Below are 52234 nucleotides of genomic sequence, written 5' to 3'. Positions count from 1 at the left end.
GACCGCGGGCATCATCGACAGTCAGTCTGTGAAAACCACCGAGGCGGGCGGGCCGCGCGGCTATGACGCCGGCAAGAAGATCAAAGGCCGCAAGCGCCACATCGCGGTCGACACGGCCGGCAATTTGCTCGACGCCCTCGTCCATTCCGCTGATATTTAGGACCGTGACGGTGCGCCGGACCTCATCGCGCGCTGCCGGGATGCACATCCCTCACTGGCCCGCCTCTTTGCCGATGGCGGCTATGCAGGGCCGAAACTGGAAACCGCGATCGCGCATATCGACCGGCTTGCCATCGAGATCGTCAAACGCTCGGATACCCAATCCTTCGTCATCCTGCCCCGCCGATGGGTCGTCGAGCGCACCTTCGCATGGCTCAACCGATGCCGACGCCTCGCCAAGGACTGGAAGGCTTCCATCTCATCGTCAGAAGCATGGCTCGTCATCGCTTCCATAAGGCGAATGACGCGCCGTATTGCTAAACTGGAATTTTGAGTTGGGCTCTTAAAGATCAACGGAGCGGGAATATGTATCGACTTCGCTAATCGAAACGCGGCAAAGAGGCTTGCCCGCATTGCGGGTGCGGGGCGAGCGACTGGCCGGTCGCTGGCGACGGCGACGTGCCAACTATCCGTCGGTAGCCGTGTTCGAGTCACGGGACCCCCGCTAGGCCATCGCCGTTTTAGGTGTAGGGACCTGCAATCTTCACGTCGAACGCATGATACGCGGTAGGCCTGCGCTCGATGGACTGAACAGGAAAGCTGGTTAGCCCTAAGCACACTGGTGCTGATTGCTGATCTGGTCTTTCAGCGTTCGCGATTCGGCCAAAGAGTCCGATTGTCTCAGCAGGAAAAGCGTTCGTTTTTTGGCAGTTGGCCTTCGTCTGAGCGTCTCACTTCTGCAGGTCAAATGGGCAATTTCAGGAAAGGTAGCCAAGAACATATTTCGGAGAAGTCGCACGATGGGAGGGCGACAGTCGGATTATCTAATGCCCTCGATTTTAAACAGGATCGATTGAAGGCTTCTTGGTTGAAGCTGGTATCACCAGGAGAACGACCATGCCGACGCTTCCACTCAATTCCTATGCGCCGGATCCGACTCGAGAACCGGATGGGACGTCGGCGCCTGGTGATCAACCAGCGTCACTTCGTGACTCGGGCAATCCAGAGCCTCCTATCGAGTCTGGTGATCCCGGCGACGTGTCGAGCTACAGCCCCATCCCAAATATGAGCACAATCAATGCTGGGCGAAGGCAATGTTGAAGCGACCGGTGTTGGTGGTTGAAGACGACCCGCTGATGCGGATGCATATAGTTGAGTATCTGCGGGAACAGGGCTTCGAAGTCCATGAGGCGGATCACGCTGAAGCCGCACTTGCTATCCTCGAAGCGAATCCCCTCGTCCGGATCGTCGTCACCGACGTCCAAATGCCGGGTGCAATGGATGGAAAAGCGCTTGCCCACTATGTGAGGGATCGTTGGCCACCTACCATTTTGGTAGTTGCTTCCGGTGCCGAGAAGCTTGCGGACACTGATCTTCCGACACGCAGTGTTTTCCTGTCCAAGCCCTTTGTGCCAGGGGCGCTGCTTAAGGCGATCGAGCGGTTGGTGGCGGAGACTGGGTAGGTCAGTTGAGTGGAACGGCGACAATGGCATCGTCGACTTATACTAACCCAAGGTGCATTTGCTCTTGGTGAGACATGCCGACAAGGATCAAAGAATGGCTTCGACCGACGAACTGACAAACGCACTTGATGCGGCGCTCATTACGGCACGTGCCGAGTACCAGCAGGCGGTGATCGAACTTGCCGAGCGCGAAGCGGCCAAAACGTCCTCCTCCAACCGCGAGGCGGCTGACGTAGATCACATCCATCACGCCCGCACCCGTGTTATCGCACTGGAGGCTGCCCGCGAGGAACTGTCCCGCCGTCCCGACTAGGAGAGGCTGTTCCCGACACCGGGCGGAGTCAGCCCTCGCCGGTCACCTCGTACACACGCTCGATTTCCCGCCGCACCTGATCGAGGCGCAGCGCATCATCAATATCACCGTGGGCAAGTCGCTGATCGAGCTTGCCTTCGACCATCTTCTTGGCACTACCGTCATGTGCCTCGACCAGGGTTAGGGCTTCCCGCCGAGCGTCAGGATGTCTCATCCGAGCTTTGTATGCGGCTCAGTATTAACCGAGGATTACGCCTGAGCCGTACTGCCACGGCTCACGCGAGTAGCAACTAGCCGGCGTTAACCGCCTTTTCGATGTCGGCGACCGAGTGGCCGGTAAGGTCCTTGCCGATCTCGCAAGCAAGCTTGGCTCTCAACGCCTTGTGGTAGTGCTTGCGCTACTCGCCAAGCGTACGTGGCGCCGCGAGAACCACCAGTTCGTCGACCGAGCCGCCCATCAACTTGCGGTTGAGCATCTCAGCGACGCCGGCCGCGAACGCATCCTCTTCCTGTTGGCTGTCCGCAGGATTAGCCGAGTTGCTGGAATGGCGGCCACCTGCCCCCTTGTTCCCCATCGACACATCGCCTGCGGCCTGCTCCGTTAACTTGACCGACCCAGCATCTCCTGTATTTTTTGAACAAATTTAGTTTTGCTCCAGCAACTACGGCTACCAAAGCGCCTTTCTTTATGTCCACAGCTTATACCTTTCTGTACCAGTTGTGATTGGTGAAGAAAAACAAGCTTTCGCAAGTTGCGTGTGTCGCATTAGCAGGCGTCCAATCCGCTATACAGCGCGATTGCCCCCTTGCTAACATATTAATGTCGGCGAATATGCTGCAATACGATTCTAGAGGGCGAGCGCCTCTACATTGGCGCATTAATCTATTAGGTTGTTAATTTCGCAGTCATGCGTTGAGCATGGTACGCTACGCGAGATGATTGCGGTTGCGGACATGTGCCCAGCGTTCGTCTGCGCAGTGCCAGGATCGTCGCTGCGATTGATGTCAAGTAACGGGCGAAGCGATATCCAGCGCATCCATTGTAAGGTGCTGAACGAAGGCTGATCGCCTGCGTGAGGCATGTTTCAGTGCGGAACGCTATGCCTCACAATAGTTAAGGTGGTGAGATGCATCCTTACGGCTTGTCCGAAGGTTGATCCGCAAAAGGATCGACGCTGATGTGCCACGTGCTGATTATTGAAGACGAGCCGTTCATCGCGATGAGCATCCAGATGGCGCTAGAGGAGGAAGGTGCCACATCGTTTGATTTCGCTGTGACTGAGGCGGAAGCCGTTGCGGCCGCCCTTGCCCGTCCGCCCGAACTCATCACCTCTGACGTAAAGCTGATCGAAGGCACCGGTCCGTTGGCTGTTGCGCGAATTTATGAGGAGCTTGGCAAGCTGCCGGTGATCTTCATCAGTGCCACGCCGTGAGAGTGCCAACCCTGCGATCCACCGGGTGTCGTCCTTTCCAAGCCGCTTCGGGAAAGCGAATTGCGCAAGACATTCCAGCGGATGGATGTAGTCTGATCAATTGTTTCCGATAATACACGTTATCATGGAATAGTATAATACGGCATGGCCGGAGCTTGAGGGGGGACATAATGCGTACTGTAAGGGCGAGACTTGGCATTGTTGTAGCTGGCGTAATGCTAATTGCTATGGTTACAATCATTTTGAGGCACTACGCACCAGAACTTGTTTAGACTATTGCATAGATCGAAAATATAAATAGGATAGACATCCAGTGTAAGGTAGCCCTTCCAATGGACTGACAGGATCTCGCTCATAAGAAAAAGTGAAGGTTATGACTAACCATAACCATGCGTTCGCAGGACGGAGGGACCCTCTCCGGAAGCCAGCGCCGGAGGCGGTGGATTCGGCAGGAAAAAGACCTGATCGTTGAGGAGGTGTACCTGCCGGGCATGAGCCTGTCGCTGGTCGCCCGCCGGCACGGCATCGGTGCCGGCCAGCTTTTCACATGGCGGCGGTTGATGCGCAGGGCGCGTTGACTACGGCGGGCGTCGGCGAGGAGGTAGTGCCCGCATCCGAGTACCGGGCGTTGCAGGCGGAGCGCTTAATCCGAAGCGAGTCTACCGCTTGAGTCAGCTGCCCCGTTCTGAGTGGCTGACCGACAACGGTAGCCCTTATGTCACCAGCGACACCAAGAGCTTCGCGCGCGACATCGACCCCGTCCCGCGCACCACACAGGTCAGCAGCCCGCCGTCCACCGTGATGGCAGAGGCCTTCGTGCGCACCCTCAAACGCGACTACGTCCGTGTGAACCCAACGCCCAATGCACGAACCGTCATCGAGCAACTCCCCGCCTAGCTGGCCCACTACAATGAGATACATCCGCACAAGGCGCTGGGCTACCGCTCGCCCCGCGAGTACATCAATTAACCCGCGAGGCCACGTCAGGCATTTAGGGGGTAACAACATCTTCCGATACGCTACACAACCTCTGCTCCAGTGCCCGTCAGCGGCGCGTCGATCGTGAACACCAGACCGGAAGGCTCGTAATTCATTGAGATTAAGCCACGAAAATAAGAGCGAAGTGACCGTTCAATCAGGAGAGAGCCAAAGCCTTGCCGTTTCGGAGGCTCCACAAGAGGGCCGTCAACCTCGCGCCAGGTCAAGGTGAACCGCGGATCGTCCGCCGCGGTGCTATCCGGCCGGATCGCCCACTGCAGGTCGACGTGACCGGTCCCATTGGAAAGCGCCCCGTACTTGGTCGCGTTGGTCGCCAGTTCGTGTAAAACTAGGGCCAGCGCGAGCGAAACCTGTGCATTGAACCGGATTGGCGGCCCATCAAGCCGGACCCCGCCGGCGTGACCGTCAATTACCGATCGAGCGAGAGTATGCATGTCTGCCGCTTCCCAGGAGGAAGCCGTCAAGACGTCGGTCGCTCGCCCCAGAGCGGCGAGCCGGACGGACAGCGCATCCGTCGCGGTCGGGAGATCGGTCGCCTGACGCAGGGTTTGGCTGGCGACCGCTTGCGTGATCGCGAGGAGGTTTTTCAAGCGATGGCCCAGCTCGCCCGCCAGCAGCTTGGCTTGCTCTTCTTTTTCAAGAAGCGACGCGTTGGCAACCGCAAGTTGGCGGGCATCCTGCTCGCGCTGTTCTGCCAGATGACGATAGTCAGCAGAAGCCTGTCTTGCGCGCATGAAGCCGGCGCGCACCTCGGCCGCGACGGTGACGATCATTGCGTTGACGACGATGAACAGCGCGCTCGCGACCCATTGCGCGTTGGTCAGCCAGAAGGTGGCATCAAAATGCGGAATGCTCAGCGCTGCGGTGAGCGCCGAAGCGACCACCGCGTAAAGGCCTGTTCGCCGGCCCATCGTCAACGCCACTCCGAGGATGATCGGAATGAAGAGCAACCACGGCAGCAGAGATGTAATGAACGCCGCGCGCACCATACCGGTAACGACAACCAGAAGCGTCGCAGTCAGGTATCGCGCCGGAGCAGAGAGCGGGTTGTCGATCGACCACGATATGATCCGGTCCACGACCGGCGACAAAATAGTCCGCTCCATGTTTTCCGTGCGCTATGTGTTCTGACGAGCCCCCGGCCCGTCCGTAATCACGTTAGCATGGTCAGGAAGCGGCGGCCTAGCCGTCTTTATATCACGTCCGTTGGCACGGCATGGTGACCGGTCACGCTCTTTCCCGATCGGGCGGCGCGTCGCTGCTCCATCGCTTTGATCGTCTCGGCGGCTAGCCCTTCCATCGTGGCAATTTGCCCATCTGTCAGGCCGCTTCGCGAATGCGTGTCGATGGCGCACAGCGTGCTGATCCGCGAACCGTTCGGCGCCTTGAGGGGCGCGCCGGCATAGAAGCGGATATGCGGTGGGCCGATCACCAGTGGATTGCCGGCGAGCCTTTCGTCCTGTCTGGCGTCCGGGATGATGAGCATGTCCGACCGGAACAGGGCGAGCGTGCACAAGGAGATGCAGCGGGGGTCGGACGGCATGAAGAACTCTACATCGCGCCCGGCTCGCGATCCAGCGCAGAAAGCAACGTATTACTTGAACACGGCAAGGTCCGCCAAAGGCGCAGGCCTTAACACGATCCGACAGTGGCCGTCCTACCGCCTGAACCTCCTTCTTCTGATGGCAACCGTTCGTCGCAGAAAGGATTCGAACCGACTCAACAGGTTTGGCACATGGTACGCCATGCCGCATGTTCACAATCATGGAACAGCAGATCGTTCATGCCTGCGGCCACGAGCAGGTTCACGTCATTTACGGCTTCGACACCCAAGTCGCCCGCAAGGCTCGCTGGCTGCGGACAACCAAATGCCGAGCGTGTTTCGTCGCAGATAAAAAAGTCGAGCAGACCGAGGCGGCAGCGCGTGACAGCACGACGATAGCCCATCTCGACCTGCCGCCGCTGACCGGGAGCGAGCGGCAGGTGACCTGGGCAGAAACTATCCGCATCAATCGCCTGGCCAAGCTGATGACGAGCCCTCACACAAGCGCCGAGGCAGACTGCGACCTGTGCCTGCGCATCTACGATGCCAAGTGGTGGATCGATCATCGTGATTTGTCGCCCGCAGATTTTCTGATCCAGGCACTCAGACACCTGCAAATTGCTGGCATGCCAGCGAATGGGCAGCGGTCTGTAGCGGCATGATCAGAACCCCGGCGCGTACCTACTCAGTAGCACGAACTTGCCGGCATACCACCTGAAGTCTTGTGCAGCGCGCCGCTTGGCTCAGACCTGGAAGTAAAGTAGCCGTGGATCATCGAGCATGCTGGCCGGTGTCGGGGTGATCCAGTCGGCCCCATGTTTGGGATAGGGGCCGTAGAACAGGTCGCCCAGTGCCCGACGGAAATGGGCATTCATCCACCTGCGTCGCCGATGCTCGGGGGCATCGTGGATCATGTGGCATCGTTGGCAAAGCGCAGCCAGCTTTTCAAAGCGACTGTCGCTTGGATCGTGATGGAGATAGGCGCACGCTAAAACCACCGAGGTCCACTTGCCCACGTGGAGGATATCGCTGGTCGGTCGACGAACCCGCCTGCCCTACCCGTTCCGCCAATAGCCGCGTTCCGCGTCCCACCACCGTCCGTCGCCCATATGGAAGACGCGCTTCAGATGTCCCCGACCGCAATGCTCGCAGCAGCCCTTAGCACGAACAAACCGAACGAAGTTGGAGATATGCCGCCAATCGATCGGGTATAGAAAAACATGCTCAGGACGGATCGGCATCGGTAGCAGCGCTATGCAGTAAAGCGGATTCCGATGGCAAGGCATCGTTTGGTCCGAGAGAAGCCGCAGGCAGGAAGCGATAAACCGTCCCTCGCGAGATCCCAAGTTCGCGGGCGATGTGCGCCGGGCGCATCCCCTGCGCCGCGCGTGTGCGCACCGCCTCCGGGTCGATACGTGGTTTACCGCCTTTATATACGCCGCGCGCCTTCGCAGCCGCGATCCCCTCCGCCTGCCGTTCCTTACGCAGGTTCGTCTCGAACTCCGCAAAGACTCCCAACATATCGAGGAACGCTTTACCGGCGGCAGTGCGGGTATCGATCGGCTGTTCTGTCGCCTTCAAGGCTACCCCCCTGCCCTTCAACTCATGGACGATGTCCTGCAAGTCCTTCATCGACCGTGCGAGACGGTCGATCCGCGTCACGACCAAGGTGTCGCCTTCGCGCAGGAAATCGAGCAGGACTTGTAACTCGGTTCGGGCTTCGCGCCCGGACCCGGACTTCTTCTCCGACCGGATCGTCTGGCATCCCGCTGCGCGTAACGCGGCCACCTGGATCCCGAGATTCTGATCCGTCGTAGAAACACGGGCATATCCAAAAAGCGCCATCGAACCCTCATTCTGTTCGAACAGCTTCTAGACCCAACGGCCCACCTGTTCAATATCCCTGCGGGCGACCCTGATAAGACGCCGCCGGCGTTTCATACCACCTGTACGATACGGGTATACTCACATTGACATATGCACGATGACACCCCGGAAGCCGCTTCCCACAGCCTAGTTGTGTCACATTCTCTCTTCTGGCATGTTCTAGATCGATACCGACTGGAAGGAGTGCAAAGGTGGCATCACAATCCATAGATATCAGCGTTGCCGGTAATGGCCGCATGGTTCTTCCGGCATCGGTACGAAAAGCGATGGGTTTGCATGGCGCTACGAAGATCATTCTGACGCTCGAGGATGATCAGGTGCGCCTGTCCCCCATTGGTCATGGCGTATCACGCGCGCAGGCACTCTATCGAGCACATGCCAAACATGCCCGCACGACCGACGACTTCCTGGAAGATCGGAAGGCGGAAGCTGCCGCTGATCACGGTGAGGACACGTCCGCTGCATCGGATCGAGACGCATAATGGCATCCGTCGTTCTCGACGCATCCGCAGTGTTGGCGCTGGTCCGAGATGAGCCCGGCGCCGACAAGGTTGCTCCCTACATCGGGCGTGCTGCAATCTCGGCAGTCAACCTCCAGGAGGTGGCCAAGGAGCTGCTGCTCAGTGGCCTCGACGAGCCGACCACCCGCGAATTGCTCGACGAGCTTCGACTAGACGTTCGCGCCCACGATACCGAAGCGGCCTATGCCGCCGCGGCTCTCCATGCCCAGACGCGCCAATATGGTCGTGGACTGGGTGACCGATCATGTCTCGCGCTCGCTGTGCAGCTTGGGGTCCCTGCCCTCACTGCCGATCGTGAGTGGAAAAAGGTGAAGGTGAAAAACCTGAAGCTTGAGCATATCCGGTAAGCCAAGCTGCGACGATCTCACTGCCTAACGCGGACTTCGTGCTTTCGACGACAGGAGGTTCGCTTGGCTATGGGAGAAGAGCACTGATCGGGCTGTAACCGGGTTCGCTAAGGTCCCTCCCCTCGCTCCATACATGTTCGGCAGATCGGTAGTCCGATTAGGTATACCTCTGAAAGACCGAAGCGCGCCCGGTCTTTTTTCCGTCAAACGCGCTCTCAAAAAAGACTGGACATAACAAGACCGTTCATAAAGGACTGAAGCATGTTCGTCCGGGCTTATCTCCGCGCATCGACCGCTGAACAGGATGCGACCCGCGCTCGCGCAGCGCTGGATGCGTTCGCCGCCTCACATGGGTTCCGTATCGCATCGCGCTATGTTGAACACGAGAGCGGCACTCGCCTCGCCCGGCCGGAGCTTTTTCGACTATTGGACGATTGCGGCCCCGGTGACGTGTTGCTGGTCGAGCAGGTCGACCGTCTATCGCGCCTCAGCTCGGCCGATTGGAGCAAGTTGCGATCGGAGATCGAGGCACGCCAGGTTCGGATCGTGTCTCTCGATCTGCCAACCTCCTGGAACCTGATCGCTACCCCCGACGACTTCACAGCTCGGATGTTCGCCGCGGTAAATGCAATGATGCTCGACGTCCTCGCCGCGGTCGCTCGCAAGGATTATGATGATCGTCGGCGCCGGCAAGCCGAAGGCGTCAGCCGAGCTCGAACCGCAGGCCTCTACAAAGGCCGCGTTGAGAACACTGCCCGCAACGCCGCGATCGCCCGGTCACTGAAGGATGGGCAGAGCTGGCGCGAGATCATGATCGGCACGGGCTGCAGTCGGACGTTGCTCGCTAAGATTGCTCGCCGCCTGAAGAACGAACGGTCGGGCGACGCCAGCGGCACTGATCCGTGCGCTGTCGAGGACATCGCCTGAGCGCCAGCAATTCGGGCTTCCCCTGCCCTTCCAACTCGCCAAGCCGCTCTGCCGTAGCGTCGACGCCGTCGTCAGGCGCGTTTTCCCAAGGCTTTAACAAAATTCCTTCTGGCTAACGATCCAACAGTCGTTACGGACGTTATCAATATCGCTGAGCTGATTTCCCAGATACGGTAGACGGCGCAGCAGATTCTGCCTTTTGGCAGTATTTGGGAGGCGTCGGTTAACCATGACGGACAAGGAACTGCTTCGCGGTCTTGAGGAGCATCACCGAGTCATCCGGGTTGGCCTCGCGTTAATTCAGAGTCACTGCGCAACCGACTGCGCGAACATTGCCGGTCTGGAAAAGGCTCGCTTAGATCTAACCCGCGCAAGCCGCGAAAGGTCGGCGTTTGTTAGCGACTGCATTATTCCGCGTTTACTGGAAACGGCAGACAGCGACGATCGTGCTGCGCTGTCGGATTTCCTTGTCGCCTTCACCTCTAAGAGGCTCATCTCAGACAAACACATCGAAAGGTGGACCGACGACAAGATCGCAGCCGACGTACCTGGCTACTGCGCGGCCGCTCGTACCATCTGGTCAATGATGGAGGAGCAAATGGAACGCGAAACTCGCGTGCTCGGAGCGCGCTTGCTGCGCAACTCCGAGCTATGCAGCGCGCGACGCTGAGCCCTTACCGTCGCCGCGACTGACGGCGGGGTTGTCTCAAGCGGAGGCGATAGGCGAGCGCCCATACTTTTCGAACAGCAGGTTCAGGGCTTCCGCCATGAGTTTGACTTGGTCGGTGTCGTGCTCGACAGCCAGCATCGCAAGCTGCTTACGAACCGCGGGATCGAAGTAACCGGCAATGTTCACCTTGCCGTTCCGGCGAGGGCCCGGCGCCGCCCGAACAGGCCCGTCCCCCTCCCCCGCCTCGATCGCCTCGGCCGGTCGAGCGATAGGCGACGGCGCTGGCGCAACCTTGCCGCCAATCTCTCCCAGCTTACCCAGACCTGCTGCGAAGCCAACCTTTCTAGTCATGCTGCCTCACCCTTCTTCTTGCGCTGCGCAGGTGCACGTGTGCGAGTGTGCAGCTGTGCGACCACCCAGTCAAACAAGGCGGTCACCTCTGCGGCAGCTTTTCCGTTCGGCTCGACCTCCTGCGCTGCTTGGCCCGAAATCATACAGCGGCTGAAGGCGACGCGATCCCCAAACGACGGGTCCGCGACCTGAAGCCCGAACGACGAAGCGATCGTCTCGGCCGCCTCCTGGCCACCAGTGCCTTGGTGAGGCACGCTGTTGAGGACCGCGAACGCCGTTTTGCCAACCAGCTTCAACAGCTCGACTGTCTTCGCCATAGCCCTGAGATCCATGATCGTGGGCTGACACGGTACGAGGATCAGATCTGCCGCCTTTGCCGCCTCGAGAGCTGTGCTCTCGCTGTGCGGAGCCGTGTCGAGGATTACCACGTCGGCCCCCATCGACTTCGCTTCCTCGAGAACCTTTGTCAGCCTGGATGGCTGGATCGACAGCACTGCGGGCGTCTCATCCGCGCGATGATCCTTCCATTCGGCTGCGCTGGCCTGTGGATCGAGGTCGAGGAGCAAGGTGTTCTTGCCGGTAGCGGCGAAAGCTGTCGCAAGGTGGATCGCGAGCGTCGTTTTTCCGACCCCGCCCTTCTGCGCAATGAGAGCCACTGTCTTCATCTTGATATCCTCGCTTTGCCCTATGCACAGTCGCGACTGTGCACACGTGCGCGATAGCGTTGGTACGTATGCCCACACTCGCGCTAACGCACAAGCGCGAAAACGCACGTGCGCGGCTGTGCACAGGTCCACAGTCGCACAAGTTTCTGAACCGTTGTTGCGTTGAATGACCTTGTTCAATGGTGCCAACACAGCTGCTCAAGCCAGCTCGGCTCAAAGCAATGACGCTGCGCCGGTGAGCCGACTGGTTTCTGGGGCGGGTCTCGCACGTGCGGGCTCTCCCCTGCGTCGCTTAGCTGGCGGCGTCAGGCCGCCCCTCAGCACCTCCTCTTACCATCCTCGGTGAGCCCTTCCCGTTCAACATCCATCAGGTACCCACGCGACAAGCAGCCCGACTACAGATCCTTCGCACTATCGCGTAATCACGACCGTGCGACGACGCACCCTCGCACCTGTGCACACCTGCGACGGTGCATCATCGCAATAGTGCGCCGGGCCAATGCTGCCCTTAGCGCCGTGTCGCAGAGATCGCGTCGGCGACCTGTCGTCCCTCGGCCGAGCCAGAGCCATGCGCCACGCAATCACGGCGGTCGCATTATTGCTTAATCGCACCTGTGCACCAGTGCACCGGTGATTCATTCCATCGCAGGGTGTGGAGCATAACGCTTTCGCACGATCCCCAACGCTAAGGGGGCGGGTGAAAAGGGAGCTTCTGAACTAGCTGGCGCCTTCGGGGGGAGGGCACCCCGCGACCTTGGCAGGCTAGAGCCAAGCGCACTCGCTCACGCATACGCTCCCAGACATACGTGCATCGACGCGCGGGTGCGCTGGTGCACAGAAGCGCGATTGCGACGTCGCAGACGTGCGAGTGAGCACCTGTGCACAGGTGCGCGGTCGCACACTCGCGATATCTATATCAGTATGCCGACGATGACCAACATCAGGGCGGCGTTGGACGCGAGGATCTTCCCGACGCCCAGCGCGCGAGCCGATCGGCCTTTCCTCCTGGTAGACCAGGTGCGATCGATCCCGGTACGTACTGCCAATATCCCGTCGACGGCTAGGACGGACCCTATAACGAACAGCATCAGGGTGAAGGCCTTCACAAATTCTCGACCTGATGACGGCGATATGGCGAACGCAGCCACGAGACAGACCGTCGCGATCCCGTAGAGCGATGCGCCAGCATCGAGGAGACCGGACATCAGGAGACGGCGAGGTTGGCTCCACGGGATCGGCACAAACATCGTCGGCCTTCTGCAGACGCGGCACGGCTCAACCGGACTGGCGGGCGGCCACGCTCCGAGGCGATTGCCGCAATATCCGCATGTCGGCGCAGTGGGGGAGGGGGCCGTTTGCATCGACTACGCTGACGGATCCGTGATGGTTTCGTCTGCCGGCACGTCGGCGCGCATGGAGGCGTTGTAGCAGGCGGGGTCGCAGAACAGCATAGGACGGCCTCTACACGTCATCTGGTGCCCCTCCAGCATGACAGGCCTGCTTGCCAGTCGCTGGCATCGCTCGTTGGTCTTCGTCATGAAGCCGCAAGGGATGGCGATCGGTTCACCACGCGGCGCCTCCATCTCGGCCGCGTCTAGCGGCTCTATGTTGAGGTCGGGGGCAGGATCGAAGAAGTCCCGCTGCTGGATACGCGCGTGTTTCATATGGACACCTGACGACGATGGGGGAGGGGGCTCTCGAGCGATGCTCTCGCTCGCCTGCTAACTCCCTCTCCCCTCTAAAGCTTATTGCCTCGGCGCTGGTGGTGCCATCGGAGGCGCCGGGGAGGGCGCCGGTCCGGTCGAAGCTCCAGTTGGTTGGGGCAACCGCGTCTGTGCCTGATTGGTCAGCTTGACGAAGGCGTCGAGCATCGCGACCGAAGTGATCTTGCCCATGTCGGTGCTGGTATACGCACCTCCGAGAGCGCCGACGCCGGCGTTGGTGAGCAGACCGCCTCCCAGGATCGACAGATCCTTTTTGCGGGCCGAGCCCGTCGCGATCGCCTGTTGGATGCCGGTTTTCACCTCGATCAAGGTGAGCATCGTCTGGCTCGACTTGACCTTCTGTTTGAACCCGAGGCCGCCGGGGAACATCGTGCCGAGCCCGCCTCCGCTGCCACCCGCATCAGAATCCGAATAGAGCACCTTGGCCTGGAGAAGGTAATCCGCGGCCTTCAGAGTGGCTTGGTTGTTCGCCCCAGCGACGCTTCCACCAGCTGCGAGCTGACGCTCCCGCTGCAGGGCGTCGAAACCTTCCCCACGATCGACGACCTGGAAGCAGCCCGATTGAGCAACGAGAAGCTTCAGCAGGGGTATCGGATCGACACGCTGGCTCCCGCCGTTCTGGGCTTCTGCCATCCGCATCAGCGCCGCAAGACCCGGGGGGATGCCCTCAGCGGTCCCGCCAGCGGCACGCTCCTCCACCAAGGCGATGGTGCCGTAGGGTCGATCGCACCGGGGCACCTGTGTGTTCTCATCGATCCCGATGCCGCCTTTTCCCGCCCTTTGTGCCAGCGCTGGAGCTGTTGAGACAGCGAGCATGATCGCGAGTGCTAGAGTCCTCTGCATTTTACCCTCCCGTGGTGTCAGTCTAAAGGATCTGGATTTTGAAGATTGATGCTAGTGTGGAGGTTGCCCGCCGGTGATCGGTGTAGATCTACCGTGAACCCTCCACGCGGCTCTATCGTGACAGGTTTCTTTACCGTCTCGAATGTCGTGGACGGGCCGAAAAAGTCGGTTGGACCGTGCCACTTGTCCCCTTCGATCAGCTTCATTTTGTAGGTGCCTGGTGGGACAGGTATCCGCACCTCGTCATGGCGTCGAACATAGACCGAGATGATGTGCTCGTCAGTCCTGCGGCTAAAAAGCTGGACTACGGCGTTCGCTTGATCGGTACGGACGCCTAGGTTCCCGGTTGCAAGCCGACCGTCCACACCGTTGGCGACGGTCACGCTGCCGGAAGAGGGAAAGGGGACTTCGGCGCGCCGATCTGGCAGCCAGCCCGATCTCTTTGCCTCACGGTAGGCCGGAATTGCGATCGCAATAGCGGAGAGAAGGAATATCCATCCTTGAAGGGGATGCGGCTTAAAGACGGCAGGGGATGCTCGATACCGGCCCTTCTGGTAGTCGAAACCGCGATTCTTCGCTGAGAACCACGCCCCATCATCCCCCAGCGCTTGCTCCCGCCGAGCCCGTTTGTCGTTCCACGTGGTCCCATCCCGGCCAAGACCCTGACGCTTGCGATACCGCTCGCGCATGTAGTCGCGATCATCAAGCCCCATGACGTGTCGCTCCCGTTGGCTCGGTACGCCTCGATATTGCGCGGTGATGCAGGATCTTCAGCTGCTGCGTGAAGTCGGCGATCACGAAGGCAAATTCGTCGGCGACCTCCTTCTCGGCCGCGCATCCGGGCGCGATCGAGGCCGCGGCAAGCACCAGGTGCGCTGCCGCAATCGGATGCTCGTCCATGAGGTGAAAGGCCCTCGTCCGGAAGTCGTCGGCCAGCTCCTCTACGGTGGTATCGGCCCGGGCTTGGTGGGAAGAGCCGCGCTGAGCGTCCTCGAAAACGCTGACCTCGGCAGACGGACGTGATCGTTCGGCTGTTGCCATGGCTACATGACCTCGTGTCGGGGAAGGTGCTGGGAGGGGAGGGGCCGCAGTGACGCGACAATCGGCATGACGTCGTTGAAGTTGGGCTGCACGCGCCCGGGTACGCGGATCGTGCGATATCCGGCATAAGCCGTCATCTCGTCGCGAACGCGGTCCTTGAACGGATTATGCGACCAGTCGTCGACCTCGATCAGGGCGACGATCAGGCCCGTCGCACGGTCCTGCGCCACGAAGTCGACGATCTTCTGTGAGAAGGCGTTCCGGTCAGAAATCTTGCTCTTCCGCACCGGGCTTTGCGGCACGCGCAGAAGCGCGCCCATCGCGACCTGCGCATGGATACGGCAGTGCGGCAGGGCGCGTTCGAGAACGTTGAGCATGGCCGTCTCGCGCGGTGTCAGGAAGCGTTTGGCCACCGGCCGCGGTGGACCGAAGATGTTGCGTACACCTAGCGCCTTCAGGAGCAGGACCACTGAGACCAATGCGATCAGCAGGGGGAGGGGTTTGTCCATCACCGGACGCCGCTCAAGGGAATCGAAACAGGCGTTTTGCCGCTCTCGGCCGCTGACAGCCGATTTTCGGACATGGAAAGCCACTGCACGTCCTTTGATGGTGCTGGCCTCTCGGGGATGAGTTGGGCGACGACGACGACGACCGCGAACAAGACCACGCTCAGGGCGAGTTGGACGACCATGCGCCGATCGCTCGATCGGCGCGCGTCGTCCCTCTTTTCTAGTTCAGCCGCTCCCTGCAGGCAGGCGAGTGCTCCGTCGCTCAGAATGCGAGCATTTTGGGTTTCGTCATCAAACAGGGTGGCGTCGCCGCTCGAAAACCGACTGGCTCGAATAGCGAGCAGGTCATGCGCGAGGCTTCGCAACTCCTCGGACGTCGGTTTGCTCTGAAATATCGGACTCATGACGTTCCTCACATATCCAGGCTGAGGTTTTTCTGAGGGAGGCCGGGTATCTGGTCGCCATGGCCCGGCATCGCGGGCAGGGAGCTCAGATCGTCCATGTCGAGCGGATGCATCCCCAGCTCGTCGTCCTTCCGTGTCTCCGGGCGCTTCTGCCGATCCTCGTCATCCTTGCGGTCGAGCGCGAGGCCGTCACGCTCCATCTGCTTCGGATCGGAGTAGTCGTTCTCCGACTTGCCCATGGGTGGGAGGTCGTCGGCCGACGTCAGCGATGCGTCGAAGATGATCCGCTGCCCGTCATCGCGATCGAGTGTCGCTGCCGCTGCGCTAAGCGCGTCGTCGGCCGCCTTCGTATGTCGCCCCGGTCCATCGATATCGAGGCGTCCGAGGGTCTCGAGCGACGCCGTCTTGTTGCCGGGGTTGCTGTCGAGCTGGCGCTCCAGCTTCTGAAGGTTGTCGATGACCATCGTCAGCTCGAACCGCACGCGGGTGACGGCGACGTTGAAAAGGCGCTGGTTGGAGAGGTTGCGCTCGAAGCTGCGCATGGCGACGATCGCGTCGTTGGTCGTGACGCCCTGTGCCATGTGCATGTTCAGGGCGTATGCTAGATCCATGCGGTGCATCATCCGGTCACCGTTCTCGAGCGTGACCTCGTCCTTGTTGGCCAGCTGCACGGTGACCTTCCCGTCCTCGATCCGCGTGATCGTGCCCAACGAGGAGTTGAAGATGCCCCGGTCCTTATCGTTGTCCGTCCACCGGATACGGTCACCCTCATGGATGCGGATCGTCTCGAGGGTCGCGAGCGACATGCGGTCCCTGGCAATCATCGGATCCAAGCGTTGTGGGTCAAACTTGATCGCCCTCCCGTTCTGGACCACCTCCACCTTTCCGTTGGCGAAGGTGCGACGAACTTCTGCGACGCCGCGGCGCAGCCCTGCCTCGGGTATCACCTCCTGTATCTGAAGCTGCTGGCCCTTCTCGTAGGACTGTGCGTAGCGCAGCTCCTCTCGGGTCATGTTGACGGTCTGCAGGACGGTCACGAACAGGCCATCGCCCTTGAGCGTGCCCTCGTCCCGCAAACCCTTCTGGACTGCATTGTTGATGTCCGCGCGTGTCTCACGCCCGGAGGCAAGGATCGCCGTCTCCGCACGCTTCTCCGGCGACAGGTCGAGCCATAGCTCTGCCGCACGCGCGGCAGGATCTTCGTGCTCGACTACCTTGTCGCCGAGCACCTTGAGCGCTTGGCCCGCCTTGCCGACGTTGGCGAGCGCCGCGACCGTCCGGAGCTGGTCGGTCTGCTGACGAAGGTTTTCGTCCATCCGTGCCATGCCAATATTCGCGGCCTGCATCATCGCAAACGCCTTGCCGGCGTCGATGGGGAGCAGCTGCTGTCGATCGCCGATGAGGGCGATGCGTTCGATGCCGAGCGCCTCCGCGATCGTCAGCGTCTTGAGCATTTGCTCGTTCGAGATCATCGACGTCTCGTCAACGACGATGATCGTGTCCTTCAGCTCATCCCTTCGTGCTTGCGCGGCCGGCGTGTTCGGGTTGATGGCATGTTTCTCGTTGTGCCAGATAAAATGCGCGATCGTCTCGGCGCTGACCCCAGCGGCCTGCATCTGGTCGACCGACATCTCCCGGTTGGGGGACGCATCGGGCCGAGCCATGCCCTCCTTCATGTCGGCGACCATCTTGTTCTGAAAGGCAAGCCCTAGCACCGACTTGCCCTCAGATTCTGCCACGCGGGCGACAGCTTGTAGCATTGTCGATTTACCCGCACCGGCGATGCCCTGCACGGCGACAACCTTGTCAGTCGAGGAAACCACCAACGTTGCGGCCGCCAGCTGTCCGTTGTTCAGCGCGTGGGGGGAGGCGGCCTGTAGGCGATCCGGCGCCTCCGCGGCGGGCACGAGGGGCATCGCAGTGCCCTTGCCGGCTTCCACCCGCTCAAGGATTCGTTCCTCGGTTCTGAGCGACTCCGGGGTCGTCACGGCTGCCACCATCCCGGCGCTGCTGCGGATCTCCCCGACTAGCAGCTTACCTTTCTCGGTCAGCTGATCGATCCGTGCCTCGACGTGATCGATCGTCACTCCCTTCAAATTGAAGTCGAGCGCTTTCTTGGCGACCTGGTGCTTCTCGAATGCCGCCTCACGCTGCCCCAAGGTTCTGATAGCCGATGCCACGGCGAGCTGCGCGTTGGCTTGCCCGACGCTCTGCGCCAGTCGCACGAAACCGCGATCGACGAGCGCATCGGGCGAGCGCATCAACCCTGAGACCGTCTCTTTCGCCACCTTCACAGCGTCAGAGATGGCATTGTAGCTTCGTCCGATCGGCCCAGCATTCTCGCGCTGCGCCAGCTTCGCGGCCATCATTTCGGCCGCTTCTCGAATTTCCTGACCTGTGAAGCCGAGTGCCTCCGCCTCCTTGATCCAATCGGCGTTCAGGCCGTCGCGATCCTCGACGTTGAGCTTCGGATCGCGGGTGCGGGCGGTAACGTCGCGCATGCCCTGGGTGCTTTTAATCCCCAAGCGCTCTGCCACCTCAACGATATCATTGCGGCGCTTGCTGAAGGTTTCGAGCACGACCTTCGGCACGCCTGCAATCTCGAACGTGCCGTGCTTCCCTGGCGACCCGACCTGATACCCGATCTTCTCGAGCTCGTTGCGCAGATAGGCGTGGTAGATCGTGCCGATGACGCTGTTGTTCGCCCATATTTTGTCGGCGTGGAGCGCATGCCAGATGCCGTCCGGCCCCTTTGTCAGGTTGGCCAAGATCGCATGGATATGAAGCTGCGGGTCGAGAGCCCGGCTCGTGTCGTGCTGGAACAGCGCGTAGACCAGATTGCCGGTCTTGACCGGCTCGGTCTTCCCATCCTTCGTGATCCGCGTCTCTGCGAGGTTCTTCTCGATCCAGGCCATTGTTTGCTGGACCGCTTTGGTATGGGCACCGTCCGGTCCGAGGATGCGCTTGTCCCCAGCCACATAGGCCATAACCGAGACGGACTTCGGCGCGGAGAAGGTGAGATCATAGCCAGGCCGCCGCCCTTGCCGCTGATCGACCTTCTCCCCCGATGGAAGCTCGCCGTGGAGCGCCTTCGCGAAGGCTTCTTGGCCCACGGCTCCGCTCAGCCCCGCAGCGGCAGCGCCTTCGCCGCCCCACACGCTGACGTCGCCTGCCTTTTCGTCGGTATAGTAATCACCCGCGACATAGTCGTCCTTGGTGAAATACTGCGCCGCTCCGGAAGCGGATTTGACGGTAGCGATCGAGAGCATCGTTACAGCCCAATCCCGTCGTCTTCAGGGAAGGCATCTCGCGCCTCGCGGACGGACAGATCCTCCGGCCGCTCCGCCGTCGGTGTCGGATCGTCACGCGACCGTTCGTCGCTGCGCGCAGGGGCGCTGCGCCCATCTAGGGACCGGGTCCGGTCGTCACGTTCATCATCGCTGGCCCGGCCGCGATCGGCCGGCGATCCCGCTTCGGTGCTGCTCACCACCGTCGCCTCCGACGACGGGCCGTCGCGGGAGTTATCGACCTCCGCTTCGCTGGGCTGGGAGAGGATATTTGCGGCGAGATTGTTCGCGACGTTGGCCGGTTGGGCCTCTTCCTCCGATAGTGCCAGCGACTCCCCACGCCCGCCGTCGTCACCACCACTATTCGGCTTTCCACCACCTCCGCGACCAGACGCCGCAGGCGCGTCAGGATCGCGCGGTTTCCGCGGGACGAAACCTTCTGCGACCTTCGGGTAATGCTCCCACTCGAGCTGGATGCGCGCGGCAGGGAAGCCGTCAGGAAATTTGACGAAGCCGTGCATGGACGGAAGGTTTGTGATGTCGTCTGGGATGACCAGCGGCTCGACCTGTTTCCGAGGCGTCAGGGTCGAGGCATCCCGGGTGTTGTTGTAGCCGTAGCTATACCCCTCATCCATCTGCCGGATTTCTCGGTTGCCGATATATTTGGCGCACTGCTCCGCGGTATCGAGATCGGCCGCAGCCAGGATCAATTTGGTGCGCGCCAGCGACGATAGATTGCGCGCGTTTTCCTCGCCGTAGACCTGCACGAGCTTGTCGAAGGAGTGCAGGCCAAGGATCATCGCCCCGCCGAAATTTCGGGCGGTCTGCAGGCCGCTTTCGATCGCCGGGAGGCGGTGGAGCGCACCGAGCTCGTCGAACATGAACCACGTCCGCAGCGACCGGGTTTTCGGCATGGTCATCAGCGAGTGGATGGCAAGGTTCGACCACAACGTGAGCAGCGCCCGATTCATCTCGAGGTCAGTGTAATTCGAGGTAATGAAAAGGATCGATCCGGGCTTCTTGTCGCCGGTCATCCAGTCCTTGATCGAGTAGGTGCGTCCCTCGTCGGGGAGGAAGCGCAGGACCTGCGCATTGGTGTTGAAAACGGCGCGGATCGACTCCGCCATGCGGGCGGCTTCAGGCGCCGTCAGAGGGTCTGCGATCGTCTTGGCTAGGTGCTTGTGAACCTGCTTCAGGTCGGCCGTCATGAGGTTGTCCGCCAGCGCCTGGTTCGTGGTCATTTTCTTCTCGATGAGCTTCATGCACATCTCGATGAACAGGGTCCGCGCGGCGAGCGCCCAGAAGGGCTCGGAGGAGCCGCCATCGGACGGAATGAGGGCGGCTGCGGCGGCCGTGAACTCGCTGTAGGTCCGGCAGTCGTTGAAGATCGACCAGGCCGGGCAGCGCGCGTCCATCGGGTTCAGGATCGTGTCCCGTTCGGGGTCGTAGAACGCCTCGACATAAGCCCCTGTCAGATCGAACACGACGGCGCTGTCTTGGCGCTGCCGGATCTGTGCGATGGTCTTGCGGAGGGCGGTCGTCTTACCGGCGCCGGTCGTGCCGAGAAGCAGCGAATGGGACTGCTCAAGGCGGTGCGGGTAGGGGATGCCAGCGATCGTGTACGGGTGGTGGATGCCTCCCGCTTTGCGGGCTCCAAACGGCAGCTTCAGGACCTGCTCCGGCGTCTTGTTCGGGAACAGGCTTTGAGCCTCTTTCACGAACTCGATTTTGTTGTGCTGGACGATCTCGGCATAGAGGACATCGCGGTCGACCAGCATGGCCCCGCGCTCGTGACGCTCCTGAACCATCGCCTTGCCGCGCCGCTTGGAAAAGTCGACGTACCAGATGGCGAGGGGCACGGTGACGCAGGACGCGATCATGGCCGATCCGATCACCCCGCGAACGGCTTTCGTCCAAGCTCGAGCGACTTCCGGAACGTAGGGGACATAGCCCATGATCGTGCGGTGCAGGCTGTTGTCGGGCATCCGCAGATCGACCTGCTTCAGGTTGTCGAGAGCGACCCAATTCCAAAGGCCCGCCAGCACCCGCATGCAGATCAGTTGGACGTTGTTCTCGTCGAGCGTGATGGAGAGGATGATGACGTAGGCGAGGGCGAACACGCCGAGCCACATCAGGATCGGCAATTTGGCCCCCTGCAGCCACATCAGCACCTGGGTGTTCAGGAGCTGCGAACCACGCGTGAAGTTGCCAGAATTGCGAGGTAGCTCGCCTCGCGACGAGTGGTGTTCCTGGGGGATGGGACGGCCGTCGTTGCGGATGTCACGCCGCATGCCCTTGGGGTCATCGCGTGCCATGATACTGCTCCATCCGCAGGTCGGTTTGGGCGATCAGATGGTCGCGTAATTCGGGGTGGTTCTCGCGGATGATCGCATCGAGTGCGATCTGCGTGTATTCGGTCACGCGCATGTGCCGGAGCTGGCTATCGTCCGCGCGCTTCGCACCGGCGACGAACTGCTCGATCGCCAGTCGGATCACGTCCGACGTGCTGCGATTTTGGCGTGCTGCTACCGCATCGACCTGGTCGCGCAGATCCCGCGGGATCCGGACCGTGCAGTGTGTTTTGTTACTCAAGAACCAGCTCCCTAGCAGGGGGGCTGGTGGGCTCTTCGTCGACGTCGTTTTTAGCGGGTCTCTGGTCCGCGTTCAAGCGGATCGTTGATTTCAGGCGCGATTTCGTGTCACGTCGTAACACGCAGAAAGCGCGGTTTTCTGCGGTTTTTTGAGTGTGTTACGTTGTGCCACAAAGCGTAACACATTGTGACCCTCAATTGCTCGCTGCTAACTACCTGAAAATCCACGGGAAAAAGCAAGCGAAGCTTGCGTTCGGTGTGCTCTACTGAAGTCCCGATTCCTTCGTATTGCTTTGGGTGTTCTGACCCTTCGAGACGGCTCGGGATTGCCTCGGCGTTCCGCCGGGATCCAACCCGCCGCTAGGCGGGGAGCAGCTGCCCGAAGGGCGCTGCGCGCCGGGGACACTGACCTCTGCCAGACGCGAAAACATCGGATTGCTCCATGGTCGTTCTTGTGGGTTCCTGTGCGCTCCTTCGAGCGGTATATGAGGCCTGTTCAGAGCCAATCAGCCGTACCGAAAAGGGCACACTATGGCGAAGTCACTAGACGCTGAACTGGCCGCGATCGCGGCCGACGAACGCAAGCTCGCTGAGCGCCGTCAGGCGCATCAGGCGAAGGTGCGGGAGGCGGCTGTCGGAGCAGTCGAGAAGGCAGGGCTGTTCAAGGTCCCGCTCGATCGATTGGAGGGGCTGATGAAGGTGGTGAAGACGCTTGGCGTCGACGAGGTCGAGAAGCGGCTCATGGCGGAAGCCTGAGCCGGTTCGAGGCCGATGGTCACGGCGATGGCCGCATGGGGCTGCTACCTCATGCGGCCATTCTGTTTTCTGGTCCGGACGCGGCGCAGCCGGCTTGAGGTTCGCAGGCAAAAAAAGGGACGCGCCAGCTGGTAGGCTGGGCGTCCCTGCGGGTCGCTGAGCGTGTCTCGCTGAGCCGTCAGGCCCATGCGAGGTGGTATTCCCCCTCGACGGGTTTCAGCGCCGCCATGGTGGTCAGCGCCTCGACGTATCGAGACATCTGGGGATCCTCGTCGAGGCGTCGCCGGATGCGTGGATCCATGAGCCGCTGTCGGAGCTGCGACAGCGGGATCGCGCCGCACGATTCCTCGTCCAGACCGAGGCTGGCGAGAAGGGCGAAGGCGTTCCCGTTGGCGACCTCCAATTCGGGTGCGCCATCGGGATTGAGGCCAAGGCCGAGCCGCAGATCGCCGGTCGGTTCCTGTTGCCAGACGCGGACGCGGCGTGCCCGGAACTGGGCCTCGTCGATGACGGCGATCACGGCCGGGTCATGATCGAAGCAGCGCGCGATCGAGGCGAGCGCGAGAGGGCACACCCGGACCTCGATCTCGAACGACCCGGAGGCTGGTTCACCGTGGATCGGGATGACCATCGGAGCCCCGGTCCGGTCGCGATGCTCGTCGAGAAGATCGCGGAGCGCGCCGAGCTGGTCGGGAGTGATGACGGCGGGTGAGGGCGACAGGACATTGTGGCCGTCGTCGACGCGGAACGTGATGGTCATCTCGACCTCCTTCGTTGAAACCGCGTCTCCCTTTCTCTCTCCTCTCCGGCGATGATCCGGGCCCCTTGATGCTGGGCCCGGGCAGCGTTTCGACGCGCATGCTGGAGAATGGCTTTATACGTACGTCAGCAGCGCCAGGGCGGGCTCGATGCCCGCACTGGCGCCTCCCGGCCGAGGCGTAGCAAGGGCGGCCCGAAGGGGCCGCTCCGCAGCGAGCGAGCCGGGTAGGGCGCGCGGATTGCAGACAGCAAAAAGGCCGCCCGGGTCACCGAGCGGCCTGTTCGAATTTGGCAACCGGAGAGCGTCGCGGCCCGGCCAAGTTATTTGAGGAAGTTGCTCCAGATGGCGGCGGCGCCGAGCAGCGCGAGCAGTGCGGTCTGCACGCCGAACCAGATCGTCAGCGTCGAGCGCGTCGTCTCGATCTTGCTGTCGATGCCCGTCAGCTTCGCCTCGAGCGCCTTGTTTGCCTGACCGACTGCCACGTCCACGTGCTCCTCGATCGCTGCCACTACGGCAGCCGCCTTGTCGTCCTCGACATTAGCGTCCTTCAGAGCACGAAACAACAGAACCTGCATAACCGTTCCTCCTTTGTCTTCATGACGGAGATCACGCGTCGGTCGGGGTGGCGAGGGTCAAGGACCGCGTAGCGGCCGCGGCAGCGGCGGTGGGGGTCACGATTTTGCGTAGCAAAATGGTGGGGCCCCGCCGTCCTTGAGGCTCGCCGCACCGGCCGACAGACTGGGACGACTTGAGATAGAGGGTTTACCCCGCGGCAGCAGCGCCAGGGCGGGCTCGATGCCCGCACTGGCGCTTCCCCGGCCGAGGCGTAGCAAGGGCAGGCCGAAGGGCCTGACCGATGCGAGCGAGCCGGGTGACGGCCGGGCCTTGAGCCTCACCCCGAGGAGGGGCTTGCCGCGAGGATCATCAGCGCCGCTTCGTCGGTGCGGCCCTGTGCGATGATGATCCCGCGCGCGTTCCCACGCGCTGCCTCGGCGGCTATGCCCTCGGCGATCTGATGCGCCTCGTCGAACTCCCCGGAGCAGTCGTCATCGATCACCATCTCCTCCAGCTCGTGATCGAAGCGTCCCGTGTATCGGCCGGCCCATCCGTCACGCTCCCGGAGCGCGTCTTCCAGTCGCTGGATCGTCCGGAACCCGTGGCGCTGAGCGGCCAGATAGCCGGCTTCGTGCGTGGCGTAGCTGCGCTGCGTGTTGATGCTGTTCATGACCGTCTCCTTCGTCTTGATGACGGTGTCCTCGCGTCGGTCGGGGTGGCGAGGGTCAAGGACCGCGTAGCGGCCGCGTCAGCGGCGGTGGGGGTCACGATTTTGCGTAGCAAAATGGTGGGGCCCCGCCGTCCTTGAGGCTCGTCACCCCGGCCGACAAACTGGGACGACTTGAGAGAGAGTTTTTCCCGCGGCAGCAGCGACGGGGCGGGCTCAATGCCCGCTCCGGCGCTTCCCCGGCCGAGGCGTAGCAAGGGGAGGCCGAAGGGCCGGACCGAAGCGAGCGAGCGGGGCTTGGGCGGGGGCGGGGTTGTCCACGGCTGACCCGAAACCCCTTTCAGCGGGAAGACGGTCGCCAATATGGCGGTGGCAGATCCCGGGTGCCGCTCGCCAGCTGGCCGGGCCGTCATCCCCCGGTCAGCCGTGGACGCTGCGGCTTTAGCGCGCAGATCCTAACAACATGCGGTTGAGCCGCGAACACGCGCTGCCGGCGCTGCGGGCGTGCGGCAGCGCCTTACCGGAAGGGGGAAGGTGACCGGGCGCGCGCTGACCAGGCGCGGCCCGACGGGGCCGTGCCAAGGCAGTGCGCGCCCGGTCACCTGGCGTGGGGGAAACCAGTAGGGTTTCCCCCACAAAGCGACGGTGGCGAAAAGGGGCCAGCGCCGGGGATTTCCCGTCGCTGGCCTAGTCATTCCTGCCAAGGAAAGGGGATGGGCGGCGCGTAGGGGGAAAGCGCGCCGCCCGATGGGTTCAACCGAACGCGGCGCGCTTGGTTGCGACGGGGGCGGGGGCCTGTCCGTCGATCCGGAAAGCGTGGGTCGGGATGCGGGCGGTTTTCAGCACCTGCAACAGGTTGGATTGCAGCCCGGACCCCTGACAGACGATTGCCTCGACCGGGTTAAGGGCGGCAAGCTGTTCGTTACGAACGAAGCCCGCGCGCTTGCCATAGCGGCCCGTCTGCGGGGTGAAGGCAACAACCGTGACGCCTCGGCTTGCGGCCCATGCTGCGGCGATAGCATCGCATCCCTTGCGCTGCGCGGTCGTGCACAAGGTCATGTGCGGAACGCGCGCCTTGATGGCGTCGAGCCGGTCCCAAAGCTGTTGCCAGTCGTGCCACTCTGCGCCGCCCGAAAAGACGACAAGCGGGCCGGTGGGGTTGCGCTTCTCGCGGTGGTCCTGCGCGCGCGCTTTGAGGAAGTCGATTGCCGCGATCTGGCTTGCGGTGCCTCCGCTCGAAACCTTCGATCCGCGCGCCGGGGACCATGGGTGGCCGGTCTGCGCGCGGTAACAATCGGCGGCATAATCGCGCATACACTCGATGGCGGCGCGCTGTTCCGTCTTGGTCTGGGCGCGGAGTTGCAATTCCTCCATCTCGACCGCGTAAATCTCCGACGGGTCATAGCGGCGGGTCATCTCGCCAAGGTCGGCGCAAAGCCGGTCTTCCTCGCGTTCCAGCTTCTGCGCCTCGTAGTGGAACGAGTTGACGAAGCCCCATGCGATCGCCTGCGCGCTCGCCTCTAGGCGAGTGTCGCGGAACAGGTCGAAAAGGGTCGCCATGATCGCCGCGCAATCGTGTTGCGCCTCGATCGGCTCGGGCATGTCCAGTTCCTGCCGCTCGCCCCCCATTTCGACGATGGAAAGCGCGCCAACGTCGCCGAACGCGTCCTGAAAATTGGTCGTCGCGGTCGCCTCGGCGTAGCTCTCCGCGATCTCGTCGGCCGCATCGGTCGCCGTCGCGCTGTGCTCGGCGTTATCGTCGGCGGGGTGGCAATCGTCGGTGTCCGTGCGCGCGGCGTTCGCCCGGCGCGTCGCCCATCCCTTGCGGGCGGCGTCTGCGCGGGTGGTGTCGCTCGTTGCGAGGGCTTCGCCCATGGCGGCAAAGCTGCTAAAGCGCTGCGAGGTCGTTTCCTTGGTCATGGCGTCAATCCTTGGCAATTGGTGGCGGCTAGGGTCGGGGGAGGGTTGCACCCCTCTCCCCGCCCGTCTGGCTGGCTTAGAAGGCCGGGACGTAGTCGTCGGCGGTCTGGTCGTCGCTCACGCGGCCATCGGCGGTCGCGTTGCCCGCGAAGTCGTCGGCGTTGTTGGTGCGGCTGCGGCGACCGGTCCGGCTGCCGTCGAGGTTCTCGCGCCGCGGGGCGGGGCGGTTCCAGACGACGCGATAGCCTTCCTCGACGTCGCCAAAGAGCATGATCTGGAGGGGTTCGGGGAGGCTCGGGTCGTCCAGCTTGCCCTGATAGAAGCTCTCGCCGCTGCTGTTGCTGGTCATTTCCCAAAGCGCGCCGATCTGAACCCAACGCTTCGCGACGTTCAGGACCATGATCTCGAAGGCGGGCGCGCGCTCGTTGTTGCTCTCGACCGGGCGGAGACCCAAGCGAGCGAGGTCGATCGTGGCGGTTGCGACCGAACCGAGCAGCTGACCATTGACCGACTTGAAGGAACCGATGTTCATGATCTTAACTCCTATTTGCGGGGGCCTCTCCCCCTGTTTGCCGGTGCTTGGGGCCTTTCCCCTTCCGGCATCTTTCTTTTACCCCCTCCCCTCTAAGTATTGAAGCGCATTGTTTTCTTGACACTAAAGTCATCGTACACGGTGAGTCCGAGCATAAATAGCTCCCGACTAGGGAGCGTAAATAAACAAATCAAAGACGCATTGATCGCCCAAGCGATCAATTCCCCTTTTACTGTGCTGATGGGCAAGGCCCGGCCTCTGTTCTCATCGCACCCGGAGCCGTCCTCGCAGGGGCTCAAGAGGCAGGCACGGCCGGCGGGGTCAACATGAATGACGGAGGCTCCGCCGCTTTAGCGGTGGAAACCGTAGGGCCTTTAGGCCCGGTATTCTTGTTGAGGCGTCTTCAAACAAACAAAAGCATTGCCCGCTTGCGGGCAATTCTCCTTTGACGCCGACCCCGTCGGACGGGTCTGGCACGCCGAGACACTGGGAGACGGCGCAGGGTGCGATGAGAACATAGGCCCACAAAGCACTCATCATGCGCCTAGCGCATGATTCAACAGCCGAAGGCTGCCAGCGGTGAACGTCGTGCGCGCGTGACTTCTGGGGCTAGGGGAGGGGCAAGCCTCTCACATCCGCGTAGATCGCCTCAGGAGCGCCGTGGGGTCGCCTCCGGGACCCGGACAAGGGATCGTCACCCGTCAGGGCGGAGACCCGCTCTTGCGGGGCTCCGGTCGGCTCTTGCCGACTAGAGCCCGGCCCCGCCCACCGGGCGGGGATGGCCCTCACCCATCTTCCCCTTATGCCGAGATGCAGCCACGATGTCCGGCATACGAGGGGCAACCGGGATCATCGTCATGTCGACATTCGACAAAGGCCTGTTGAGCGCGACGATCGATGCAAATGGCATCGCATGGGTCACCTACGCTGGCCCGCCGTTCACCCTCTGGCAGTTGCTTGAAAGCAATGCAGTCGGCGCCGTTACCCGTCGATCGTCAGTCGACTCCAGCGACGTGCTCGAACCGATCTTCCGGGCCGGGCCGTGCTGCTGGATCCTCTGCCTCCAGTATTGCGGCGACGGCCGACCGCCTCCCTTTCCCCTCGCCACGCTGGCTCAGGTCGCGCTTACTGGCATCAACGCGTTGTCTGAGCGCTACCCTGCGATTTCAACCGACTGGAACGTGGTCACCGAAGGTGTCGTCTAGGACCACGCGGCAACTGGGCGCGAGGGCGCGATCTCGTTTGCCTCGCACCTGGGTTTAGGTCAGCATCGGCCCATGATCGTAATCCTGCTGCTCGTCATCATCGCCATTCTGCTGTTCGGTGCGGCAGCGGTCCGCAGCGCGATCGGCATCATGGTATCCGGCATCGTCGCGCTCGTGTTCCTGCTCTACCTGCTGGGTACTGGCTGGCATGGCGTCGCAACGATCGGTTTGGTACTGCTCGGCGTGGGAGCCGCCTTTGTGGGATCGGTGGTGCTGAAGGCGCGCGCTGATGAACGTGCCACTGAGACGCGGACGCAACAAATCTTGGCGATGTCGGACGAGGACCGAGCGCTAAGGCTTGCCGCCATCGCCGAGAAGCAAAAGGCTGATGCATGGCAACGGCGTTACGAAGCGGGGCGAAAGGCCGGTCCGCACAAGCGCAAATAGGTTCGCCGCTCAAGGAAATTGCACGTGACTGGCGAACCCGAGATCAATGAAACGGCATCGCGCGGCTATGAGCCACCAGCTCGAGTGCGCGACTATTTCGCGGAGATGTACGTCGCCGGCGTCCTCGCCGACGCAGGGTGGGATATCTATTTCCCTCGCCGCGATAATGGCTTCGACATGATCGTCAGTCGCCCCGCCACGAACACGACGATCGTCCGCCCGGTGCAGGTCAAGGGCAAGTACGCGAGCGACGAGAAGACCGACAAGACCGCCTATGGCTATGTCGGTCGGCTGACCGCGTTCCACGACGACATGATCCTCGCGATGCCGTTCTTCACGTCACAAGATGCCCATGCGCCAGCCTTGATCGCATGGCTCCCGCGTGGGGCGCTTCGTCCTCATAGCAGGGGGTGGCGGTGTCAGCCCGCTCGGTTCGTGAACTCGGCGCCTGAGCCTCGGCCCGGTTACGCGCAATATTTTGGCGAGCCCGGGTTGATGGTGTTCGCCGCTGAAGTTGGCGTGTCGATCATCTGATCGATGCCGATGGAGTGAGCGCTCGGCTATTGGCGCGGTGCTGGGCGGCGCAGGTGCCGGAAGGCCTCGACCTCCGGGAACATCAGCCGGGGCAGGTCAAGCAGCCAGCCCGACGCGGTCCAACAACCGATGCAGGCGACGACCCAAACGGCGATGTACGATCGCCCGTCGACGTAGGGCAGGGCGGCATAGGCATTGAAGAGCCAGATGAACAAGGCGGCGAACAGGAAGACCCGCTTCCAGGTGTAGCGATCGGTGATGCGCCGCATGCTCCGCTCCACGTCCTCAAAAGACTGCGGTCGGGTGTCGCGTTCGATTGGCTGCACGGCGCTGTCCTCCATGGTCGTCAACGTAGCCACAGAGCCGACGGCAAGAAAGCCACAGCGAGCAATCTACCCTCGTGAGCCACGATCCGTGGTGACGCCAAACGCTGACGCACCATCGTCTACCGAAGCACGGCCCAATGTTATCGATTCTCTCGTTCGCAATTGGGACTGCTTGTGCGATAAGTATGCGGCTATCGCGCGTCTGCGGTACGCTGCTTAATAGGAGCAGGCGAATGAAGTTACGCCTGACGGTGTCTTTCTGCATCCTTGCGGCGTTGGTCGCCGTGGATGTCATTTTCGCGCTCTGGGTCGTTGATCTCGCGCGCGCCAAGTTTGCCGGCCGCCTTGAGCCACTGGCTGTTGCCCTCGGGGCCTTTTTTGCTTTGGGCATGGGCGGCGCGCTGGTGACCGCAGGGCAAGCATTGCTTGGCCGCTGGGTGAACGAGGCCGCGTCACGCAGAGGCGAGGCTGTCTGACTAGCTACAATCGCGACATGGCCCGATAGGTTAGTCGGTATCAGGCCTGAAAGCGGATAGAATGTCGTCGAGCTGCTGCTGGGACAGAGTGATCGTCGGCTGTTGAGGCGTGGCCGGCGCCGGCGGTTGTCGGAAATCGAGCAGCGGTCGAAATTCGGCGGGCCAGGTGTCGCGCAGCTGCGCCTCGATCGCGGGCAGTGCCTCGTCGGGGGTAATGCTTCGGCCGGACCGGGCAAGCTGGCCGTTCGTCATGCCGATGGTCCCGCAGCGACAATCCATACCGAACGGCGGTTGCCACCGCGTCCAGAATGGATGCTCGCGGGGGAGCAGCACGTCGGCCAGGGGAAGATGCGAGGGATCGGTGCGGGCGTCGCCGACGACCGTTCCGTACTTGAAGGGGAGGGCGGTCGCCTTGCCGTCCTGCGCGTGCCGATGGGCCGCGCGAGCAAGCTTCAGCGTGACGCCGAAAAAGCGCTCGGCGAGGTCGCGCTCCGTTCGAGCGTCGAGCCCGGTGTTACTCTTGGCAACCAGGTTGAGGAAGTTTGCCTCGGTGCCTCCGCGCAGGAGTGACGTGACCATCCCGTCATGCAGCTCACCGGCGAGCGCCTTGGCGTAGGGCACTTCCCAGTCGGTCATTGTCGCGATCTGCGGGGTCCAGGCTGCGATCAGGAGGTCGCCGCGATCCGAAACCCAGTCGACGATGTCGTTTGCTGCGATAATCATATCTTGGTCTATCCGCACCGCCGGCGAGTGACACGCTGCTATTTCGGTGTCGCTCGCGGGAGCGGTCCGCAGGCAAAAAAGGGGCCGGCGCTTGCCGACCCCTTTGGTTTCAGGGAGGGCTATGCCAGCCCTTGAGGAAGATGCAGCATGGATACGGTAGTGAGGCCGTCGACGACTTGGCACCTGTTCGCCGACGCATGGCGCGCCCGCGATCAGCGCACTGACGACGTCGCCAATCCATCCGCCGAGCGTGATGCCACCGCCTTGTTGCGCCAATATGTTGCTGCTGCGGGGTTGCTCGGCGGTGCAGTCGCCGTAGCGATCGCGGGCATCGCAATCAGTCCGCCATCCGCTGTTGCTGCGATTGGTGGCATCATCGTCGCGCTGGTTTTTGGCCATGCCTTGGTGCTGACGGAGCTCACGGCCGTGCCACAGACGCTTCGGGCTATCCCGATGTTGCCGTCTCGCCGATTAAGGCGGTTGCGCCTCGCGACTGCTGCGATCGGGACCGTGGAGACGATGCTGCCGCTGATCCTGGCAGTCGCGATCGTGGTAGTCCGCTGGTGAGGTGATTGAGCGGCGTCAGCTCGTTCGGCCCGACATATCGACCCAGTTGTCGATGTCGTGCCCTGAGGCGTCGCGGATCTCGTACATATCCGCGCGCGTCAGGCGGCCATCGGACCAAGCGTCGCGATACGCCGCCTGGCCCTGCGGCCCGGTCTTGGACAGCACGGTCGCGGCGCGCTCTTCGCTCGAGCCGACGGGGATGTAATAGATCGCGAACAGTCCGGTAACCGTCGCAGACGCAAGGGCGATCACGGTTAGGCGGATAGCGCGCGGATAGGGTTGCTGCATCCGTTCAGACCCTCCGCAGAATGCCGAGGCGCCTACGAATTAACGCGGTGCCGATGATGTAGGGCGGGCCAGCGAGCAAGCCCGCTACTGCCCAGACCCAGAGGTCAACGTCGGCGTAAACGAGCGCGCCGACGATCCCAGCCCAATAAGCTGCCTCGAGGAGGTGCATGAAGGCGTTTAGGTAATCGCGTCCCGTCGTCTTCGGAACGACGAAGCGGTCGCGGCGCGGCGTGGCCATATCCGGCACTCCCGTTGATAGTTGCGTGAACATACGGGAAGCCGGGGCAAAGCCAAGTCCGGTTTGGTCCGATCAGACCGCAGCTTTCAGCGGCTCAGGTTTCTTCCCGTCCGGCAGCTTCTCGCGAAGGTGGTTCCGTATTAGCGCCGCGGAGAACGGCTTGCCGATGAACGTCGCCTTCTCCGGCAGGTCGCCATCGTTCGGTTTGACGCGACCGCTGGCGATGACAATCTCGATCGACGGCCACCGGTTCGCGACATGGTAAGCGAGGGCAAAGCCGTCCGTCTCTCCTGGCATCTCGACGTCAGAGAAGAGGAGCGTGATGCCTTCGGCGTGCTCGGGGAGCATAGCTTTCGCAGCATCACCATGATCGGCCGAATGACAGCGAAACCCAACATCCTCGAGGATGCCGCACACGTCCATAAGGATGATAGGGTCATCATCGACGACAAGCGCGAAAGGGATCGTTGAGGGTTCCATTCCCCTCAAACCCTTGATTTGGAGCAAAGTCTCCTAACACGCGTCGATTTACCAACGACCGTGACGCGGTCGAGCGCCGGACAGTTGGGGGGAGGGGAGGTATATCCTCACGACGTTATGCCGACGTTCCCGCGATAGTATGTTTCGGACAGACGACGCTCGCGTACCGCCAGCACCACGAAGGTGATCGCATAGGCCAGTCCCGCAGCAAGCAGGACCAGAAGCGGCACACCAAACGCTGCCAAAGCGATGATAACGGTAGGTCCAACCATGCTGAGGAGCGTGAAGCTCTGCGAGGAGCCGGGTGCGCGAAGTCCGTCCCTGTTGGTGCGCCAGTCTGCTCCGCGGCCTGCTCGCATCGCAGCGCGCATGTTCCACAAGCCGGCTCCCATCGCGATGGCGATACCCAGAATAAGCAAAACGTGCATTCCGAACCTCCAACGTGTGAGATGTGTGTGACCTTCGTAGGGCTGCGAGGTCAAGCGCGGCGACCTGGTGCCGCCAGTGATGATGTTCCCGGCAAGATTCATCCGGTGGGAACTACGTGGTATGAAGAAAAAGACTTGCGCACCCTGTTCACGTTATGTTCAATACGCGCCACAGGAGGACGACCATGAAGTTGAAGGACGCGATGCGCGGCTATGATTACGATCTGCCGCTTCTGGATGCGCTGAACGATCCGCAGCTGTCGGTCGATCGCCGGGTGCTGGCCGGTGCGACCATCGGCGTCGGCCTGGACATCGCCTATTTCGCAATCCGTGAGCTTGAGGAAGCGTTCGCGGCCTTGGCGCACGACCATAGCAACGGTGTCGAGGAGGGTGTCGGCTTCGAGGAGGTCGCCGAGATCCTGAAGGCGCAGAGCCCGTTCCAGATGCGTCTATGGCACCTGCTGGACGTGACGCCCCTGCAGCTGGCGCTCGAGGACCTCGCGTGGCTCAAGAGCCTCGCGTATCGCCGCGCCCGTATGGCGACGGTCGTTCGCGACGAGAACCTGCCGATCGCCTACATGACCGATGAGGCGCTCTGCGAAGGCGTCACCGCATCGCAGCTGATGGCGCGGACGCAGGCGAGCAGCTGATCTGTCCTCAGGCGACCAGTACCTGCATGGTCTCGGGCGCCTGGGGCCTCTGCCGCGATACGCGGAAGGGTTGAGTAGCGTTGCCGGTGCGAACGACGAATTGGTCGACGCCGGTCGCTTCGCGCAGTTGGATTGCGACGGCATAGGCGTTCTCGAAGGACGCCAGTGAGCGGCATGTAGAAGCTGTGTTGAGCATGGCGCGGTACTCGTCTGGTACGTCCTGTCACGGCACGCGCCGCAGCGCGTCCGTTCATGGATTGTTGAACATGTTGGGTATATCAAAGGGAGCGGACCGGATTCGACGCACTCGCGTTTAATCGGTCTATCCGCCGTTTCGACGGAGGATCCTTTGATGATGGGGTCGGGGCCGCTGCTATCGGTCTCGGCCCCATTTTCTTATCCGCCGATTCCGAGGGGCTCCGTGTCCGTCGAATTTAGCGGGGCATCATCATCCCGCTGGCGAGGCCAACCACGTAGCCGTCAGCCTCGGCCTTCCGCTTGGCCATCTCTTCGCACGTCAGCGGTTTCGAAGGCGGAGCCATGCTTGCTGCTCCGATCATGCCGCAGAAGCCGAGCCCTGCAACCACGGCGGTTACCTTCAAACTCACCGCGCCGCCTTGGTAGAGAATGGTTATGGAGGCGGTGACCAGGACCGAGATTACGAACACCAAACCAGTATATTCCATGGTTTCAACTCCGACAGAGTTACGATATGGAAGCATCGGCGAGCGGCATCGCGGGCGCGCGCCAGTCGCACCGCGTCACACCAAAAGGACGCAGCTTTACAGCGCCGTTAGACGCTCCGTTTTACATAACCATTATTATCGATCTTAAGGTGGCGCTGTGATTTAGACTGACCGTTATCGATCGAAGCGTCGTTCGATTGTTTTTGCGCGGCTCTACGCGGCTTACCTAGCGATCAGACCGCTGTTGCCAGCTCGGGCCGGTCGAGGAATGCGAGCTAGTCATGCGTGACGCCCTCTCGCATCAACCAAACAACCGTTCGCCTAAGTACCACAAAGCAGCGATAAGCAAGGTGTAAAGGCCAAGTCCCCAAACGAAGACATCGATCTCGCGCCCTGCATCGATTTGGAGCCAAGCCATGAGTGCCGTGTCCATCGTGCCGCAGATCGTACCGATCATGCCGACTGCGCGAATAGTGTTCATGCCAGCCTATCCTTTGTGTCGTCTTGTGCCGTGATTTACGTCACGACACCATAACGGAACCTACAGGAACCGCTTGGAAGCGTCATCAGACTGATTATGCTCGTGGCTTTCTGCGGCTTAGCCATCGATCGAGCCGGTCGAGTTGCTTGGGGAAGAGGTAGATGGCGAGCCCCAGAAGAAAGAACAGGACGCTACCGAGGAGGTTGTCGGAGAGACGGTGCGGAAATGCGCCCTCCCACATCACGCCAGCGTAAATGCAGGCGAAGCCGATCAGGTATACGGTCGCGGCGAAGCCCGCTGCTCCTATCATCACCAGGCCTGCCGCGCCGACCGCATGGTCGTCGATCTGGCCGGTCACGCGCTTGAAGATCGCGAATAGGAGCGCGAGTATCGAGAGTGCCACGGGAACTCCCGCAACGAGCTGGAGCCATTCGATAGCAACATATTCGCCGAAGGGGCCGGAGCCGAGCGCTGAGCCTACCATCGTCATTCTCCCTCAATTCGGTCTTACGTCCTTCACCCTCCCCTCTCAATCGCCCGTCGCTCCCGTTCGTGGCGCAAGCGCTCAACCATCGCGATGTCCGCGTGCGACTGGATCAGCCGATCGAGTGCGTCGTCAGGAAGGTATTGCGGATCCAGCTTCGGTCCCTTGGCCTTGGGCGCTTCGCGCCCGAGGGCGATCAGATGACGGCGGTTGCGCACCTCGACCAGTAAAGCTCCGCGTTCCGCTCGGTTGAAGGCCCGATCGAGACCGTACAGCCACCCCGCCGAGGCTTCGACCAGCATCGCCTCACAGCGCTGAAGATCGTCATCGTGACGGCATTCACGGATTCGGTCGACCGTCAGGGCGCGTGCCGTCTCGCGTGTTCGGCGATAATGATCGCTGTTTGGGCCTTCGAGCGCGAAAAGCCGGTGCATATGGCGGACCCACGCTCCCATGCTCTCCCATGCAAACGGCTTCGGCGCGCTACGCGGTTCTGCACGATAGGTTTTCATCGGGGCGAGGAACCGCGGCGGCTTTTTGTCGCCGTAGAAGAGGTCGGGCTCCCGCCAGCTCATCGGACCGGCTCCAGGTCCCGCAGCTCTGCCATCTCGATCTTGGCCGTGCGCTCGGCTCCAACGGGATCGAAGAAGACATAGCAATGGTCCGCGAATGGGGCTCCGCATAGGCGCCACACCACGCCTGCCCGACCGAGAAAGCGTTGGATTCCGAATGCCGGATCAACGGATCCCGGTGCGTCGACCAGTCGGACGCGCTGGCGCACTGCGAGCCAGTTTCCGGCCTTGCGGACGATCGCGGCGCGTTCGTCCGCCGACAGGATAGACGGCCGATCTGATCGTGGCGGACCGAACGTCGCAAACGGGTCGCCTTTGATCCGCTCCAGCTTCTGCTCGATCGCTTCGACAGGCGGCCGATCCCAATCCGGCGCGGCCCGGTTGCGACGGAAGTGTGTCGTCGCCTTGGATTCGAAGAGATCCTGCTGATACCCAACAACACGCCGCTGTCGTTGCTCTTCGGCATAGGTGGCTCGCCATAGGTCGTCGTCCGTTTGCGGCCTCGGGGCTTCATCGGCACGACGAACGAGCGCCATCAATTCGGCGAACTCCTCCGGGGAGGTCGTGGCTTTGCGCGGATCGTACCTCATCGCAGGACCCGCGACAGGTGTCCTGCGTACACTGAGACCACCTTCCAATAGGCAGCCATCGGGGCCTTAAGACGCCGCCAGCATTCCTCGGCTCGGGTCTGCGCGTCGTGTCGCAGCTCGAGGAGGACGAGCCGTAGCTCAGCTCGGGTCGCCGGCGTCATCGCCTGCAGCCGGGCAATGCTCGGCAGCGCGAGGACCGGGTTGCGCACATGGGCTTGGCTGGACCGCGGCCGCGAGAGGTTGGACCGATCGACCATTATGCCTCTCCCCATTCAAGGCCACGGCCTTCAGTGATCGCCTGTAAGGGGCTGTGGTCGACCGCGAGCGCCATGCGCAGCGGCGAAACCCAGATTGCCTTGTGCGAGAGCGTGAAGGTTTCGCCGAGCCGGGCGAGTAGCAGCGCTTCACCGATTTCCTCGGCCATGCCCTGCGCCGCAGCCGATGGGACCGCATTGCCGATCCATTCCCGCTTCTGGGCGTCCGATGTTCCCTCGAGCTCGAACGGTTGGGGCATTGACCAGGCATCGCGTTCGCCGTCGAAGCGGAAGACCTCCTCAGGGTCGAATAGCGACTGAAGAGCGGCCAGCTCCAAGGTCGTAAACGGTCGGTGCCATGTCCCATCGGAGGCGATGATCCGGGCAACCACCCGATCGTTCGGCGCCGGCAAGGTGGCCAGCGGCTCGGCCTCGGGGATGCGGGGATCCGCGACCGACCACTTGCCGCGGTCGTATTTAGCGTAACCGGGGACGGCGACGCTCGTGTCTTCCCAGCGGACCACGCCATAGTGCGCCTGGCTGTTGTAGCTGTGCTGATCTCGGGCACCGGAACTGAGGCCGACCGGGCGAGGATCTGCGACCGACAGTGCACCGCCAGCGGGATGGAGGGCCCCGGTGACGACCTTGGCGGTATCGCCAAAATCGGTGACCGCGAGGATGTTGCGATGCGTGCCCGACGCATATCCCGGCCTCGGGTCGGCGACAGAAAGCGCACCAGACCCGACGCGATCCGAGCCGGTGGTCGTCGGGGCTGCTTGGTCGGCCGCAACCACCTTCATCTTGTTGTGGTGAGCGCCGCTGCCGTGCGTCGGCCGCGGGTCGGCGACGGGCTCGCTGGCCTCGGAGCCGCCAAGGGGCACGATCCGAAAGACGTTGCCCAAGCGCGGGGCGGCGATTCGAGGGTCGGAGACGGCATAGGGACCGGTTCCGACCGATACGTCGGCCTTGATGCACGGTGCTGGCTCCGACCACGGCCGCACGCCGAGTTGGACGCTCTTGGGATGGCCATCGACCCGCGGATCAGCGACGGCATGGGCACCGCCACTCGGCTTGGGGCTTCCGCTGATCGTCGCCGCGCTCTGCTCCCAGTCACGCACGCCGAGGACGTGACGATGCGTGTTCTCGCCGTAATCGGGGCGAGGATCCGCAACGCTGTAGGCCCCGTTCGTCGGACCGGTGCGACCTGCGACGGTCCCGGTGTGGCCATCCCAGTCGCGGACGCCGAGGACATCGGCGTTCCAGTCGGCAGGAACGCGGACGTCGGCAACCGAGAAGCGGCCTTGGGCCGGCGAGCGGGCTGAGGTGAGCGTCGGCGCGGGGTCAGACCAGTCGAGGACGCCAAGCGCGTTCTCTCGCAACGCCTGCTCGGGAACGATGGCGAAATCTCGGAGGTGCCCTTCGACGACGGCGAGATCGTTCAGCGCGCGCCAGTCCCGGCCCCCCGGCACGAACGCAAGGCGCACCCACGTCTTCCACTGGAGCGCGGGCACACGGTGCATGACGCCGGCGACCGGGTCGCCGGGCAGCGGCAGCTTGCCGATCACCTCACCGACACCGCGCAGCCGCTTCTTGGCGGGCTGATAGATGAAATTCGGCACCTTGGACGGATGCCGAAAGAGGCGAAGGAACCGCTTGCGGCTCTGTGCGAGCCCGCCGATCGTGCCGCAGTCGTGGATGCTGTCCTCGACGTCGCTCACCACATACCCGTAGGCGCGGTACAGAGCGTCGATCTTCGCAAGGAAGCGCGCGCCACGCGAGGAGGCGATCCGCGGCACGTTCTCGAAGGCAACGATAGCGACCGGATCGTCACGATACGCCTCAAGGCTCAGCATCATGCCGCGCGTCGTGAGATCGTTGAGCGCCTGGTACTTGGCGGTCTCGGCCGTCCGCGCCGACAGCAAGCCGGAGAAGCCTTTGCAGGGATAGCTTGCGAACAGGATGTCGAGGCGGCCGAACACGCCACGCACGTCGCGAGGCGTGGCTTCACGCCACCCTGGAGGTGGCGCCTCACCGTGGAAGGCCCGGTATTGTGCTTCGCTGAAGAGGTCCATGACCGTGCCCTTCACCCCGGTCAGGCGCTCGAAATTACGGATTGCGCCTTCATCGACATCGATGCCCCCCGCGCACTCGAACCGGCCTCGGAGTGGTCCCACGCGGGGATTGGCGGCGTTCATGCCGGCAGCGCCGGCGCCAAGGCCGCACGCCATGTGGCCGTGGCGGATCACCACCTCGGCCGTCGCGTGCCTGAATGCGTTCATTGTGAGGCTCCCGGATCTACATGACCCAACAGCCCCTCTCCCCCTTCCCTCCCTGACGCCGCGGACGACACGCCTGCATCGGCTACAGCATCAATCGGACCGCATCGGTGCTGCGCGAGGCACCGTCATACCCTCGCTGCCATGCGTGGCGCAGCTTCGTGCCGCGTCGATAGGCCGAATTGGCGTTACCCATCACGAAGCTGCGCCAACCCGCCTTCTCGGCCTCCCATTCGGCATTGCCCGGCGCCGGGCCGAGAAGCTGCACGAGGTCGAAGCGCCGATCGCGTGGACGGCATTGACGGACATGGTTCTGCTGAGACTTAATGCCCGACACTGCGGTCTCCTATCGTGAAGGGGTGTAGGATGAACGAGATGGCCGCGGCTCCCGCACTCGCCGTGCAAACCCCGCAATCCGCCTCAAGGCCGTCCCTATGGGTCGTTGCGGCACTGCTGATTGCGCATCAGGCGGCCCTCACCATCATCCACTATCTCGTCGGCCCTGCGCTTGGTTTAGATCCGGCCTCGGCCTCGCTCACCGCCGCGACGATCGCCCTTGGTGCCGTTGTGATACTCAGCCTGGTGGCGATGGATATCCGCAAGGTTGGCCGCGCTCGCGCTGTTCTGATGGTCAAACCGGATTGGGATCGTTCGACCCTTGTGACCATGCTGGGCGGCCTTGCGGTTGCGCAAATCCCGCTCGGCATATTGGCTTTGCAGGGTGCCACCGTCTGGCAGTCGGGTGCGTCGAGCAATCTCGAGGTCGGCCGCGCACTGGTCGCATCAATGGCCGGGCCATCCGGCATTGCGCTGCTTGTTGCGACGGTGCTGGTCGCGCCGATGGTCGAGGAGGTGCTTTACCGCGGATATCTGCTCGGCACACTCGTTGATCGTGGCTGGCGCGTGGTGGCGGTCCTCGCCTCGGCCCTGTTGTTCGTCACCTTGCATTTCGAGCCAGCAAACCTCGTGGCATCGCTATGCCTCGGGCTGGGGACCGGCCTATGCGCCGTCCAATCGCGCTCCATCGTTCCTGGCTTGATCGTCCACATCGCGAGCAACGCATTCGGCATGTGGTATGCGACCCTTGCCTCCTGAGATGGTCACTGCCCGCCTCGGTCGGTCCACCGGGTTCGCCTCAGAGGTCGCCGCGCAACATCATCATGAGGACCCGGCGCGTCTTGGCTGGATCGGCGGGGTCTTCTGATCCGTACTCTCGGGCGAGATCGTAATAGTCGATCGAGAAATAAACCGTCTGCCCGCGAAACTCGAACTCGCCGCGATTTCGCTCCCGATCGCGCGGATCGAAGGCGCAGCGAAGAAGTGCATCGACAATGCCAATCTGAACCGCGAGTGCGCTCGTCCCGTCCTCGGTGAACGTGGCGAGGCAGGCGCTGGTCATCATCACCTTAGCCGTCCGATCAAGGCCTTGCCGGCACCGATCGTTGAGGCGGCCGATAGTATCGATATTGCTGTCGGTCGTATCGACCATCTGAGGTCTCCGAATAGGCGCGCGCAGAGCGCAGTCCCGGCGTTGGGTTCGTGATCCAGATTCACCAGTCGAAGACTGGGAGACCGTCGATCTGAGCCTCATCGCGATCGAGCATAATCCAGAAGGCGGATTTCGCGCGCGCGAGGGCCATGCAGGCTGCGAGGTCGACCGGGAGCGTCTCGTCGACGTCCTCCGGCACGTAGATGAACCATCCGTATTCGCCCTTCTCCCAGGCTGGGCCGGGATAGGTCGGCAGGAAGGTGTTGCAGGTTTCCTGCGTGATGTGAGCGGTCGACAGAACGAGCATCGGCTCGATCGTCGGATCTATCGGCCGCGCATCCTGATTGTCGTTCATGGTGTCCTCCGTCAGGGGTCAGGCCGCGAGCGGCGTTGGTCGGGCGAACAGCCCTGCGTTGAAGCGCTCGAGCCAGCTCTGCATGGTTGGGCGCTCGCCAACGGGAACGAGCGCGGCGACGTCTTGAAACCGGATCAGGTCGAGCGGCGCGTCGCGCCAGATGCGGTCGATTTCCCGGCTTGGGAGAAGCCCTTCCGCTCGAATGAAGTCGGTCATCCGGCCTGGGCGCGCTTTGGTCGAGCGGCGCCATAGCCCCTCCACGGTGTGGAGCCTCGGCGCCGCTCTAGCTTCGACCAAGACGATCAGCCGTAGGCACCAGCGGGGGAGGTCGCGGATCTCCTCAGCCTTGTTCGCGATGCAAATCCAACAGGCCGATTTCGGGGGTACTGGAAGACCTTCGGCGATGATCCGCCTGACGCAGGCATCGCGGTCCCAGCCCCATTCCCGCAGCGGCGACTGACAGTCATAGAGCGGATCCTCGATCGACAGCGCGTGGTTCGCCCGGAGCGTGTCGCGGGGGCCTGCGTCATAGCCGATGAGGCGCGTCACGCGTTGGCCGCGGTTCCAGGCGTCGATCGCCGGTTGCCAGTTGGCGAGAAAGGCATCCTGCGGCGCCTTCTTGTATTTGAGGCTGCAGCTCGATCCGCCCAGGCTCTTGCTCGGCAGGGTGGCGTTGGTGAGGCACATCTCCAGCAGGCCGTAATAGGGCGGCCAGTGTTTGAACCGTTTGGGGGTGTACGAGACCAGTTCGTGCCTGATGCCATGCCCGTCCATCCAGGGACGGATTACGTCGAGATAGGCGTATGTCGCCGGCTTCTCGACGCCGGTATCGGCGCTCAGAACGAGGTCCGGTGCCTGGCCTCGCGCCACGAGCTCAACCAGCAGGGCGGTGCTGTCGACCCCGATGCCGTAGGCCAAGACGACGGGTGGCGGGGGCATGTCCATGTCACCCGACCTCCGGGTGGCGCTCGGCGATCGTGACTGACACGCCCGCCGAGGTCATGGTGACCGTCACCGAGCGATCCGTTGGCACATCGACCGGGTAGTCGCGGAAGAGCGCGCGAATGTGTGCCTCGAGGGCAGCATCCGTTCCTTCAAGCAAAGCCAGAACCCGGTCGCTGGCGTCGCGCCGGAACCGTTCCTCCTGGGTTTCATAGCTGTCCGCGCAAATGTCGGAGTTCGGGTCGAAGGCCGCACGTTGAAGAAGCGAGATCACGTCCCTTGCCGGCAGCTCTGCCCCGCGTCGGACGAAGATCACAACATCGTCGACCTCGGTCGAAAGGTCGAAATCCGGAGCAAAGGCGACATCGGCGCTGCAGGTGACCTTTGTGTCCAGACCGCCGTGTGCGACCGTGGCTTCGAGCGTCAGCTGCTCGACATAGCCGTTGTCGACGTCCGAAGGTGCTCCCTCTTCGTCGGTGATGTGGAAGGTGCGCCCCTCCTGCTCGACGGTGAAACCGAGCGTCTGAACGCGCGCGAGCCCGTCGTACCAGCGATAGCCGGCGAACGCGGGCTCCCCGAACACAAGCGGACCAGCGAATGGCTTATGATGCTGGATCGCCAGCTCGGCAGGCTGCGCCACGATGGCGGCCACGTCCGGCATGATTATCATCGTGCCGTCGTTGAAGCTGCTGCCGGACATATAGCTTTCGCCCGCCGCGGCATGCGGAGCGCACCAACCATGGAGACGACATTCGGCCTCGGGCAGCGCGACGCCGAGCCGTCGGGCTTCCAGCCAGTCCTTATACGAAAGCCGATGCGCGCCCTCTGATGCAATGGCACCATATATCGCCTTGCTCGCGGCCTCGCGCAGGGCCGTCACTGCCTCGTTCTGGACAACCTCTTTGCGAGCTGGGAGCACCAGCTGGATCGCGGGGCAGTCGATGATATCGACTAGCACTGTCCATTCCTCGCCGCGGCCGACCTGCTGCACGACCGGCATCGGGCACGGGATCGTCAGACCATGGAAATTGAGGCGAGCCGCGCCTCCCCGGCGGTGATGCTCCTTCACCACGCCGATGCGGCACCCGTTCCAGCGCTCCTCGTAAATGGCATCGTCCAGCCACGGCGTCTGCTCGACGCTTCCGCCGTCGAAGGTCACGGGCAGAGGATAGTGACGCGCAACATGGCTCAGCGCCGGCAGGACCTCGTCCTCCCACGCGGAGTCCATGCGGATGCTGATTGCGGTTCCTCGCCCGATCGGATCCGGTGAGATCGCGATCGGCCGGCTGCTTTCCCACGCTGATGCCGGGATGTGGGCGCACCAGCCTTGATGGGCCGCCTGGGACCACGAACGGATGATGACGTCCCTACCGGCAAGACTGAAGACGCCCATGCCGGCGGGATCCTCGCGGCGAGCGATCGTGTCACTCCACCCGGAGCGGCCCAGCGTAACAATGCTGGCCGGGTCGGCAATGCCGTGACCGTCGTCGACGATGTGCAGGAGACGGTCGCCGGCGCGGCCGATCGTGGACACTGCGACCGTGCTCGCGCCGGCTCGGCGCGCGTTCTGCAGCAGCTCATGCAGGATGTCGCTGACCGAGCCGTTGAACAGCCGGGTGACCTTGTTGATGGTCTCGGGCGCGACACTGGTGGAGATCGTGGCGGGAAGCATGGCGGATCCTTCGGAGCCGTGCGAGGGCAATTCCCCGCATCCGCCATCACCCTCCCTCTCCCCTTTTTCGCCCCTGCGGCGCCGGGATGCGCCGCAGAGGCGGACCGCTCACGGCCGCTGGGTCGCCGCGCGCAGCTTGTCTCGTGCGCCTGCCAGCTGCCGGATGCTCTCTGCGAGGAATAGACCCTCGGATGACGCCTCGGCGGTGGTCGCGGCGCGTTGTCTCAGGACCTCGAGGCGACGCTCGATCGCATCGGCCGTCACGGTGACCTCCTGCTCGGAGAAGGCGATCTCACGGGGCGGTGAAACAGGACGGATCGGCGCGGCTGTGACCGCCAACGGCCGAGCTTCCTTTGCCTCGCCGGAGGCGAACACGCTCCAGAGGTGTGCCTCGGCGTCGAACAGCGTGTCGAAAGCGTGGCTCGTGTTGCTCACGTTCACGACCCACTGCCGCAGATCCCGCTCCATGAAACCCGGCCCGTAAATCCTCCCCGGCGTGTCGCCATCGTCGTCATGTGCCAGGTCCATGCCCGCGGCACGAAGGCCGTCGACTGCGCGCCCCGTCAGGCGCCAAGCGTCGAAGCGTGCGCCCTCCTCGGACGCAGTGAGGTAGCAGCGGGTGGCGATGTCCCACGCAGCATTTACCCGCTCGAGGTCGTCCTCGAAGCGCTCCCGCTCGCCACCCGGGAGCAGAGCATTACCGCGTTCCGCCTCCCATGCCTCAAGCATGAGGATGTTGGTGTCCATGAAATCGTGCGACGCGCAGACATTGTCCGGCGTGGTCCGATTCCGCAGCCTCGTCTCCTGCCATTCCTCTGCGGTCATCTCATAGGCGACCCGCTTGGAGAGGCTGCAGGCAAGCGCCTCGATCGACGCGTGTGTCAGCACAGCGTCGTAGTCGTCGCCCGCGTAGATCACGGTCAGCTCGCCGACTGCGTCGCGCCGGCTGAAGGTGAACCTCGAACTTTCGGGAACGTCACGCTTCGCTGGATCCGCGTAGTCGATCCATATCTGAGCAGCCTCGCCCATCGGGCCGACGCATGGGCCGAAACTCGGCGCTGCCTCATGCCGCCAGCTCATCTCCGACCACGTCGCCGGGATCGGCATCATGGTTGCGAGCGGGTAGTCAGGGAAGAGCCACGGCCATTTCGCGTCGACGGCGCTGGTCGTGTAGCCGTGACTTATCGAGACCATGCTGCTGTCGGTGGCCATACCCCGATATTCGGCGATGCGCTCGGCGTCGCCATCGGCGCCTGCGATCAGCTCGCGCAGCACGTAGGGCCAAATGCCGATACCCACGGACACGTTGAGGAAGCCGTTCCATGTCGTATCGTCGGTATAGCCAGGGAAGGTCGGGCCTTCGCCGAACGACCATAGGACGGGACGCATCAGATGGTGCGAAGGGGGATGCTGGGGGTCGGACAAGGGAGTTGCTCCTGACCGGCTGATTCCGGTGCGCGCTTCCCCGCCCCCTCCCCTCCATGGCCTTGGGCTGCCTGGACGCTCTGGCTATCCGGCGTCGCGCCCCGACAGCGCCATCAGCGGCGTTGCTGCACCGAAGCGCCGGAGCGTTGCCGCCATCTCAGAGCGCAGCTTAGCCTTGCTCGAGACGACGACGTCATGGGGCAGCTGGACCCCGTCCGCGCCGGCATAGCCGGTCGCAGGCCGATCATCGCCGACATAGACCCGGATCAGATGCCCTCGGCCGGGTGCCGCGCCGATATGCCGAGCGGTGAACTCGCCGAGCTTGCCCGTCAGGCCATGGATCAGCTTGCCCCAGCGGATGTGCCCTGCGGCCATGTTCTCGTCCGAGCCGTAACCGCGATCCAGCCACGCCCGTAGGTGAGCGCGCTGCTGCAGCTTGGTGTTTCGTGTCCGCTCCATGGTTCGGCAGAGCGGCAGGGCTCCGGCAACAGCCTCGAGGAGGTGCAGGTCATCCCCCTGCAAAGCGACCAGGACGTCTTCTATATTCCGGCCCATAATCGCCGCTCGGAGCTGGGCGGCCGCATCAGCGTGGCTGACCTGCCGTCGACCGTGTCGCATTGCCTGAGGCAGGAAGCGCTCGATCGTGGCAAAGCCGTCGTTGCTAAGGATGACGATCGCCATCTCGTCTGCGCCTTGTCGCTCACGGATGATCCGCAGGAAGTCCCATTTGGCGCGCTCGGGCGCCTCGAGAGACACATCCTCGTCGCTCAGAATGATGAGGCGGCGCGACCAACGGGCGGGCCGGGCTTCGTCGCCTGGTTTCGGCCAGCTGCTCGGTAGCGGGCGTGCGGTAGCGACCGGCAACGCTGGAGGCGGCATGTTGCTTTGACGCAGCTGGGCGAGGTTGGTCCGTCGCGCTGCGTCGAACAGGTCGGTCCGATCGCCACCACCATCGGTGAAGCCTTGATCGTAGGCCGCGCGGCGGACCTGCAGGGGCACCTCGCTCGGGATGCCGTCGGGATAGCTGTGCGGCCATCCGACATGGGCCGCATACCAACCGTCAGCGTAGCGGTTGGCGACGTCCCAGTCGTAGCCATGATCGTCGCGACCGCGCAGAATGGCGAGATCGCGATCGTTCACCTTGCCCTCGCGCGCCTGGTTCTCGAGGAAGGCGAAGTTTCTCGCCTGGCGCTCGGCCTCGGCTTGCACGCGCATCGCCTCGAAGATGGGTCTGGTGGCGATCACGCGTGCACGGCTGCGAGCCTGGCGGTCGGCAAGGGGTGCATCGTGGGGGAGATCCGGAAAGTCCCGCCACGATGCAGCGAGCGCCTCGGCCTGCTCCGGCGTTCGACCGCGCGCCAACCATGTGCGCGGATCCGCTGAATTGAAATCGTCGACGATCATGACACCCTCCGTGTCGTGGCGCCCGCAGGCGCGACGGATTGGCTCAAGCTGCCGCCCAACGGGCTCGGGCGAGCGCAGCTTCCTCCGGGAAGGCTGACGCGAGATTTGTGTGGAGCACCTCGAAATCCGGGATCGGGAATGTCCCGTCAGGATCTGGGCGTGTCGTCTGCAAGGCGCCGATCAGCAGCTCGGTAACGTCGAGCTGGTGGATCGTGGCAACGCTGCCCTTATAGCTGATGGGCGGCGAAAATCCGGCCTCCAGCCAGCTGCCAAGGCCGTTCTCGACCAGGTCGACATAGGCCCCTACCTGTTCGTCGTCCTCATCGTCGATGCGGAGGGAGAGCGTGCGATAGGTCCCGAAATCGTGGCGGTTGGCGAGAGGCTTCAGGCGGCAACCCGCGGGAGGCTCCCCGAACCGCGCGATGATCGCCAGTTTATAGGCGAAGACCTCGTGGGCGTTGACGGTATCGAAGTCCGGCGTCTGCCCAAGCTGGGCGCAGTCCTCGTTGGCGGGCGCTCCGCCCAGGTCGATGATGTTGGTCATGAGAGGTTCTCCGTTGATCCACCCGGATCAACAGCCCCTCCCCCTCTTAACTTTGGCTCGGGTCGGCCCGTCCCGCTACAAAGGCGGCGATCCCCGCCATGCCGATCAGGAATGAGCTTCCTGACGCCAACCACCACGTCACCGGCCCTTGGTACGCGGCATACAGCGCGAGCGCCGCCACGTTCGTGCCGAGGAAGAATAGCAGGAGGTTCTTGATCGACTTTCCGGCTTGTGCGCTCAAGGGAAGTATAGCTGCGCCGGCAAGCAGGACAGGCAGGCAGCCCCAGATCATGGATTCTGCTGACGCGAACATAGGACTCAGTCTATCGTGCCTCGTCTGTCACCGCTAGAGCGGTCATCTGCGATTGCGATGCTCGGCATAGGCTCGTTGCTGCCCCTTTCCCGCTGCCATCATCAGCGAAATGGCGATGATCTGCGCGGTCAGGGCCTTCAACAATCCGCCGTCATCAAGGATTATCGACATGACGGCGAAAGCCAGTGCGCCGAACGTAGGCGCGAGTACGTGGATCGCGCTGGTCGCCGGCAGCTCGTGACAGAACACGAAATACGCCATGGCGAAGGTCCATAGGAAACAGACTATCAATGTCATCCAGGCGACGTTGCCAAGGTACATAGGGGGCATAACTGCTCCTATCCGCTGGCGCACCGTGAGAAGCCCGCGCACCGGTCATGACAACCGATCGAGCTGTCGATCGATTGCCAGAACAGATGCTGACTTTCTAGCGATCGTCGCCGGGGTGTCGAGCCTCGATGAAGCGAGCCTGTACCTCAAGTCGCTCCCGGCCCAAGGCCTCGCAACCTTCGATCAGACGTTGAACGGAGTCACTGATCCGACCAAGCATGCCGGCGTAGTCCTCATCCAACGCATCGGCTTTCTCGGACGTTGGTGATACCGTCGAACGAGCCTCCCGGTGAGCGAGCCGGACGTCGGGAACGTGTTTCTCTTGGATTCGCTCGAACTCGATGCTGGCCTCGGGCAACACCATATTCTCGGGCATCGACCGGAACTGAGCGCTCAATGCGTTGAAGCGCGCTTCGGCTGCTCGCGCAGCCTCACTCATCGGCAACGTCGGGATACGCTTGGGCTTCTCACCCTCAGCGGTGGTTGAGCTCCTGAACTCGGCGCCGAAATTGCCTGTAATATAGGCCATTACGGCAACGGTGATCCCAACAAAGCACAAGGCGTCCCCAATAGGCCCCTGTATGGTGTCGACGATCCGGTAAAGCTGCTCGAACGGCAGCGACGAATTGCCCTCGGAAAGAGGTTCGCCATCGATCACGACACCGATCATCCACGACGCTGATCTAAGCACGATCACGAACACGAGGATGGTCAAGGCCATGCTTGGCCCGCTCGGTGCTGGTCTCGTGTTGTTGCTGTTCGGATCCATGACCAGATCCTCCTCAGAAACTGCCGTCACGACGGAATCGTCGCGCAGCGGCTTGGGCGGGGCCGTCGCTCTGACCGAGCGTCTTCATCCGGTCCGTTTCCAGCGTCGCGCCGAGATCTCTCGGCAGGTCGGCATAGTCAGCGGCTACCTTGAGGGCCGCAGCCGCGGTTGGGAGCTCGCCGTTGTCGGTGCCCAGCCATGCGACAATCTGGCTTTCGCCTTCGAGCGTCGGATGCGGCCGCGAGACCTGGACGAAGAACGTGCCCAGCGGACGATCCCATCCCACGGCCACCGTGGTGCCGGCGTGACCGGCGAAGGTATGACGGCTCATTGTCTAAGCTCCTTCTCTCAGGCGGCCAGCGTGTTCCACTCAGCGTGCCACGGGCGGGGATGCGGCGCAAAGCGAAGAGCGCCAGGCGTCGGGACTTGGCTGTCCACGCGATCGATCAGCCAGTCGATGTAGTGCAGGCCGATGGCAAGGTCCTCGTCCAGCAGCTCGTCGAGCATGGACGACTGGCGAACCTGTGCGTCAGTCATCATCGACCAGTCGAGGGCGTCGAGGAAGCTCTCTCGCCGCTCAATGAACCGAGCGATGTTTGCAACATCGGCTCGCGCGATGGCGAGGGCATCGTTGATCTGGATCATACGAAGCTCCTCAAGCGGCGATCAGGCTTGGTTCGGAGACGCTCGCCGGGGCGAGCCGAAGGCGCAGCTCGCGCGTCAGGCGCTCGGCAAATCGCGCGGGCCGCAGTAGATCGGCCATGCTGGCATTCCGATTGGTTTGATCCACACCGGGGGCGACGGCGCGATACGATACCTCGCGCCCCTCGAAGCGGCGCCCGACCCGCACCATGACGGCGACCTCGACCGCGGCGAGCAGGACATAACCGGATTCAGAAACCTCGCCTCGGGTCGAGGCGATGGTGTAACTCCCCTCAGCGAGCGCGAGCGCCGATGCGAGATCCCGCATCGCTGCCGTCGCGTCCTCGTGAAATCGCTCTTTGGCGGCTTGGTCGTATTCGACACCGCGGATCGATAGGGCCAGCAGCGCCGGGTAGCGCTTGAGCGACTGCAGCCGCTTATCGCACGCGTGACGGAGTACCGACCGCGACGCTCGATTAGTCGACACGGTCGCCATGTGGCGTGCGAGCAGCACCATTGCGGGATCCGTGTTGGGGTCGACGCCCGCGTTACGGCAATCGTCCAGCGCCTTGGTCATTGCCTGGAGCGTTATGGCGATCGTGGTGAGCGCAGCAGGATCCACCGCCTGTTGGTGGCGATAAGGCACATCGTAAAACATCGACGCCGTCTCCAGTGAGGGTCGAGCGCGACACTTCACGCCCGCCCTCTCACTCCCCCTCTTCTCCCGCGGCCTCGGCTACTTTTGGTTCGTCAGCCCCTCAGGGCTGGGCGTACCGGCAATCGTCAGGACGCGCCCCGCTTAGATCCATTAGCAAGGGTTGGGCCGCTGGAAAGAAGTTGCCGTTTTTCGGAAACATCTTTCCGGTCATCAGGCGGCCTAGCGCTCCGCCGCATGCACATTCCCGCGCCCAATTTCCATCGTAACTGCATGCGATTAGAGGACGAAGATCATCGAGAATTTGTTCGATAAAAGGTCGCACGTCTGCTATCAAAACGAAATGAGCCCGGTTGAGCGATTTCCCGATCTAGGCCCTTGGGCAGGTGTCCTAGCAGATGCCGCATCGGCAGACACCAATCTGAGCCAGTATCTGCTTACTAAGGTTAACCGTTCAGCCCTTTGGTTAGCCTTTCTCTCGGCTACCGGATTAGTAGCTGTTATCTACATTTGGTTCGTTGATACTCGCACAGCAGGTATTTCCTCCTGCATCGGCTCAGCTAGTTCAATATTGGGCATTCTTCACGGCTATAACGGCGTTAAAAGATCCCATCTTGCCGGGAAGATAGCTGGGCATATTCAGAGAGAGGGCAGTTCGGTCAAGCTAGTCCGCCGCTATCGGTTGATGCATCAGGTTTTTCTGGTTTCCTGCTTTGGTTTGCTGACGGGTTTCACGAGCCGTATCATCGGATTGGTGTTTTGAGCAGAGGTTCTCATTACTGCGAGTCTATTACGGCTCAAATGGTTTAGCTTGCAAGCGCCAGCGTAACCGACAAGGACAATCCTACTATTATCCAGCGCGCTGAAAGCTTACCGGTAAGCAAACCCAGCAAAATCCCGATGAGTACGACAACAATCAGGTGCCAAGTATCGACGGCAATGGTCATCGTGCATTCCTCTCAGACGAAACGATAATTTACTCGTGTAAAGGTTGGCCACCACTAGGCGGTGGATCCGAGCCGTACTCCGCAGACCAAGAACTGGGTTTCTGGTGCGGGGTCGACTTGATCGCGATGGATTTATGAGATTTCGTGAGTGAGCTTTCCGGACTTCGGGGCTACGGTGGGCTCTTTCCGTATCCTTAGTTTCCTTCTGGATCCGTTTTATGTGACGCCCCCTACTAGGCGATCACCTCGACGCCGATGGACTTGAAGGTGCTCCCGGTATCGCGGGCTTCGTAGCGGTTCGCGTCCGCCAGCCCCTTCACGCTCGGTCCATCGTATTTGGCAAAGCCGAGATGATCGCATCCCGTGATGCGCTGCCCGACGACCCCGACCTTCCCGGCGGGAACCCAGTCGGCCCAATCGCCCCACGCGGCTTGGACGCCGATCTCGCCAATCGCGGCTTCGAAGAGCGCGATTCTGCGGAGGACGTAGCTGTCACTCGGTTGGAGTACCTGCCCGGTGAAGCCGGAATAGTGCTTGGGCCGCCAGTGACGTGCGGTTTGATGGGCGAGGTCGCGCTCGAGGTCGAACAACGGATCGCGCAACGCGGCGAACTCGGCCTCGAAGGCAAGGACTATCAGCGACCAGTCCACGTCCTCCTCATAGTAGATGCTGTCGAGGCGCAGCGCCTCGGGCATGGCCGCCTGGCGCTCGTCGGACAGAACGAAGCCGCCATGCGAGGCAGTGCTGACCGACCAGATGCCAGGCAGGCGCTGCTCGGCGGTCTGCGGGGCGTCCCATAGGGTATGAACAGGGGCCGGGGTCGAAGCAAAAGTGGGCATGATCGTCTCCTTGATCGATGCTCTCCCCCGCCCCCTTCTCTCTATGCTCCGGTGGCTCCGCGCTTCTGACGCTTCATGGTCGTGAAGCCGCACCTGTGCACAGGTGCACTAACGCACATGTGTGGGCGAGCCTCTGCGTGCTTCGCAGGAGAGGCGCTCTCCGCGTCTCCATTTCGCTGGGTCGATGAAATACCCAGCATGTGCCCCGAGCCGCTGGCGCTCCGCCTTGTCATAGGCGGCGACATAGCGCTGGGCCCGCTCCGGGTCGCCTTTGAGATAACTTGTTGCTGGCACCGCAAGCCCGGCTGCGATCATCGCTTCACCGAGGTCCTGTCCGGCGACTTCGATCGTGCCGATGGGGCGCCCGTAACTCTGTTTGCCGGTCAGCCGGATGGTCGAGGCGCCAGTCTTGAGGAGCTTCGAGGCATAGTCCTGCGCTGCCTTGCCGCAGGGCCAGCACCCCGACGTTGTCCTGCATAACTGACGCTTCTCGAAGGCGTCCGCGCCGAAGAGGCGGATGTCGATCGATACCGTGTCACCATCGATGGCGCGGCCGTCTGCCGAAAGGGTGGTGTTCTGGTCTGCGCGCGGCGCCGCGGCGCTGCAGGCTGTCGCGATCAGAGCAGCGGCGAGGATCAGGCGCATGCGCGCGCCGCGATGCTGTTGTCGCGCTCCGTCACTCGCCACGGCTGCAGTGGATCGTGACTGGCGACCACGATCGCATCGATGCCGTGTTCCATCATTCGCCGCGCGACCCGGAGCGCGTTGCTCTGGCTGCATAGCGCGCGCCGCAGCGCGGAGAGAGGGGCTGTCTCGTTCATAATAGGCTCCATCATGCCGTCATCGTAGCTACCGGCGGTTTCGCGAAGATCGTGGCGTGGATCTTTGTCTGGGGAACGACGATCCAGGGCAGATCGCGGAAATTGCGAATTTGATAGTGGCCGAAGCCGTTCTCTCCCCGAAAGGTGATGCGGCTCCCACGCTTGACGACGATGAACTCGCTGCCGACGTGGTCGTCGCTGAAGGTCAGCGGTTGAGGCAGTCGGATCCGCATGCCGTCTTCAACGCGTCGTGCCCTTCTGCGAAGGCGCGCCAGACAGCGCCTTCGCCAATTCAGCGCATACTCGTTGTTCGTCGGGGGAAGCAGGCGCAGGATTTTCTCAGGGCAATCGTCCGAGCAGGGACCGGCATTCTCGTCCATGTCTTTATAGGCGAAGATGTAGCCGTCCTTCGCATTCGGCGTCCATCGGACCTCACAAATGAGCGCGGTGATGGAGGTGGCGACATCGTTTTCGAGGATTTCGACAGCGGCATACCAGACGCGGTTTCCGACGCA

The 52234-nt window shown here is 62.5% G+C and carries 70 protein-coding genes and 4 pseudogenes (2 of these 74 only partly in view); 22 read left to right on the top strand and 52 right to left on the bottom strand.

What is annotated here, in order from left to right:
* The 3 genes and pseudogenes from MF607_RS15245 to MF607_RS15235 all read left to right on the top strand — a co-directional run.
* A pseudogene (locus MF607_RS15245) lies at positions 1-493 on the top strand (IS5 family transposase) (it extends 335 nt beyond the left edge of the window).
* 760 nt (positions 494-1253) lie between these two features.
* Entirely contained in the window at positions 1254-1622 is a 369-nt protein-coding gene (locus MF607_RS15240; protein ID WP_242120297.1) for a response regulator, read from the top strand.
* A 94-nt stretch (positions 1623-1716) separates the two neighbouring features.
* Positions 1717-1935 (top strand): hypothetical protein, encoded by a 219-nt coding sequence (locus tag MF607_RS15235; RefSeq protein WP_242120295.1) that lies wholly within the window; start codon positions 1717-1719, stop codon positions 1933-1935.
* A gap of 290 nt (positions 1936-2225) precedes the next feature.
* Here the strand turns inward: MF607_RS15235 and MF607_RS15230 are convergent.
* Positions 2226-2510: pseudogene (locus tag MF607_RS15230) on the bottom strand (baeRF12 domain-containing protein).
* A gap of 603 nt (positions 2511-3113) precedes the next feature.
* Between MF607_RS15230 and MF607_RS15225 the strand changes: the two are divergent.
* The 3 genes and pseudogenes from MF607_RS15225 to MF607_RS23055 all read left to right on the top strand — a co-directional run.
* Entirely contained in the window at positions 3114-3368 is a 255-nt protein-coding gene (locus MF607_RS15225) for a response regulator (protein ID WP_242120294.1), read from the top strand.
* A gap of 389 nt (positions 3369-3757) precedes the next feature.
* Positions 3758-3946: a transposase gene (locus MF607_RS23060; RefSeq protein ID WP_431311959.1), complete on the top strand. Its 189-nt coding sequence runs from the start codon at positions 3758-3760 to the stop codon at positions 3944-3946.
* A 109-nt stretch (positions 3947-4055) separates the two neighbouring features.
* Positions 4056-4337, top strand: a pseudogene (locus MF607_RS23055) (integrase core domain-containing protein); the annotation flags it as partial.
* A 50-nt stretch (positions 4338-4387) separates the two neighbouring features.
* On the opposite strand, the gene MF607_RS15215 reads toward MF607_RS23055, so the two are convergent.
* Both MF607_RS15215 and MF607_RS15210 read right to left on the bottom strand, forming a co-directional pair.
* Positions 4388-5446, bottom strand: coding sequence for a sensor histidine kinase (locus MF607_RS15215; RefSeq protein ID WP_242120293.1), 1059 nt, complete (start codon positions 5444-5446; stop codon positions 4388-4390).
* 113 nt (positions 5447-5559) lie between these two features.
* A pseudogene (locus MF607_RS15210) lies at positions 5560-5916 on the bottom strand (GAF domain-containing protein); the annotation flags it as partial.
* A gap of 215 nt (positions 5917-6131) precedes the next feature.
* On the opposite strand from MF607_RS15210, the gene MF607_RS15205 reads away from it, so the two are divergent.
* The gene (locus MF607_RS15205) at positions 6132-6572 is read left to right on the top strand and encodes a hypothetical protein (RefSeq protein WP_242120289.1); all 441 of its coding nucleotides are present in this window, start codon (positions 6132-6134) and stop codon (positions 6570-6572) included.
* Between the two features lie 81 nt (positions 6573-6653).
* On the opposite strand, the gene MF607_RS15200 is transcribed toward MF607_RS15205, so the two are convergent.
* On the bottom strand, positions 6654-6824 hold the full coding sequence (locus tag MF607_RS15200; RefSeq protein ID WP_242120287.1) for a hypothetical protein: 171 nt from the start codon (positions 6822-6824) through the stop codon (positions 6654-6656).
* Between the two features lie 310 nt (positions 6825-7134).
* Positions 7135-7755, bottom strand: a complete 621-nt coding sequence (locus MF607_RS15195; RefSeq protein WP_242120285.1) for a recombinase family protein — start codon at positions 7753-7755, stop codon at positions 7135-7137.
* A 233-nt stretch (positions 7756-7988) separates the two neighbouring features.
* On the opposite strand from MF607_RS15195, the gene MF607_RS15190 reads away from it, so the two are divergent.
* The 4 genes from MF607_RS15190 to MF607_RS15175 all read left to right on the top strand — a co-directional run bounded on the left by MF607_RS15190 (position 7989) and on the right by MF607_RS15175 (position 10262).
* Positions 7989-8279, top strand: a complete 291-nt coding sequence (locus tag MF607_RS15190) for an AbrB/MazE/SpoVT family DNA-binding domain-containing protein (protein ID WP_242120283.1) — start codon at positions 7989-7991, stop codon at positions 8277-8279.
* Complete coding sequence (locus MF607_RS15185; protein ID WP_242120282.1) at positions 8279-8665, top strand: type II toxin-antitoxin system VapC family toxin; 387 nt, start codon at positions 8279-8281, stop codon at positions 8663-8665. Before MF607_RS15190 ends, MF607_RS15185 begins: the two co-directional genes overlap by 1 nt.
* Positions 8666-8926: 261 nt before the next feature.
* Positions 8927-9592 (top strand): recombinase family protein, encoded by a 666-nt coding sequence (locus tag MF607_RS15180; protein WP_022676114.1) that lies wholly within the window; start codon positions 8927-8929, stop codon positions 9590-9592.
* A gap of 229 nt (positions 9593-9821) precedes the next feature.
* Positions 9822-10262 (top strand): hypothetical protein, encoded by a 441-nt coding sequence (locus MF607_RS15175; protein WP_242120279.1) that lies wholly within the window; start codon positions 9822-9824, stop codon positions 10260-10262.
* 36 nt (positions 10263-10298) lie between these two features.
* Here the strand turns inward: MF607_RS15175 and MF607_RS15170 are convergent, their stop codons facing one another.
* The 6 genes from MF607_RS15170 to MF607_RS15145 all read right to left on the bottom strand — a co-directional run bounded on the left by MF607_RS15170 (position 10299) and on the right by MF607_RS15145 (position 14558).
* Positions 10299-10613 carry a ribbon-helix-helix domain-containing protein gene (locus MF607_RS15170; RefSeq protein ID WP_242120277.1) on the bottom strand — a complete coding sequence of 105 codons (315 nt, stop codon included), beginning with the start codon at positions 10611-10613 and terminating at the stop codon, positions 10299-10301.
* Positions 10610-11278, bottom strand: coding sequence for a ParA family partition ATPase (gene parA / locus MF607_RS15165; RefSeq protein ID WP_066667192.1), 669 nt, complete (start codon positions 11276-11278; stop codon positions 10610-10612). The genes MF607_RS15170 and parA overlap by 4 nt, the downstream gene beginning before the upstream one ends.
* A 911-nt stretch (positions 11279-12189) precedes the next feature.
* Entirely contained in the window at positions 12190-12483 is a 294-nt protein-coding gene (locus tag MF607_RS15160) for a hypothetical protein (protein WP_022675752.1), read from the bottom strand.
* Between the two features lie 159 nt (positions 12484-12642).
* A complete protein-coding gene (locus MF607_RS15155) occupies positions 12643-12942 on the bottom strand; it encodes a hypothetical protein (RefSeq protein ID WP_022675751.1) in 300 nt (99 codons plus the stop codon).
* An 81-nt stretch (positions 12943-13023) separates the two neighbouring features.
* Positions 13024-13818 carry a CsgG/HfaB family protein gene (locus tag MF607_RS15150; RefSeq protein WP_242120275.1) on the bottom strand — a complete coding sequence of 265 codons (795 nt, stop codon included), beginning with the start codon at positions 13816-13818 and terminating at the stop codon, positions 13024-13026.
* A 44-nt stretch (positions 13819-13862) separates the two neighbouring features.
* Positions 13863-14558, bottom strand: a complete 696-nt coding sequence (locus MF607_RS15145) for a hypothetical protein (RefSeq protein ID WP_242120273.1) — start codon at positions 14556-14558, stop codon at positions 13863-13865.
* Positions 14559-14604: 46 nt separating this feature from the next.
* Between MF607_RS15145 and MF607_RS15140 the strand changes: the two genes are divergently transcribed.
* Positions 14605-14868 carry a hypothetical protein gene (locus MF607_RS15140; RefSeq protein ID WP_242120271.1) on the top strand — a complete coding sequence of 88 codons (264 nt, stop codon included), beginning with the start codon at positions 14605-14607 and terminating at the stop codon, positions 14866-14868.
* Positions 14869-14888: 20 nt separating this feature from the next.
* Here the strand turns inward: MF607_RS15140 and MF607_RS15135 are convergent, their stop codons facing one another.
* From MF607_RS15135 to MF607_RS15115, 5 genes are read right to left on the bottom strand one after another with little or no spacing between them, the layout of a single operon-like run.
* A complete protein-coding gene (locus tag MF607_RS15135) occupies positions 14889-15395 on the bottom strand; it encodes a DUF2726 domain-containing protein (protein ID WP_242120269.1) in 507 nt (168 codons plus the stop codon).
* Positions 15395-15799, bottom strand: a complete 405-nt coding sequence (locus MF607_RS15130; RefSeq protein WP_242120267.1) for a hypothetical protein — start codon at positions 15797-15799, stop codon at positions 15395-15397. The genes MF607_RS15135 and MF607_RS15130 overlap by 1 nt, the downstream gene beginning before the upstream one ends.
* Before the next feature lie 8 nt (positions 15800-15807).
* Positions 15808-19068, bottom strand: a complete 3261-nt coding sequence (gene mobF, locus MF607_RS15125) for a MobF family relaxase (protein WP_242120265.1) — start codon at positions 19066-19068, stop codon at positions 15808-15810.
* Positions 19069-19070: 2 nt separating this feature from the next.
* Positions 19071-21401 carry a type IV secretion system DNA-binding domain-containing protein gene (locus MF607_RS15120; RefSeq protein ID WP_242120263.1) on the bottom strand — a complete coding sequence of 777 codons (2331 nt, stop codon included), beginning with the start codon at positions 21399-21401 and terminating at the stop codon, positions 19071-19073.
* Complete coding sequence (locus MF607_RS15115; RefSeq protein ID WP_242120261.1) at positions 21388-21678, bottom strand: CopG family ribbon-helix-helix protein; 291 nt, start codon at positions 21676-21678, stop codon at positions 21388-21390. Before MF607_RS15115 ends, MF607_RS15120 begins: the two co-directional genes overlap by 14 nt.
* Positions 21679-22208: 530 nt before the next feature.
* Here MF607_RS15115 and MF607_RS15110 point away from each other — a divergent pair.
* A complete protein-coding gene (locus MF607_RS15110; RefSeq protein ID WP_242120259.1) occupies positions 22209-22433 on the top strand; it encodes a hypothetical protein in 225 nt (74 codons plus the stop codon).
* 178 nt (positions 22434-22611) lie between these two features.
* Here MF607_RS15110 and MF607_RS15105 read toward each other — a convergent pair whose 3' ends face one another.
* From MF607_RS15105 to MF607_RS15085, 5 genes are all read right to left on the bottom strand, one after another.
* The gene (locus MF607_RS15105; RefSeq protein ID WP_242120257.1) at positions 22612-23193 is read right to left on the bottom strand and encodes a hypothetical protein; all 582 of its coding nucleotides are present in this window, start codon (positions 23191-23193) and stop codon (positions 22612-22614) included.
* Positions 23194-23513: 320 nt separating this feature from the next.
* Positions 23514-23768 carry a hypothetical protein gene (locus tag MF607_RS15100; protein WP_066667205.1) on the bottom strand — a complete coding sequence of 85 codons (255 nt, stop codon included), beginning with the start codon at positions 23766-23768 and terminating at the stop codon, positions 23514-23516.
* Between the two features lie 317 nt (positions 23769-24085).
* Positions 24086-24418 (bottom strand): hypothetical protein, encoded by a 333-nt coding sequence (locus MF607_RS15095; RefSeq protein ID WP_242120255.1) that lies wholly within the window; start codon positions 24416-24418, stop codon positions 24086-24088.
* A 750-nt stretch (positions 24419-25168) separates the two neighbouring features.
* Positions 25169-26335 carry a DUF2493 domain-containing protein gene (locus tag MF607_RS15090; protein WP_242120253.1) on the bottom strand — a complete coding sequence of 389 codons (1167 nt, stop codon included), beginning with the start codon at positions 26333-26335 and terminating at the stop codon, positions 25169-25171.
* A gap of 76 nt (positions 26336-26411) precedes the next feature.
* Complete coding sequence (locus tag MF607_RS15085) at positions 26412-26867, bottom strand: DUF736 domain-containing protein (RefSeq protein WP_066667206.1); 456 nt, start codon at positions 26865-26867, stop codon at positions 26412-26414.
* Positions 26868-27724: 857 nt separating this feature from the next.
* Here MF607_RS15085 and MF607_RS15080 point away from each other — a divergent pair.
* The 3 genes from MF607_RS15080 to MF607_RS15070 all read left to right on the top strand — a co-directional run bounded on the left by MF607_RS15080 (position 27725) and on the right by MF607_RS15070 (position 29053).
* Entirely contained in the window at positions 27725-28072 is a 348-nt protein-coding gene (locus MF607_RS15080) for a hypothetical protein (RefSeq protein WP_242120252.1), read from the top strand.
* Between the two features lie 72 nt (positions 28073-28144).
* On the top strand, positions 28145-28519 hold the full coding sequence (locus MF607_RS15075; RefSeq protein WP_242120250.1) for a hypothetical protein: 375 nt from the start codon (positions 28145-28147) through the stop codon (positions 28517-28519).
* Between the two features lie 24 nt (positions 28520-28543).
* Complete coding sequence (locus tag MF607_RS15070) at positions 28544-29053, top strand: sigma-70 family RNA polymerase sigma factor family protein (protein ID WP_242120248.1); 510 nt, start codon at positions 28544-28546, stop codon at positions 29051-29053.
* A 26-nt stretch (positions 29054-29079) separates the two neighbouring features.
* Here MF607_RS15070 and MF607_RS15065 read toward each other — a convergent pair whose 3' ends face one another.
* A complete protein-coding gene (locus MF607_RS15065; protein WP_242120246.1) occupies positions 29080-29394 on the bottom strand; it encodes a hypothetical protein in 315 nt (104 codons plus the stop codon).
* A 218-nt stretch (positions 29395-29612) separates the two neighbouring features.
* Here MF607_RS15065 and MF607_RS15060 point away from each other — a divergent pair, with 218 nt between their 5' ends.
* Complete coding sequence (locus MF607_RS15060) at positions 29613-29855, top strand: hypothetical protein (RefSeq protein WP_242120244.1); 243 nt, start codon at positions 29613-29615, stop codon at positions 29853-29855.
* Positions 29856-29885: 30 nt separating this feature from the next.
* On the opposite strand, the gene MF607_RS15055 is transcribed toward MF607_RS15060, so the two are convergent.
* On the bottom strand, positions 29886-30578 hold the full coding sequence (locus MF607_RS15055; protein WP_242120242.1) for a phage head morphogenesis protein: 693 nt from the start codon (positions 30576-30578) through the stop codon (positions 29886-29888).
* Positions 30579-30725: 147 nt separating this feature from the next.
* Between MF607_RS15055 and MF607_RS15050 the strand changes: the two genes are divergently transcribed.
* Positions 30726-31145 (top strand): hypothetical protein, encoded by a 420-nt coding sequence (locus MF607_RS15050; RefSeq protein ID WP_242120240.1) that lies wholly within the window; start codon positions 30726-30728, stop codon positions 31143-31145.
* A gap of 15 nt (positions 31146-31160) precedes the next feature.
* Here the strand turns inward: MF607_RS15050 and MF607_RS15045 are convergent, their stop codons facing one another.
* The 4 genes from MF607_RS15045 to MF607_RS15030 all read right to left on the bottom strand — a co-directional run bounded on the left by MF607_RS15045 (position 31161) and on the right by MF607_RS15030 (position 32579).
* On the bottom strand, positions 31161-31397 hold the full coding sequence (locus MF607_RS15045; protein ID WP_242120238.1) for a hypothetical protein: 237 nt from the start codon (positions 31395-31397) through the stop codon (positions 31161-31163).
* Positions 31398-31437: 40 nt separating this feature from the next.
* The gene (locus MF607_RS15040; protein WP_242120236.1) at positions 31438-31671 is read right to left on the bottom strand and encodes a hypothetical protein; all 234 of its coding nucleotides are present in this window, start codon (positions 31669-31671) and stop codon (positions 31438-31440) included.
* Positions 31672-31743: 72 nt separating this feature from the next.
* A complete protein-coding gene (locus MF607_RS15035; protein ID WP_242120234.1) occupies positions 31744-32151 on the bottom strand; it encodes a response regulator in 408 nt (135 codons plus the stop codon).
* 107 nt (positions 32152-32258) lie between these two features.
* Positions 32259-32579, bottom strand: coding sequence for a hypothetical protein (locus MF607_RS15030; RefSeq protein WP_242120232.1), 321 nt, complete (start codon positions 32577-32579; stop codon positions 32259-32261).
* Between the two features lie 185 nt (positions 32580-32764).
* Between MF607_RS15030 and MF607_RS15025 the strand changes: the two genes are divergently transcribed.
* A complete protein-coding gene (locus MF607_RS15025) occupies positions 32765-33229 on the top strand; it encodes a hypothetical protein (protein ID WP_242120230.1) in 465 nt (154 codons plus the stop codon).
* A gap of 434 nt (positions 33230-33663) precedes the next feature.
* On the opposite strand, the gene MF607_RS15015 is transcribed toward MF607_RS15025, so the two are convergent.
* Positions 33664-33915 (bottom strand): hypothetical protein, encoded by a 252-nt coding sequence (locus MF607_RS15015; RefSeq protein ID WP_198356760.1) that lies wholly within the window; start codon positions 33913-33915, stop codon positions 33664-33666.
* A 26-nt stretch (positions 33916-33941) separates the two neighbouring features.
* Between MF607_RS15015 and MF607_RS22735 the strand changes: the two genes are divergently transcribed.
* Positions 33942-34076: a hypothetical protein gene (locus MF607_RS22735; RefSeq protein ID WP_277925937.1), complete on the top strand. Its 135-nt coding sequence runs from the start codon at positions 33942-33944 to the stop codon at positions 34074-34076.
* Between the two features lie 140 nt (positions 34077-34216).
* On the opposite strand, the gene MF607_RS15010 is transcribed toward MF607_RS22735, so the two are convergent.
* From MF607_RS15010 to MF607_RS14985, 6 genes are all read right to left on the bottom strand, one after another.
* On the bottom strand, positions 34217-34396 hold the full coding sequence (locus tag MF607_RS15010; RefSeq protein ID WP_242120228.1) for a hypothetical protein: 180 nt from the start codon (positions 34394-34396) through the stop codon (positions 34217-34219).
* Between the two features lie 94 nt (positions 34397-34490).
* Positions 34491-34886, bottom strand: a complete 396-nt coding sequence (locus MF607_RS15005; RefSeq protein WP_242120226.1) for a hypothetical protein — start codon at positions 34884-34886, stop codon at positions 34491-34493.
* Positions 34887-34912: 26 nt separating this feature from the next.
* Positions 34913-35455, bottom strand: a complete 543-nt coding sequence (locus tag MF607_RS15000; RefSeq protein WP_242120224.1) for a hypothetical protein — start codon at positions 35453-35455, stop codon at positions 34913-34915.
* Complete coding sequence (locus tag MF607_RS14995; RefSeq protein WP_242120222.1) at positions 35452-36042, bottom strand: hypothetical protein; 591 nt, start codon at positions 36040-36042, stop codon at positions 35452-35454. The genes MF607_RS15000 and MF607_RS14995 overlap by 4 nt, the downstream gene beginning before the upstream one ends.
* A 256-nt stretch (positions 36043-36298) precedes the next feature.
* A complete protein-coding gene (locus MF607_RS14990) occupies positions 36299-38575 on the bottom strand; it encodes a DNA cytosine methyltransferase (protein ID WP_242120220.1) in 2277 nt (758 codons plus the stop codon).
* A gap of 82 nt (positions 38576-38657) precedes the next feature.
* Positions 38658-38909: a hypothetical protein gene (locus MF607_RS14985; protein WP_221211855.1), complete on the bottom strand. Its 252-nt coding sequence runs from the start codon at positions 38907-38909 to the stop codon at positions 38658-38660.
* Positions 38910-38938: 29 nt separating this feature from the next.
* Here MF607_RS14985 and MF607_RS14980 point away from each other — a divergent pair, with 29 nt between their 5' ends.
* Positions 38939-39667, top strand: coding sequence for a CPBP family intramembrane glutamic endopeptidase (locus MF607_RS14980; RefSeq protein WP_242120218.1), 729 nt, complete (start codon positions 38939-38941; stop codon positions 39665-39667).
* 40 nt (positions 39668-39707) lie between these two features.
* Here MF607_RS14980 and MF607_RS14975 read toward each other — a convergent pair whose 3' ends face one another.
* From MF607_RS14975 to MF607_RS14915, 13 genes are all read right to left on the bottom strand, one after another.
* Positions 39708-40061, bottom strand: coding sequence for a DUF3768 domain-containing protein (locus MF607_RS14975; protein WP_242120216.1), 354 nt, complete (start codon positions 40059-40061; stop codon positions 39708-39710).
* Between the two features lie 61 nt (positions 40062-40122).
* Positions 40123-40416, bottom strand: coding sequence for a DUF5983 family protein (locus MF607_RS14970; RefSeq protein ID WP_242120214.1), 294 nt, complete (start codon positions 40414-40416; stop codon positions 40123-40125).
* A gap of 18 nt (positions 40417-40434) precedes the next feature.
* Positions 40435-41361 carry a hypothetical protein gene (locus tag MF607_RS14965; RefSeq protein ID WP_242120212.1) on the bottom strand — a complete coding sequence of 309 codons (927 nt, stop codon included), beginning with the start codon at positions 41359-41361 and terminating at the stop codon, positions 40435-40437.
* 1 nt (position 41362) lies between these two features.
* Positions 41363-43030, bottom strand: coding sequence for an ATP-binding protein (locus MF607_RS14960; protein WP_242120210.1), 1668 nt, complete (start codon positions 43028-43030; stop codon positions 41363-41365).
* Positions 43031-43138: 108 nt separating this feature from the next.
* A complete protein-coding gene (locus tag MF607_RS14955; RefSeq protein WP_242120207.1) occupies positions 43139-44455 on the bottom strand; it encodes a hypothetical protein in 1317 nt (438 codons plus the stop codon).
* Positions 44456-44539: 84 nt separating this feature from the next.
* Positions 44540-45859, bottom strand: a complete 1320-nt coding sequence (locus MF607_RS14950) for a hypothetical protein (protein ID WP_242120205.1) — start codon at positions 45857-45859, stop codon at positions 44540-44542.
* A gap of 43 nt (positions 45860-45902) precedes the next feature.
* Positions 45903-46403 carry a hypothetical protein gene (locus tag MF607_RS14945; RefSeq protein WP_242120203.1) on the bottom strand — a complete coding sequence of 167 codons (501 nt, stop codon included), beginning with the start codon at positions 46401-46403 and terminating at the stop codon, positions 45903-45905.
* 46 nt (positions 46404-46449) lie between these two features.
* Positions 46450-46716, bottom strand: coding sequence for a hypothetical protein (locus MF607_RS14940; RefSeq protein WP_156442285.1), 267 nt, complete (start codon positions 46714-46716; stop codon positions 46450-46452).
* Positions 46717-46758: 42 nt separating this feature from the next.
* A complete protein-coding gene (locus tag MF607_RS14935) occupies positions 46759-46977 on the bottom strand; it encodes a hypothetical protein (protein WP_242120201.1) in 219 nt (72 codons plus the stop codon).
* 166 nt (positions 46978-47143) lie between these two features.
* Complete coding sequence (locus tag MF607_RS14930; protein WP_242120199.1) at positions 47144-47767, bottom strand: hypothetical protein; 624 nt, start codon at positions 47765-47767, stop codon at positions 47144-47146.
* Positions 47768-47828: 61 nt separating this feature from the next.
* Positions 47829-48146, bottom strand: coding sequence for a hypothetical protein (locus tag MF607_RS14925; protein WP_242120197.1), 318 nt, complete (start codon positions 48144-48146; stop codon positions 47829-47831).
* A gap of 17 nt (positions 48147-48163) precedes the next feature.
* Complete coding sequence (locus MF607_RS14920; protein WP_242120195.1) at positions 48164-48460, bottom strand: hypothetical protein; 297 nt, start codon at positions 48458-48460, stop codon at positions 48164-48166.
* A 10-nt stretch (positions 48461-48470) separates the two neighbouring features.
* Complete coding sequence (locus tag MF607_RS14915) at positions 48471-49115, bottom strand: hypothetical protein (protein ID WP_242120193.1); 645 nt, start codon at positions 49113-49115, stop codon at positions 48471-48473.
* 340 nt (positions 49116-49455) lie between these two features.
* Between MF607_RS14915 and MF607_RS14910 the strand changes: the two genes are divergently transcribed.
* Complete coding sequence (locus MF607_RS14910) at positions 49456-49875, top strand: hypothetical protein (protein WP_242120191.1); 420 nt, start codon at positions 49456-49458, stop codon at positions 49873-49875.
* Positions 49876-49918: 43 nt separating this feature from the next.
* On the opposite strand, the gene MF607_RS14905 is transcribed toward MF607_RS14910, so the two are convergent.
* From MF607_RS14905 to MF607_RS14885, 5 genes are all read right to left on the bottom strand, one after another.
* Positions 49919-50059: a hypothetical protein gene (locus tag MF607_RS14905; RefSeq protein ID WP_242120189.1), complete on the bottom strand. Its 141-nt coding sequence runs from the start codon at positions 50057-50059 to the stop codon at positions 49919-49921.
* 233 nt (positions 50060-50292) lie between these two features.
* Positions 50293-50898, bottom strand: coding sequence for a DUF7007 domain-containing protein (locus tag MF607_RS14900; RefSeq protein ID WP_242120187.1), 606 nt, complete (start codon positions 50896-50898; stop codon positions 50293-50295).
* A 108-nt stretch (positions 50899-51006) separates the two neighbouring features.
* Positions 51007-51543: a thermonuclease family protein gene (locus tag MF607_RS14895; RefSeq protein WP_242120185.1), complete on the bottom strand. Its 537-nt coding sequence runs from the start codon at positions 51541-51543 to the stop codon at positions 51007-51009.
* A complete protein-coding gene (locus MF607_RS14890) occupies positions 51534-51719 on the bottom strand; it encodes a hypothetical protein (protein WP_242120183.1) in 186 nt (61 codons plus the stop codon). Before MF607_RS14890 ends, MF607_RS14895 begins: the two co-directional genes overlap by 10 nt.
* 11 nt (positions 51720-51730) lie before the next feature.
* A protein-coding gene (locus MF607_RS14885) for a DUF6927 domain-containing protein (RefSeq protein ID WP_242120181.1) crosses the window boundary here: on the bottom strand, positions 51731-52234 show its 3' portion. It continues 135 nt past the right edge of the window; 504 of the gene's 639 nt are visible here — the last part of the coding sequence; its start codon lies beyond the right edge, outside the window; the stop codon is at positions 51731-51733.

The organism is Sphingomonas lacusdianchii (assembly GCF_022664395.1).
GTDB lineage: Bacteria > Pseudomonadota > Alphaproteobacteria > Sphingomonadales > Sphingomonadaceae > Sphingomonas > Sphingomonas lacusdianchii.
This window is presented reverse-complemented; position numbering and strand designations above follow the sequence as displayed.

Bases quoted from the DNA above. Each gene is read 5' to 3' on its own strand.
- MF607_RS15240 (WP_242120297.1), top strand. From the start codon at position 1,254: ATGTTGAAGCGACCGGTGTTGGTGGTTGAAGACGACCCGCTGATGCGG.
- MF607_RS15235 (WP_242120295.1), top strand. From the start codon at position 1,717: ATGGCTTCGACCGACGAACTGACAAACGCACTTGATGCGGCGCTCATT.
- MF607_RS15225 (WP_242120294.1), top strand. From the start codon at position 3,114: ATGTGCCACGTGCTGATTATTGAAGACGAGCCGTTCATCGCGATGAGC.
- MF607_RS23060 (WP_431311959.1), top strand. From the start codon at position 3,758: ATGCGTTCGCAGGACGGAGGGACCCTCTCCGGAAGCCAGCGCCGGAGG.
- MF607_RS15205 (WP_242120289.1), top strand. From the start codon at position 6,132: ATGGAACAGCAGATCGTTCATGCCTGCGGCCACGAGCAGGTTCACGTC.
- MF607_RS15200 (WP_242120287.1), bottom strand. From the start codon at position 6,824: ATGATCCACGATGCCCCCGAGCATCGGCGACGCAGGTGGATGAATGCC.
- MF607_RS15195 (WP_242120285.1), bottom strand. From the start codon at position 7,755: ATGGCGCTTTTTGGATATGCCCGTGTTTCTACGACGGATCAGAATCTC.
- MF607_RS15185 (WP_242120282.1), top strand. From the start codon at position 8,279: ATGGCATCCGTCGTTCTCGACGCATCCGCAGTGTTGGCGCTGGTCCGA.
- MF607_RS15180 (WP_022676114.1), top strand. From the start codon at position 8,927: ATGTTCGTCCGGGCTTATCTCCGCGCATCGACCGCTGAACAGGATGCG.
- MF607_RS15175 (WP_242120279.1), top strand. From the start codon at position 9,822: ATGACGGACAAGGAACTGCTTCGCGGTCTTGAGGAGCATCACCGAGTC.
- MF607_RS15170 (WP_242120277.1), bottom strand. From the start codon at position 10,613: ATGACTAGAAAGGTTGGCTTCGCAGCAGGTCTGGGTAAGCTGGGAGAG.
- parA (WP_066667192.1), bottom strand. From the start codon at position 11,278: ATGAAGACAGTGGCTCTCATTGCGCAGAAGGGCGGGGTCGGAAAAACG.
- MF607_RS15160 (WP_022675752.1), bottom strand. From the start codon at position 12,483: ATGTCCGGTCTCCTCGATGCTGGCGCATCGCTCTACGGGATCGCGACG.
- MF607_RS15155 (WP_022675751.1), bottom strand. From the start codon at position 12,942: ATGAAACACGCGCGTATCCAGCAGCGGGACTTCTTCGATCCTGCCCCC.
- MF607_RS15150 (WP_242120275.1), bottom strand. From the start codon at position 13,818: ATGCTCGCTGTCTCAACAGCTCCAGCGCTGGCACAAAGGGCGGGAAAA.
- MF607_RS15145 (WP_242120273.1), bottom strand. From the start codon at position 14,558: ATGGGGCTTGATGATCGCGACTACATGCGCGAGCGGTATCGCAAGCGT.
- MF607_RS15140 (WP_242120271.1), top strand. From the start codon at position 14,605: ATGCAGGATCTTCAGCTGCTGCGTGAAGTCGGCGATCACGAAGGCAAA.
- MF607_RS15135 (WP_242120269.1), bottom strand. From the start codon at position 15,395: ATGGACAAACCCCTCCCCCTGCTGATCGCATTGGTCTCAGTGGTCCTG.
- MF607_RS15130 (WP_242120267.1), bottom strand. From the start codon at position 15,799: ATGAGTCCGATATTTCAGAGCAAACCGACGTCCGAGGAGTTGCGAAGC.
- mobF (WP_242120265.1), bottom strand. From the start codon at position 19,068: ATGCTCTCGATCGCTACCGTCAAATCCGCTTCCGGAGCGGCGCAGTAT.
- MF607_RS15120 (WP_242120263.1), bottom strand. From the start codon at position 21,401: ATGGCACGCGATGACCCCAAGGGCATGCGGCGTGACATCCGCAACGAC.
- MF607_RS15110 (WP_242120259.1), top strand. From the start codon at position 22,209: ATGGCGAAGTCACTAGACGCTGAACTGGCCGCGATCGCGGCCGACGAA.
- MF607_RS15105 (WP_242120257.1), bottom strand. From the start codon at position 23,193: ATGACCATCACGTTCCGCGTCGACGACGGCCACAATGTCCTGTCGCCC.
- MF607_RS15100 (WP_066667205.1), bottom strand. From the start codon at position 23,768: ATGCAGGTTCTGTTGTTTCGTGCTCTGAAGGACGCTAATGTCGAGGAC.
- MF607_RS15095 (WP_242120255.1), bottom strand. From the start codon at position 24,418: ATGAACAGCATCAACACGCAGCGCAGCTACGCCACGCACGAAGCCGGC.
- MF607_RS15090 (WP_242120253.1), bottom strand. From the start codon at position 26,335: ATGACCAAGGAAACGACCTCGCAGCGCTTTAGCAGCTTTGCCGCCATG.
- MF607_RS15085 (WP_066667206.1), bottom strand. From the start codon at position 26,867: ATGAACATCGGTTCCTTCAAGTCGGTCAATGGTCAGCTGCTCGGTTCG.
- MF607_RS15080 (WP_242120252.1), top strand. From the start codon at position 27,725: ATGTCGACATTCGACAAAGGCCTGTTGAGCGCGACGATCGATGCAAAT.
- MF607_RS15075 (WP_242120250.1), top strand. From the start codon at position 28,145: ATGATCGTAATCCTGCTGCTCGTCATCATCGCCATTCTGCTGTTCGGT.
- MF607_RS15065 (WP_242120246.1), bottom strand. From the start codon at position 29,394: ATGGAGGACAGCGCCGTGCAGCCAATCGAACGCGACACCCGACCGCAG.
- MF607_RS15060 (WP_242120244.1), top strand. From the start codon at position 29,613: ATGAAGTTACGCCTGACGGTGTCTTTCTGCATCCTTGCGGCGTTGGTC.
- MF607_RS15055 (WP_242120242.1), bottom strand. From the start codon at position 30,578: ATGATTATCGCAGCAAACGACATCGTCGACTGGGTTTCGGATCGCGGC.
- MF607_RS15050 (WP_242120240.1), top strand. From the start codon at position 30,726: ATGGATACGGTAGTGAGGCCGTCGACGACTTGGCACCTGTTCGCCGAC.
- MF607_RS15040 (WP_242120236.1), bottom strand. From the start codon at position 31,671: ATGGCCACGCCGCGCCGCGACCGCTTCGTCGTTCCGAAGACGACGGGA.
- MF607_RS15035 (WP_242120234.1), bottom strand. From the start codon at position 32,151: ATGGAACCCTCAACGATCCCTTTCGCGCTTGTCGTCGATGATGACCCT.
- MF607_RS15030 (WP_242120232.1), bottom strand. From the start codon at position 32,579: ATGCACGTTTTGCTTATTCTGGGTATCGCCATCGCGATGGGAGCCGGC.
- MF607_RS15025 (WP_242120230.1), top strand. From the start codon at position 32,765: ATGAAGTTGAAGGACGCGATGCGCGGCTATGATTACGATCTGCCGCTT.
- MF607_RS15015 (WP_198356760.1), bottom strand. From the start codon at position 33,915: ATGGAATATACTGGTTTGGTGTTCGTAATCTCGGTCCTGGTCACCGCC.
- MF607_RS22735 (WP_277925937.1), top strand. From the start codon at position 33,942: ATGGAAGCATCGGCGAGCGGCATCGCGGGCGCGCGCCAGTCGCACCGC.
- MF607_RS15010 (WP_242120228.1), bottom strand. From the start codon at position 34,396: ATGAACACTATTCGCGCAGTCGGCATGATCGGTACGATCTGCGGCACG.
- MF607_RS15005 (WP_242120226.1), bottom strand. From the start codon at position 34,886: ATGACGATGGTAGGCTCAGCGCTCGGCTCCGGCCCCTTCGGCGAATAT.
- MF607_RS15000 (WP_242120224.1), bottom strand. From the start codon at position 35,455: ATGAGCTGGCGGGAGCCCGACCTCTTCTACGGCGACAAAAAGCCGCCG.
- MF607_RS14995 (WP_242120222.1), bottom strand. From the start codon at position 36,042: ATGAGGTACGATCCGCGCAAAGCCACGACCTCCCCGGAGGAGTTCGCC.
- MF607_RS14990 (WP_242120220.1), bottom strand. From the start codon at position 38,575: ATGAACGCATTCAGGCACGCGACGGCCGAGGTGGTGATCCGCCACGGC.
- MF607_RS14980 (WP_242120218.1), top strand. From the start codon at position 38,939: ATGAACGAGATGGCCGCGGCTCCCGCACTCGCCGTGCAAACCCCGCAA.
- MF607_RS14975 (WP_242120216.1), bottom strand. From the start codon at position 40,061: ATGGTCGATACGACCGACAGCAATATCGATACTATCGGCCGCCTCAAC.
- MF607_RS14970 (WP_242120214.1), bottom strand. From the start codon at position 40,416: ATGAACGACAATCAGGATGCGCGGCCGATAGATCCGACGATCGAGCCG.
- MF607_RS14965 (WP_242120212.1), bottom strand. From the start codon at position 41,361: ATGGACATGCCCCCGCCACCCGTCGTCTTGGCCTACGGCATCGGGGTC.
- MF607_RS14960 (WP_242120210.1), bottom strand. From the start codon at position 43,030: ATGCTTCCCGCCACGATCTCCACCAGTGTCGCGCCCGAGACCATCAAC.
- MF607_RS14950 (WP_242120205.1), bottom strand. From the start codon at position 45,859: ATGATCGTCGACGATTTCAATTCAGCGGATCCGCGCACATGGTTGGCG.
- MF607_RS14945 (WP_242120203.1), bottom strand. From the start codon at position 46,403: ATGACCAACATCATCGACCTGGGCGGAGCGCCCGCCAACGAGGACTGC.
- MF607_RS14940 (WP_156442285.1), bottom strand. From the start codon at position 46,716: ATGTTCGCGTCAGCAGAATCCATGATCTGGGGCTGCCTGCCTGTCCTG.
- MF607_RS14935 (WP_242120201.1), bottom strand. From the start codon at position 46,977: ATGGCGTATTTCGTGTTCTGTCACGAGCTGCCGGCGACCAGCGCGATC.
- MF607_RS14930 (WP_242120199.1), bottom strand. From the start codon at position 47,767: ATGGCCTTGACCATCCTCGTGTTCGTGATCGTGCTTAGATCAGCGTCG.
- MF607_RS14925 (WP_242120197.1), bottom strand. From the start codon at position 48,146: ATGAGCCGTCATACCTTCGCCGGTCACGCCGGCACCACGGTGGCCGTG.
- MF607_RS14920 (WP_242120195.1), bottom strand. From the start codon at position 48,460: ATGATCCAGATCAACGATGCCCTCGCCATCGCGCGAGCCGATGTTGCA.
- MF607_RS14915 (WP_242120193.1), bottom strand. From the start codon at position 49,115: ATGTTTTACGATGTGCCTTATCGCCACCAACAGGCGGTGGATCCTGCT.
- MF607_RS14910 (WP_242120191.1), top strand. From the start codon at position 49,456: ATGAGCCCGGTTGAGCGATTTCCCGATCTAGGCCCTTGGGCAGGTGTC.
- MF607_RS14905 (WP_242120189.1), bottom strand. From the start codon at position 50,059: ATGACCATTGCCGTCGATACTTGGCACCTGATTGTTGTCGTACTCATC.
- MF607_RS14900 (WP_242120187.1), bottom strand. From the start codon at position 50,898: ATGCCCACTTTTGCTTCGACCCCGGCCCCTGTTCATACCCTATGGGAC.
- MF607_RS14895 (WP_242120185.1), bottom strand. From the start codon at position 51,543: ATGCGCCTGATCCTCGCCGCTGCTCTGATCGCGACAGCCTGCAGCGCC.
- MF607_RS14890 (WP_242120183.1), bottom strand. From the start codon at position 51,719: ATGAACGAGACAGCCCCTCTCTCCGCGCTGCGGCGCGCGCTATGCAGC.